At 70.3% G+C, this 47,724-nt stretch carries 44 protein-coding genes and 1 pseudogene; 20 read left to right on the top strand and 25 right to left on the bottom strand.

Features of this window, described 5'->3' with window-relative positions:
- From ABZ027_RS37270 to ABZ027_RS37220, 11 genes are all read left to right on the top strand, one after another.
- Positions 1-249: hypothetical protein (locus ABZ027_RS37270; protein WP_356776405.1), on the top strand; the 249-nt coding region annotated here is incomplete at its 5' end.
- Between the two features lie 63 nt (positions 250-312).
- Positions 313-1,083: a DeoR/GlpR family DNA-binding transcription regulator gene (locus ABZ027_RS37265; RefSeq protein WP_356776403.1), complete on the top strand. Its 771-nt coding sequence runs from the start codon at positions 313-315 to the stop codon at positions 1,081-1,083.
- Positions 1,084-1,161: 78 nt separating this feature from the next.
- Positions 1,162-2,535 carry a sugar ABC transporter substrate-binding protein gene (locus tag ABZ027_RS37260; protein WP_356776401.1) on the top strand — a complete coding sequence of 458 codons (1,374 nt, stop codon included), beginning with the start codon at positions 1,162-1,164 and terminating at the stop codon, positions 2,533-2,535.
- The gene (locus tag ABZ027_RS37255; RefSeq protein ID WP_356776399.1) at positions 2,532-3,470 is read left to right on the top strand and encodes a sugar ABC transporter permease; all 939 of its coding nucleotides are present in this window, start codon (positions 2,532-2,534) and stop codon (positions 3,468-3,470) included. The genes ABZ027_RS37260 and ABZ027_RS37255 overlap by 4 nt, the downstream gene beginning before the upstream one ends.
- Positions 3,467-4,318, top strand: coding sequence for a carbohydrate ABC transporter permease (locus ABZ027_RS37250; protein WP_356776397.1), 852 nt, complete (start codon positions 3,467-3,469; stop codon positions 4,316-4,318). Before ABZ027_RS37255 ends, ABZ027_RS37250 begins: the two co-directional genes overlap by 4 nt.
- On the top strand, positions 4,315-5,304 hold the full coding sequence (locus tag ABZ027_RS37245) for a zinc-dependent alcohol dehydrogenase family protein (RefSeq protein WP_356776394.1): 990 nt from the start codon (positions 4,315-4,317) through the stop codon (positions 5,302-5,304). The genes ABZ027_RS37250 and ABZ027_RS37245 overlap by 4 nt, the downstream gene beginning before the upstream one ends.
- A gap of 185 nt (positions 5,305-5,489) precedes the next feature.
- The gene (locus ABZ027_RS37240) at positions 5,490-6,716 is read left to right on the top strand and encodes a TerD family protein (protein WP_356776392.1); all 1,227 of its coding nucleotides are present in this window, start codon (positions 5,490-5,492) and stop codon (positions 6,714-6,716) included.
- 241 nt (positions 6,717-6,957) lie between these two features.
- Positions 6,958-7,122 (top strand): hypothetical protein, encoded by a 165-nt coding sequence (locus ABZ027_RS37235; protein ID WP_356776390.1) that lies wholly within the window; start codon positions 6,958-6,960, stop codon positions 7,120-7,122.
- Between the two features lie 239 nt (positions 7,123-7,361).
- Entirely contained in the window at positions 7,362-8,654 is a 1,293-nt protein-coding gene (locus ABZ027_RS37230; RefSeq protein WP_356776388.1) for an extracellular solute-binding protein, read from the top strand.
- 1 nt (position 8,655) lies between these two features.
- Positions 8,656-9,678: a sugar ABC transporter permease gene (locus ABZ027_RS37225; RefSeq protein ID WP_356776386.1), complete on the top strand. Its 1,023-nt coding sequence runs from the start codon at positions 8,656-8,658 to the stop codon at positions 9,676-9,678.
- Complete coding sequence (locus tag ABZ027_RS37220) at positions 9,668-10,540, top strand: carbohydrate ABC transporter permease (RefSeq protein ID WP_356776384.1); 873 nt, start codon at positions 9,668-9,670, stop codon at positions 10,538-10,540. Before ABZ027_RS37225 ends, ABZ027_RS37220 begins: the two co-directional genes overlap by 11 nt.
- 126 nt (positions 10,541-10,666) lie before the next feature.
- Here the strand turns inward: ABZ027_RS37220 and ABZ027_RS37215 are convergent, their stop codons facing one another.
- Both ABZ027_RS37215 and ABZ027_RS37210 read right to left on the bottom strand, forming a co-directional pair.
- A complete protein-coding gene (locus tag ABZ027_RS37215) occupies positions 10,667-13,621 on the bottom strand; it encodes a glycoside hydrolase family 2 TIM barrel-domain containing protein (RefSeq protein ID WP_356776382.1) in 2,955 nt (984 codons plus the stop codon).
- Positions 13,622-13,773: 152 nt separating this feature from the next.
- Positions 13,774-14,817: a LacI family DNA-binding transcriptional regulator gene (locus ABZ027_RS37210; RefSeq protein WP_356776380.1), complete on the bottom strand. Its 1,044-nt coding sequence runs from the start codon at positions 14,815-14,817 to the stop codon at positions 13,774-13,776.
- A gap of 318 nt (positions 14,818-15,135) precedes the next feature.
- On the opposite strand from ABZ027_RS37210, the gene ABZ027_RS37205 reads away from it, so the two are divergent.
- On the top strand, positions 15,136-16,746 hold the full coding sequence (locus tag ABZ027_RS37205) for a GxGYxYP domain-containing protein (RefSeq protein ID WP_356776378.1): 1,611 nt from the start codon (positions 15,136-15,138) through the stop codon (positions 16,744-16,746).
- 59 nt (positions 16,747-16,805) lie between these two features.
- Here ABZ027_RS37205 and ABZ027_RS37200 read toward each other — a convergent pair.
- From ABZ027_RS37200 to ABZ027_RS37185, 4 genes and pseudogenes are all read right to left on the bottom strand, one after another.
- Positions 16,806-17,951 (bottom strand): annotated as a pseudogene (locus ABZ027_RS37200) (TROVE domain-containing protein); the annotation flags it as partial.
- Entirely contained in the window at positions 17,873-18,631 is a 759-nt protein-coding gene (locus ABZ027_RS37195; protein WP_356776376.1) for an HNH endonuclease signature motif containing protein, read from the bottom strand. The gene ABZ027_RS37195 and the pseudogene ABZ027_RS37200, both read right to left, overlap by 79 nt.
- A gap of 75 nt (positions 18,632-18,706) precedes the next feature.
- A complete protein-coding gene (locus ABZ027_RS37190) occupies positions 18,707-20,164 on the bottom strand; it encodes an alkaline phosphatase PhoX (RefSeq protein ID WP_356776374.1) in 1,458 nt (485 codons plus the stop codon).
- Between the two features lie 262 nt (positions 20,165-20,426).
- Positions 20,427-21,860 (bottom strand): hypothetical protein, encoded by a 1,434-nt coding sequence (locus tag ABZ027_RS37185; protein ID WP_356776372.1) that lies wholly within the window; start codon positions 21,858-21,860, stop codon positions 20,427-20,429.
- 283 nt (positions 21,861-22,143) lie between these two features.
- On the opposite strand from ABZ027_RS37185, the gene ABZ027_RS37180 reads away from it, so the two are divergent.
- Positions 22,144-23,970: an endonuclease/exonuclease/phosphatase family protein gene (locus ABZ027_RS37180; protein ID WP_356776370.1), complete on the top strand. Its 1,827-nt coding sequence runs from the start codon at positions 22,144-22,146 to the stop codon at positions 23,968-23,970.
- A 55-nt stretch (positions 23,971-24,025) separates the two neighbouring features.
- On the opposite strand, the gene ABZ027_RS37175 is transcribed toward ABZ027_RS37180, so the two are convergent.
- The 5 genes from ABZ027_RS37175 to ABZ027_RS37155 form a co-directional block, all read right to left on the bottom strand.
- Positions 24,026-24,730, bottom strand: coding sequence for an antibiotic biosynthesis monooxygenase (locus ABZ027_RS37175; protein ID WP_356776368.1), 705 nt, complete (start codon positions 24,728-24,730; stop codon positions 24,026-24,028).
- A gap of 160 nt (positions 24,731-24,890) precedes the next feature.
- On the bottom strand, positions 24,891-25,337 hold the full coding sequence (locus tag ABZ027_RS37170; protein ID WP_356776407.1) for a DUF3618 domain-containing protein: 447 nt from the start codon (positions 25,335-25,337) through the stop codon (positions 24,891-24,893).
- Between the two features lie 5 nt (positions 25,338-25,342).
- On the bottom strand, positions 25,343-25,762 hold the full coding sequence (locus ABZ027_RS37165; protein ID WP_356776366.1) for a phage holin family protein: 420 nt from the start codon (positions 25,760-25,762) through the stop codon (positions 25,343-25,345).
- Between the two features lie 75 nt (positions 25,763-25,837).
- The gene (locus ABZ027_RS37160; protein ID WP_356776364.1) at positions 25,838-26,530 is read right to left on the bottom strand and encodes a hypothetical protein; all 693 of its coding nucleotides are present in this window, start codon (positions 26,528-26,530) and stop codon (positions 25,838-25,840) included.
- A complete protein-coding gene (locus ABZ027_RS37155; protein ID WP_356776362.1) occupies positions 26,527-26,655 on the bottom strand; it encodes a hypothetical protein in 129 nt (42 codons plus the stop codon). The genes ABZ027_RS37160 and ABZ027_RS37155 overlap by 4 nt, the downstream gene beginning before the upstream one ends.
- Before the next feature lie 177 nt (positions 26,656-26,832).
- On the opposite strand from ABZ027_RS37155, the gene dapA reads away from it, so the two are divergent.
- A complete protein-coding gene (gene dapA, locus ABZ027_RS37150) occupies positions 26,833-27,723 on the top strand; it encodes a 4-hydroxy-tetrahydrodipicolinate synthase (protein WP_356776361.1) in 891 nt (296 codons plus the stop codon).
- Here dapA and ABZ027_RS37145 read toward each other — a convergent pair whose 3' ends face one another.
- From ABZ027_RS37145 to dapD, 3 genes are all read right to left on the bottom strand, one after another.
- Positions 27,724-28,962 (bottom strand): WD40 repeat domain-containing protein, encoded by a 1,239-nt coding sequence (locus ABZ027_RS37145; protein WP_356776359.1) that lies wholly within the window; start codon positions 28,960-28,962, stop codon positions 27,724-27,726. It abuts the gene before it with no gap.
- Positions 28,959-29,519 carry a SigE family RNA polymerase sigma factor gene (locus ABZ027_RS37140; RefSeq protein WP_356776357.1) on the bottom strand — a complete coding sequence of 187 codons (561 nt, stop codon included), beginning with the start codon at positions 29,517-29,519 and terminating at the stop codon, positions 28,959-28,961. Before ABZ027_RS37140 ends, ABZ027_RS37145 begins: the two co-directional genes overlap by 4 nt.
- A gap of 227 nt (positions 29,520-29,746) precedes the next feature.
- Complete coding sequence (gene dapD, locus ABZ027_RS37135) at positions 29,747-30,736, bottom strand: 2,3,4,5-tetrahydropyridine-2,6-dicarboxylate N-succinyltransferase (protein WP_356776355.1); 990 nt, start codon at positions 30,734-30,736, stop codon at positions 29,747-29,749.
- 384 nt (positions 30,737-31,120) lie between these two features.
- Between dapD and ABZ027_RS37130 the strand changes: the two genes are divergently transcribed.
- Positions 31,121-31,960 (top strand): AbfB domain-containing protein, encoded by an 840-nt coding sequence (locus tag ABZ027_RS37130; RefSeq protein ID WP_356776353.1) that lies wholly within the window; start codon positions 31,121-31,123, stop codon positions 31,958-31,960.
- A gap of 95 nt (positions 31,961-32,055) precedes the next feature.
- Here ABZ027_RS37130 and ABZ027_RS37125 read toward each other — a convergent pair whose 3' ends face one another.
- The 8 genes from ABZ027_RS37125 to ABZ027_RS37090 form a co-directional block, all read right to left on the bottom strand.
- Positions 32,056-32,388 (bottom strand): metal-sulfur cluster assembly factor, encoded by a 333-nt coding sequence (locus ABZ027_RS37125; protein ID WP_030612912.1) that lies wholly within the window; start codon positions 32,386-32,388, stop codon positions 32,056-32,058.
- On the bottom strand, positions 32,385-32,852 hold the full coding sequence (gene sufU, locus ABZ027_RS37120) for a Fe-S cluster assembly sulfur transfer protein SufU (RefSeq protein ID WP_356776351.1): 468 nt from the start codon (positions 32,850-32,852) through the stop codon (positions 32,385-32,387). Before sufU ends, ABZ027_RS37125 begins: the two co-directional genes overlap by 4 nt.
- A 19-nt stretch (positions 32,853-32,871) precedes the next feature.
- On the bottom strand, positions 32,872-34,128 hold the full coding sequence (locus tag ABZ027_RS37115; protein WP_356776349.1) for a cysteine desulfurase: 1,257 nt from the start codon (positions 34,126-34,128) through the stop codon (positions 32,872-32,874).
- Positions 34,125-34,910 carry a Fe-S cluster assembly ATPase SufC gene (gene sufC, locus ABZ027_RS37110; RefSeq protein WP_356776347.1) on the bottom strand — a complete coding sequence of 262 codons (786 nt, stop codon included), beginning with the start codon at positions 34,908-34,910 and terminating at the stop codon, positions 34,125-34,127. The genes ABZ027_RS37115 and sufC overlap by 4 nt, the downstream gene beginning before the upstream one ends.
- A 7-nt stretch (positions 34,911-34,917) precedes the next feature.
- The gene (locus ABZ027_RS37105) at positions 34,918-35,238 is read right to left on the bottom strand and encodes a non-heme iron oxygenase ferredoxin subunit (RefSeq protein ID WP_356776345.1); all 321 of its coding nucleotides are present in this window, start codon (positions 35,236-35,238) and stop codon (positions 34,918-34,920) included.
- Complete coding sequence (gene sufD, locus ABZ027_RS37100; protein WP_356776343.1) at positions 35,238-36,419, bottom strand: Fe-S cluster assembly protein SufD; 1,182 nt, start codon at positions 36,417-36,419, stop codon at positions 35,238-35,240. Before sufD ends, ABZ027_RS37105 begins: the two co-directional genes overlap by 1 nt.
- 61 nt (positions 36,420-36,480) lie before the next feature.
- Positions 36,481-37,902, bottom strand: a complete 1,422-nt coding sequence (gene sufB / locus ABZ027_RS37095; RefSeq protein WP_356776341.1) for a Fe-S cluster assembly protein SufB — start codon at positions 37,900-37,902, stop codon at positions 36,481-36,483.
- The gene (locus tag ABZ027_RS37090) at positions 37,899-38,666 is read right to left on the bottom strand and encodes a metalloregulator ArsR/SmtB family transcription factor (protein ID WP_356776339.1); all 768 of its coding nucleotides are present in this window, start codon (positions 38,664-38,666) and stop codon (positions 37,899-37,901) included. Before ABZ027_RS37090 ends, sufB begins: the two co-directional genes overlap by 4 nt.
- A gap of 161 nt (positions 38,667-38,827) precedes the next feature.
- On the opposite strand from ABZ027_RS37090, the gene ABZ027_RS37085 reads away from it, so the two are divergent.
- The 4 genes from ABZ027_RS37085 to ABZ027_RS37070 all read left to right on the top strand — a co-directional run bounded on the left by ABZ027_RS37085 (position 38,828) and on the right by ABZ027_RS37070 (position 42,536).
- The gene (locus ABZ027_RS37085) at positions 38,828-39,634 is read left to right on the top strand and encodes an AAC(3) family N-acetyltransferase (protein WP_356776337.1); all 807 of its coding nucleotides are present in this window, start codon (positions 38,828-38,830) and stop codon (positions 39,632-39,634) included.
- A gap of 122 nt (positions 39,635-39,756) precedes the next feature.
- Entirely contained in the window at positions 39,757-40,680 is a 924-nt protein-coding gene (locus tag ABZ027_RS37080) for an ABC transporter ATP-binding protein (protein WP_356776335.1), read from the top strand.
- The gene (locus ABZ027_RS37075; protein WP_356776333.1) at positions 40,677-41,471 is read left to right on the top strand and encodes an ABC transporter permease; all 795 of its coding nucleotides are present in this window, start codon (positions 40,677-40,679) and stop codon (positions 41,469-41,471) included. Before ABZ027_RS37080 ends, ABZ027_RS37075 begins: the two co-directional genes overlap by 4 nt.
- A 57-nt stretch (positions 41,472-41,528) precedes the next feature.
- Positions 41,529-42,536, top strand: coding sequence for a COX15/CtaA family protein (locus ABZ027_RS37070; protein ID WP_356776331.1), 1,008 nt, complete (start codon positions 41,529-41,531; stop codon positions 42,534-42,536).
- 24 nt (positions 42,537-42,560) lie between these two features.
- On the opposite strand, the gene ABZ027_RS37065 is transcribed toward ABZ027_RS37070, so the two are convergent.
- The 3 genes from ABZ027_RS37065 to ABZ027_RS37055 form a co-directional block, all read right to left on the bottom strand.
- The gene (locus ABZ027_RS37065) at positions 42,561-43,667 is read right to left on the bottom strand and encodes an amidohydrolase family protein (protein ID WP_356776329.1); all 1,107 of its coding nucleotides are present in this window, start codon (positions 43,665-43,667) and stop codon (positions 42,561-42,563) included.
- Between the two features lie 81 nt (positions 43,668-43,748).
- Positions 43,749-44,105 carry a hypothetical protein gene (locus ABZ027_RS37060; protein ID WP_356776327.1) on the bottom strand — a complete coding sequence of 119 codons (357 nt, stop codon included), beginning with the start codon at positions 44,103-44,105 and terminating at the stop codon, positions 43,749-43,751.
- A 94-nt stretch (positions 44,106-44,199) separates the two neighbouring features.
- Complete coding sequence (locus tag ABZ027_RS37055) at positions 44,200-45,153, bottom strand: heme o synthase (protein WP_356776325.1); 954 nt, start codon at positions 45,151-45,153, stop codon at positions 44,200-44,202.
- A gap of 355 nt (positions 45,154-45,508) precedes the next feature.
- On the opposite strand from ABZ027_RS37055, the gene tkt reads away from it, so the two are divergent.
- Positions 45,509-47,596 carry a transketolase gene (gene tkt, locus ABZ027_RS37050; protein WP_356776323.1) on the top strand — a complete coding sequence of 696 codons (2,088 nt, stop codon included), beginning with the start codon at positions 45,509-45,511 and terminating at the stop codon, positions 47,594-47,596.
- The last annotated feature ends 128 nt before the right edge of the window (positions 47,597-47,724 follow it).

The raw sequence follows: 47,724 nt of genomic DNA, 5'->3' as shown, positions 1-47,724 counted from the left end.
GTGCCCGCCAAGGCACGGGAGAAGCACGCGCAACTCGCTGAGCAGATCGAGGAGCACCGCTTCCGGTACTACGTGAAGGACGCCCGAACGGGCCCGCCCGCCGCCGCATTCGGGCATCCGCGCTGCCCGATCGCGTGCCCGCGGCCCCTGCCGCGCAGGTCCGAGACGGGCACGCCACCCCGTGAACGGGCACACACGGGCAGCATCGAGCCCGCAACAGGCCTGGTCAGTGCCGCGTACCCGCTGTAGAACTTCCCCCATGGGTCCCACCGGGCCCGAACGGGCAGACAGGTACGGAGGCGGGTGACGGCCATGACCACGAGAACGGCGGAAGAACGCCAGCGGGAGATCGTCCGGGTCGCCCGCGCCACCGGTTCGGTCGATGTCACCGCGCTCGCCGACGAGTTGGGCGTGGCCAAGGAGACCGTACGGCGCGATCTGCGCGCCCTGGAGGACCACGGCCTGGTCCGCCGCACCCACGGCGGGGCCTATCCGGTGGAGAGCGCCGGCTTCGAGACCACGCTCGCCTTCCGCGCCACCAGCCATGTCCCCGAGAAGCGCAGGATCGCGGCCGCCGCGGCCGAGCTGCTCCAGGACGCCGAGACGGTCTTCGTCGACGAGGGCTTCACCCCGCAGCTCATCGCCGAGGCACTGCCCAGGGACCGGCCGCTGACCGTGGTCACCGCGTCCCTGCCGGTCGCGGGCGCGCTCGCCGAGACCGAGAACATGTCGGTCCTGCTGCTGGGCGGCCGGGTCCGCTCCGGCACCCTCGCCACGGTCGACCACTGGACGACGAAGATGCTGGCCGGCTTCGTCGTCGACCTCGCCTACATCGGCGCCAACGGCATCTCCCGCGAACACGGACTGACCACGCCCGACCCCGCGGTCAGCGAGGTCAAGACGCAGGCCGTCCGGGCCGCGCGCCGCGCGGTGTTCGCGGGCGTCCACACCAAGTTCGGAGCGGTCAGCTTCTGCCGGTTCGCCGACATCTGCAGCCTGGAGGCGATCGTGACGAGCACCCTCCTGCCCACAGCCGAGGCCCACCGCTACGCACTGCTGGGCCCCCAGGTCATCCGCGTCTGAACAACCGACTCACCAGCCAGATGGGCGCCTCCTCACCCTGTCGCGCCCTTTATCTCCCCATACGTCCAGGAGCGATCCATGCGAACCCAGAGCCGACGACGGCCCCCGCGAGCCACGCTCGCCATGGCCGCCGCAGGGACGCTGCTCGCCCCGCTGCTCTCCGGCTGCTGGGTCGGAGCGGGCGGGTCCGGGTCGGGCGGCGACTCGATCAACGTCCTGATGGTCAACAACCCCCAGATGACCGAACTCCAGAAGCTGACCAAGGCCCACTTCACCAAAGAGACCGGCATCAAGGTCAACTTCACCGTCCTGCCCGAGAACGACGTCCGCGACAAGATCAGCCAGGACTTCGCCAACCAGGCCGGCCAGTACGACGTCGCCACCCTCTCCAACTACGAGATACCGATCTACGCCCGCAACGGCTGGCTGCACGAGATGAACTCCTACGTCGCCAAGGACCCGGCGTACGACGAGAAGGACGTCCTGAAACCGATGCGCCAGTCCCTCACCGGCGACGACGGCAAGCTCTACGGCCAGCCCTTCTACGGCGAGTCGTCCTTCCTGATGTACCGCAAGGACGTGCTGGCGAAGAAGGGTCTGACGATGCCAGCGCACCCGACCTGGACCCAGGTGGCCGACCTGGCCGCGAAGGTCGACGGGGCGGAGCCCGGCATGAAGGGCATCTGCCTGCGCGGCCTGCCGGGCTGGGGCGAGGTCATGGCACCCCTGACCACGGTGGTGAACACCTTCGGCGGCACCTGGTTCGACAAGGGCTGGAAGGCCCGGCTGGACTCCCCCGAGTTCGAGAAGGCGGTGACGTTCTATGTCGACCTGGTCCGTGAGCACGGCGAGTCCGGCGCCGCCCAGTCCGGCTTCGCCGAGTGCCTGAACAACATGACCCAGGGCAAGGTCGCCATGTGGTACGACGCCACCTCCGCGGCCGGATCCCTGGAGGCGGCGAACTCCCCGGTCAAGGACAAGCTGGGCTACGCCCCCGCCCCCGTCGAGCGGACGGAGTCCGCCGGCTGGCTCTACACCTGGGCCTGGGGCATCCAGGACGCCTCCCGCAACCCCGACAAGGCCTGGAAGTTCGTCTCCTGGGCGTCCAGCAAGCAGTACGAGCAACTGGTCGGCGACCAGATCGGCTGGTCCAACGTCCCGGCCGGCAAGCGCGCGTCGACGTACACGAACCCCGCCTACGTCAAGGAGGCCGCCGCCTTCCAGGAGATGACCAAGGAGGCCATCGAGGGCGCCAAGCCGAACGACCCCGGCGTGCAGCCGCGCCCCGCGCCCGGCATCCAGTTCGTCGGCATCCCCGAGTTCACCGATCTCGGCACCAAGGTCTCCCAGGAGATCAGCGCGGCCATCGCCGGACACCAGTCCGTCGCATCGGCCCTGAAGAAGTCCCAGCAGCTCGCCGAGCGGATCTCCGAGGAGTACGAGGGACGATGACCGCGACCGTAACGGCTCCGACAGCCACCACTCCCGTACCCACCGTGCGCCCGCCTTCCGCCCGCCTGCGCGCCTGGGCCACCCGCGCCCCGCTGCTCCCCGCCCTGATCTTCATGATCGCGGTCACCCAGCTCCCGTTCGTGGCCACGCTGGTGATCTCCTTCTTCACTTGGAACGCCCTCTATCCCAAGTCCCGCCACTTCACCGGCCTCGACAACTACCAACAGGTGCTGACCGACGCCGACCTGCGCCAGTCCGTGTGGACGACGGTGCTGCTGACGGTCGCGGTGGTCCTGGCCAGCCTGGTCCTGGGACTGGCCCTGGCGCTGCTGCTCGACCGGAAGTTCCGGGGCCGTGGCGTGGTCCGCACCCTCCTCATCGCCCCCTTCCTGGTGGTCCCGGTGGCGGCGGCCCTGCTCTGGAAGCATGTGCTGTACAACCCTGAATACGGCCTGCTCAATGGGCTGTTGCACTATGTGGGCGGTCCACAACCGGACTGGATATCGGGCACTCCGCTGCTCGCGGTCGAGGCCTCCCTCGTCTGGCAGTGGACCCCGTTCATGATGCTGATCCTGCTGGCCGGCCTGCAGAGCCGCGACCAGCAGCAGATGGAGGCGGCGCGGGTCGACGGCGCGAGCAACTGGCAGATCTTCCGCTATCTGACGCTCCCGCACCTGCGCCGCTACCTCGAACTCGGGGCGCTTTTGGGCTCGATCTACATCGTCCAGAACTTCGACGCGGTCTTCACGATCACGTCCGGCGGCCTGGGCACCGCCAACCTCCCCTACACCGTCTACCAGAGCTTCTACCAGGCCCACGAGAACGGCCTCGCCTCGGCCGCGGGCGTCCTGGTGGTCATCGGCTCGATCATCATCGCGACCTTCGCCCTGCGCGTGGTGTCGTCCCTGTTCCGCGAGGAGGTGGGTCGGGCATGAGCGGCATCGCCGTACGGCCGAACAGTGGCCGTCGTAAGGGAGCGGGCCTCGGCCTGGTGGCCTGGCTGCTGGGGATCGTCTTCTTCCTCCCCATCGCGTGGATGGCCCTGACGTCGTTCCACTCGGAGCAGGACGCGGCGACCAATCCGCCCTCCTTCGGGGCCGCCCTCACCCTGGACGGCTACCGCGAGTTCTTCGGCACGGGCGGCGGCGCGAGCCCCTGGCCCGCGCTGGTCAACTCGACGGTGGCCTCGCTGGCGTCGACGCTGTTCGTCCTCCTGCTGGCCTTCCCGGCGGCGTACGCGCTGTCGATCCGCCCGGTGAAGAAGTGGACGGACGTCCTGTTCTTCTTCCTGTCCACGAAGATGCTCCCGGCCGTGGCGGGACTGCTCCCGATCTACCTGTTCGCCAAGAACACCGGCATGCTCGACAACATCTGGCTGCTGGTCATCCTCTACACCTCGATGAACCTGCCGATCGCGGTGTGGATGATGCAGTCCTTCCTCGCCGAGGTCCCGGTCGCGGTGATCGAGGCGGCGAAGGTGGACGGGGCCCGCCTGCCGACGATCCTGGCCCGCGTGGTGGCCCCCATCGCCCTCCCGGGGATCGCCGCGACCGCGCTCATCTGCTTCATCTTCAGCTGGAACGAACTGCTCTTCGCCCGAGTGCTGACCGGCGTGGTGGCCGAGACGGCCCCCGTCTTCCTGACCGGCTTCATCACCAGCCAGGGCCTGTTCCTGGCGAAGGTGTGCGCCGCGTCGCTCGTGATCTCCCTGCCGGTGCTCGCCGCGGGGTTCGCCGCCCAGGACAAGCTGGTCCAGGGCCTGTCGCTTGGAGCCGTGAAATGAAGGCCGCCGTCATCGAGTCCGTGGGCCGTGCCGTCGTCGCCGAGGTCCCCGATCCGACGCCGGGCCCCCGGGAGGTCGTCGTCGAGGTCGCCGCCTGCGGCCTGTGCGGCACCGACCTGCACATCCTCCAGGGCGAGTTCGCGCCCAAGCTGCCGATCGTGCCCGGGCACGAGTTCGCCGGCGAGGTGGTCGGGGTGGGCACCCAGGTCACCGAGGTCGCGGTCGGCGACCGGGTCGCGGTGGATCCCTCGCTGTACTGCTACGAGTGCCGGTACTGCCGTACCGGGCACAACAACCTCTGCGAACGGTGGGCCGCGATCGGGGTCACCACGGCCGGGGGCGCGGCGCAGTTCGCGGTGGCGCCGGTGGCCAACTGCGTGAAGCTGCCCGAGCACGTGCGCACGCAGGACGCGGCGCTGGTCGAACCGCTCTCCTGTGCCGTGCGCGGCTACGACGTCCTCCAGGCCCGTCTCGGCGCGCACGTCCTGATCTACGGCTCCGGGACGATGGGCCTGATGATGCTGGAACTCGCCAAGCGGACGGGGGCGGCGAGCGTGGACGTGGTGGACATCAACGCCCAGCGCCTGGCCACGGCCCGGCAGCTCGGGGTGTCGTCCTCGGCGACCGGCGCCGACGAACTCGACCGCCCGCAGGGCTGGGACGTCGTGATCGACGCGACCGGCAACGCGGCGGCGATCCAGGACGGCCTGGACCGGGTGGCCAAGGCGGGCACGTTCCTCCAGTTCGGCGTCGCCGACTACGCGACCCGCGTGACGATCGACCCGTACCGCATCTACAACCAGGAGATCACCATCACCGGTTCGATGGCGGTCCTGCACAGCTTCGAGCGGGCGGCGGAGCTGTTCGCGAACGGTGTCCTGGACCCGGAGGTCTTCATCAGCGACCGCATCCCGCTGGACCGCTACCCGGAGGCACTGGAGCAGTTCAAGGCGGGGGTGGGACGGAAGATCGTGGTGGTGCCGTAGGAGACGTTTTCAGCCCGTCCGGCGTTGAGGACGAGGCCGTCAAGGCCGATCCGGGAGCCTGGGGGCGGCAGCCCCCGGGGACGGGAAGGGAAGGGGCGGCGGGGGCGAAAAATCCGGGCCCACCAATCGGCCCACGGTAAGGGAACGGTAAAACGCCTTCGCTCGTTCGACGGGGTATGACAGCTATGACCCCCGGCTCGAACATCCCCCTCTCCGCCGCCCGCGTGACGGTGGACGTCGCCGCCCCGGTGCGGCTCGACGTATCGGGCCTGCTGCTCACCGCCGACGGCAAGGTGCGCTCCGACGACGACTTCATCTTCTACAACCAGCCCACCGGCCCCGGCGTGACCTACCGCTCCGGCGGCGGCACGACCCCGGACGCGATCACCGTCGACACGTCCGCCGTCCCCCCGGGCATCGAGAAGATCGTCGTCACCGCCAGCCCGGACGCGGCCGGCCAGACCTTCCAGGGCATCGAACCGACGGCCACCATCCGCGACGCGGACGGTGGCAGCGTCCTGGCCACGTTCACGCCCCCGCAGCTGGGCACCGAGACGGCCCTGGTGATCGTGGAGGTCTACCGCCGCAACGGCGCCTGGAAGGCCCGCGCGGTCGGCCAGGGATACGCCAACGGCCTCGCGGGCATCGCCACCGACTTCGGCGTCTCCGTGGAGGAGCCCGCCGCCCAGGCCGCCGCCCCCGCCCAGCCGGTGGCTCCTCCTCCGCCGGCCACGCAGCCGGCGGCGCCGTCGGCCCCGCCGGTCGACCCGCGGATCGCCGCGCCCCCGGCCCCCGCCGCACCCCCGGCTCCGCCCGCCCCCGCCCCGGGCGCCGGGAAGATCAACCTCGACAAGGGCCGGGTCAGCCTCCAGAAGAACCAGACCGTCTCCCTGGTCAAGGGCGGACGCCCGCTGCTGTCCCAGGTCAAGATGGGCCTCGGCTGGGAACCGGCGTACCGCGGCAAGGACATCGACCTGGACGCCTCGGTCATCGCGTACGGCCCGCAGCGCAACCACATCGACAGCTGCTACTTCGGCAAACTGTCCATCGTGAACGGCGCGATCAAGCACTCCGGTGACAACCTCACGGGCGAGGGCGGCGGCGACGACGAGGTGATCGTGGTCGACCTCGGCCGGCTCCCGCAGGAGGTCACCGGCCTGGTCTTCACCGTGAACTCCTTCTCCGGCCAGAAGTTCACCGAGGTCGCCAAGGCCTACTGCCGACTCCTGGACGCCGCGACCGGCGAGGAACTCGTCCGTTTCGACCTCACCAACGCCGAAGCGCAGACCGGCGTGATGATGGCGAAGCTGATCCGCCAGTTCTCCGGCGAGTGGGACATGACGGCGATGGGCGACTTCGTGAAGTCCCGCACCGTACGGGGCATGGTGAAGCCGGCGGCGCAGGCCCTCTGAGGGCCCGTACGTCTCTGAGGGCGCCCCTCGAAACACAGCGGGGCGCCACCCACCTGCTGGAACCCGGCTTCGGACCTCCGGTGCCACGCCTCCGGTGCCACGCCTCCGGAGCCACGCCTCCGGAGCCACGCCTCGGCGTGCCTCGCCTCGCCGGTCAGAGGTGAGTCCGTTCCACCGCGCGACGGCGGAACCGACCCCGTGCGGCCCCGGCGCCGCCCACCGCTCCACGTCGGAGGAGCCCGTGGGCCGGGCGCGCCGTGCGGAGGCCGACCGCCCCGCCGACGCCATCCTCGTCGAGCTCGGCGCCCACACCTCCGGCTCGACCGCCGCGCGCGACCGCCGGGCGATCCGTTCAAGGCTGAACGGGAAACGCTTTCGCCTGCGCCTGTCGCCTGCTGCTTTCTGATGGCGATTCGGTTACGTCCTCCTTGTTGACACTCACTTCGCGGCGCGCGCATACTCCTCGGCAACGTTCACGTGAACGTTCACGGTTCGCATGCACGCCAGCACAGCGGGGCCCTGCCGTGGCCCTGCCGACCCCTCCCGTACTCGCCTCCGCAGGGCCCGGCCACGGCCGACCGAACCCCCCGATCGGCACCGCGTGGCCCCCGCGCGCCTGCCCCGGAACAAAGTGAGTGTTCGAACATGGAGCCATCTCTGTCGAGGAGACGTCTTCTCGCAGCTTCGCTGGGCGGCACGGGTGCAGCCCTGCTGGGTCTCACGGGCTGCGGCGCCTCCTCCGGTTCGGTGTCCGCCGGTACCGGCCACCTCAGCGTCTGGTACTGGTCGGGAGCCCTGAGCACCCGGCTGCTGGCCGTCGCCCGCAAGGGGGTGCCCGGCGTCCCCGGCTTGAAGGTGCAGGGCGCCGAGATCGGCGACACCTACGGCAAGCTGCTCACCGGCCTGGCAGCCCGCGCCTACGTCCCGGACATCACTGCCCTCAACTCCGACGTCGCCAGCTTCTTCCCGCACGAGGACCAGTTCCTCGATCTGAGGAGTCTCGGCGCGGACAGCCTCAAGAGTCAGTACCTCGACTGGAAATGGCAGGGCGGCATCGCCCCGTCCGGCCGGATGGTCGCCTTCCCCATCGACTGCGGTCCCTCGGCGCTCTACTACCGCAAGGACATCTTCGACAAGGCCGGACTCCCCTCCGACACCGAGGAACTCGCGCAGGCGGCCTCCAGTTGGGAGGACTACTTCGCGGTCGGCCGCAAACTGAGATCCGCGGTCCCCGGCACCTTCCTCGTCGGCAACATCGCGAGCGTCTTCCGGATGTCCCTGCTGCAGAGCCCGAAGCAGTTCGTGGACCAGGACGACCACTTCATCGGAGACCAGGAGCACGTCAAACGCTGCTGGGACCTGGCGGTGGAGTCGCTGCGGCAGAAGCTCAGCGCCAAGATCAACGACGGGACACCCGACTCCAACGCGGCCTACGCGCAGGGACGTATCGCCTCCGCCTGCAACGCCGTCTGGTGGATGGGCGGGCTCAAACAGACCGCCGCCAAGACATCCGGTAACTGGCGAGTGACCAAGATGCCCGGTGGGGCGGCCAACTACGGCGGCTCCTACCTCGCCATCACCAAGTACTGCCGGGACCCGCAGGGTGCCTTCGCGTTCGTCAAATGGCTGCTGGGACCGGCCAACCAGCTGGCGGCTTACCAGGAGATGGCCCTGTTCCCGACCACGCCAGGCGTCTACGACAAGCCCGCGATGCGGGAGCCCGACAAGTTCTTCGGCGGTCAGCGCCCCATCGACGTCTTCGGACCGGCCGCCCAGCAGGCGCCCGTCGTCTACTTCAGCCCCTACGAGGGCACCGCTTCCACCCCCGTCTACCAGGAGCTGACCAACGTGGAGCTGCTCGGGAAGAACCCCGACAAGGCGTGGCGGGATGCCATGGCCGCCGCGGAGAAGACCCTCTCGCAGAAGGGGGTGAGCTGAGATGGCCGTGGCCGGAGCCACCGGTGCGCCCAGCACCAAGCCGCGGAGCGTGCGGGCGGGCAAGCAGAAAAAGCAGGCCACGGCCGGGCGGATGGGCAGCCCGGTACGGCGCAATCTGCCCGTCTACCTCGCCATCTCGCCGTTCTACGTGCTGTTCGCGGTGTTCGGCGTGTTCCCCGTCGTCTTCTCGCTCTACCTGTCCTTCCAGGACTGGGACGGCATCGGGACCATGCGCTTCGTGGGCTGGCAGCAGTACGACTGGCTGCTGCACGACACCGTCTTCTGGAAGTCCATCCTCAACACCTTCGAGATCTGGTTCCTGTCCACGGTGCCGATGCTGCTTCTGGCCCTGGTCATCGCCTTCCTGCTGAACTCGCAGGTCCGCTACAGCATGGCGTACCGGGTGGCCTACTTCATCCCCAACGTCACCTCGATGGTCGCGATGACCATCGTGTTCGGGTCGGTCTTCGCGCAGGCGGGGCTCGGCAACTCACTGCTGAAGGCCGTCGGCCTCGGCGAGTTCGGCTGGATGACGTCCGCCTGGGGCGTCAAGGTGTCCCTCGCCATCATGATCATATGGCGCTGGACGGGTTACAACGCCCTCATCTTCCTCGCCGGGCTGCAGGCCATTCCCTCCGAGCTGTACGAGGCCGCCCGGGTCGACGGGGCGAGCAGTCTGCAGACCCTCTTCCGGGTCATTCTCCCGCAGTTGCGGCCGGTGGTGCTCTTCACCGTCATCACCTCCAGCATCAACGGGCTGCAGATCTTCACCGAGTCCCAGGTGCTCTTCCAGGCCAGTAACGGCTACTCCACCGGAGGCCCCGGCCAGGAGGGCATGACGATCGTGCTCTACCTGTGGCAGAAGGCCTTCGGCGACCACCAGTTCGGCTACGGCGCGGCCATCGGTTGGGCCCTGTTCGTCATCGTCGCGGTCTTCTCCGCCATCAACTGGCGACTGGTCGCCAGGTTCGGCGAGGACCGCCCGGCCACTTCGAGGCGCTGGAGGATCAACCGTGCACGCTGACACCAGAACGACCGGCAGTACCGGCGTCGCCATCGGCTCCGGCAGCAGGACCAGGAGGCTCCTGGTCCACGCGGTGCTGCTGGCGGGCCTGCTCGTCTCCGTCTTCCCGTTCTACTGGCTGGTCGTGATGGCCTCCCGCACCACCGGGGAGATCTTCCGGTACCCGCCCATCCTCGTCCCCGGCAGCCACCTGCTGGAGAACATGGGAGCGGTGCTGGACCGCGTCGCCTTCTTCAGTTCCCTGGCCAACACCCTCATCGTCGCGGTCGTCGGCACCGCACTGGTGCTGTTCTTCGACTCGCTGGCCGCGTTCGCCTTCGCCAAGTACCAGTTTCCCGGCAAGAGGTTCCTGTTCGTCATCCTGCTCTCCACCTACATGATCCCCGCCCAGCTGTCCTTGGTGCCGCAGTTCGTCACCATGGCGCACCTGGGCTGGGTGGGCTCCCTCACGGCCCTGATCGTCCCGGGGGCGGCCAACGCCTTCGGCATCTTCTGGATGCGGCAGTACGCCGAGAACTCGCTGCCCGACGAACTGCTGGACGCCGGACGGATCGACGGTGCCGGGTTCTTCCGCCTGTACTGGACCATCGCGGTGCCGCTCTTCAGGCCCGCCCTGGCGTTCCTCGGCATCTTCACCTTCATCGGCGCGTGGAACGACTACATCTGGCCCCTCGTCGTGATGATCAACCCGGACCGGCTCACCCTGCAGGTGGCGCTGGCCCAGCTCAACACCGTCTACGGGCCGGACTACGCGGTCGTCATGGCCGGCGCGCTGATGAGCGTGGTGCCGCTGATCATCGTCTTCATCATCGGTGCCCGGCACTTCCTGCGGGACCTGGCCGCCGGAGCCATGAAGATGTGAGCCGGCCCCGGACCCCGCCGTCCGAGCCCCCGTGGGTCACCTGCCCGCGGGGGCTCAGCCGTTGCGACCAGGTGACCGGCGCGTGCCGGGGATTCCCCGGCCGGAAACGGGATCCCCCGAGGCCGCCTACCCGCGCGGGCTCAGCCGCAGCGACCAGGTGACCGGCGCCGCCTCCAGACGGTGGGCGGGCAGCACGCCCGGACCGCACGAAGCGGAGCCCAGTCCGTACTGCGCGACGTCCAGGTTGAGGAAGATCCGGTCGGACGGAGCGAGGTCGCTCGTGTGCCGGGCGGACTCCAGGTCCCCTGTGGTCCAGCGGCGCGCGGTGAGGGAGAAGCGCGGGAGCCCCACCGACTCGATACGCAGGGCGGGGCCGTCAGTGCCGCTCAGCTCCGCCCATCTGACGTCCCCCCGGGCTCCGTTCTCCTGCGGCACCACGTACGGGGTCTGCAGGGCGTCCACCGTCGACGAGAAGCGGCCGACCCGCGCCGCCGACCGGCTGTCCGGGTACGCCTCGCCGGGTCCGAGACCGAACCACCGGACCTGGCCCAGCCGGCCCGGCACCGCCATGCGCACGCCGAGCCGCGGCAGCCCACCGGGCCAGTCGCCCGTCGGCTCGACTCGGACGGTCAGCACCAGACCCGCTCCGTCGGTGGCCCACCGGTACTCGACCGTCATCCCGGACGCCCGGGCCGCGGCCGCCACCCGCGTACGCACCAGCATTCCGTCCGGGCCGTACGCCACCTCGTCGACCCGGTGCTGCAGCCGGTCCAGGCCCGACTGGCGCCACCACCGCACCGCCGAGTCGTCCGCCGGGCCCCACAAGGAGGCCGAGCGGTCGTTGTCGGTCGGTGCCCTCCACAGGTCCAGCACCGGGCCGTCGACGTCCGTCGTCCCCAGGCGCACCAGGCGCCCGGTGCGTCCGTCGAACTCGCCGGGACCGAGCGCCAGACGGCCGTCGGGACGTTGCCTCGAAGCAGCGGCGGGCCGCGGCCCGGTGCCGCGCCGTGACGGCGGTTCCGCCTGGGCCGGAGGCGGCGTCAGGGGCAGCTGGGTCCAGGCGACCTCATGGCCTGCCGGAGCCCAGGGCCGGTCCTCGGCCAGCACGGCACTGATCGTGATCCAGCCCTCGCCGTCCGTCGGCGGAAGGACCGGCAACTCGATGTCGGCGGACTCGCCCGCCGCGACAGGGGGCACCTGGAGGGGTTTGGTGAGCACCGGCAGGCCGTCCGAGGAGAGCGCCAGCTCGAAGCGGAGGTGGGACAGGTCGCTGAAGTCGTACCGGTTGGTGATCCGTATCCAACGGCCGGGCCCGTCCGCGCGGTGCTCGGCGGCGCCGATGGCAACCGGCTCCACGGTCTTCTTCAGTTCCGCGAGCCCGGGCGACGGCGTGCGGTCGGGGAAGAGCAGACCGTCGATGACGAACGTGCCGTCGTGGTACGGCTCGCCGAAGTCGCCGCCGTACGCGAAGAACTCGCGCCCGCCCGGGGTCCGTTGCCGCAGCCCGTGGTCGATCCACTCCCACACGAAACCGCCCTGCAGCCGGGGATGGCGCTCGAAGAGCCGCTGGTACTCGGCCAGTCCGCCAGGACCGTTGCCCATCGCGTGGGCGTACTCGCACAGGATGAACGGCAGCGAACGCCGCCTGGCATCCGCCTCGGGATCGTCCAGCGGGGGCTCGGCGCGCCTGCCGATCGCCTCCACCTCGTCGTGCGGCAGGTACATCCGGCTGTACACGTCACTGTGCCGGCACTCGTGATCGCCCTCGTCGTGCAGGAGCCGCCCCGGATCACGTTCGCGCACCCACGCCGCCATCGCGTCCAGGTTGCGTCCACTGCCGGACTCGTTGCCCAGCGACCACATCACGACGGACGGGTGGTTCTTGTCGCGCTCCACGGTGCGGCGCATCCGGTCCAGGCACGCTTCGGCCCATTCCGGGGCGTCGGCGGGGTTGCCGCGCCAGTCCGCCGCGGAGAAACCATGGGTCTCCAGGTCGCACTCCACCACCACCCACAGCCCCAGCTCGTCACAGAGGTCCAGGAACCGCGGGTGGGGCGGGTAGTGGCTGGTGCGGACGGCGTTGATGTTGTGCCGCTTCATCAGCAGCACGTCGTCGCGGTCCACCTCGGCCGGCAGTGCGCGTCCGTGGTCCGGGTGATGCTCGTGCCGGTTCACGCCACGCAGCAGCAGCGGGCGCCCGTTGACCCGGAGCTGTCCGTCCTCGACGGCGACGGTACGGAAGCCGACGCGCAAGGTCACCCGCTCGGTACCGGTGGCCAGCACCCCCTCGTAGAGCCGGGGTGTCTCGGCCGTCCACGGCGCCACACCCTCCACCACGGTGGTGTGCCCGGCGGGCAGGTCGTCGATGCCCAGCTCCGGGACGCTGAGCCGGGCCTCGGCCCCGTCGCGGGTCACGGCGTCCACGCGGAGCGTTCCGCGGCCCGTCGAGGTGTCGTAGCCGGCGTGCACGAAGACGTCCTCGACGCCGCCCGGCGGGCGTCGGATCAGCGTCACCTCGCGGAAGATTCCCGGCAGCCACCACATGTCCTGGTCCTCCAGGTAACTGCCGGAGGACCACTGGTGCACCCGTACCGCGAGGACGTTCCGTCCGGCTCGCAGATGCGGTCCGGCCGCGAACTCGACCGGCAGGCGGCTGCCACGGGTGACGCCCAGTTCCCGCCCGTTCAGCCAGACCCGGGCGCAGGAGTCCACCCCCTCGAACCGCAGCACCGCCGGCTCCTCGGTCCACGACTCGTCCAGTTCGAAGACGAGCCGGTGGTCGCCGGTGGGGTTCTCGTCGGGCACCCGTGGCGGATCGAGCGGGAACGGGTAGCCGATGTTCGTGTAGACGGGCGAGCCGTGCCCGTGCAGCGGCCAGTGGGAGGGCACCGGCAGCCTGCCCCACGAGCTGTCGTCGAAGTCGTTGGCCCAGAACCCGTCGGGGGCCAGGTCCGCGGCGGGGGCGAGATGGAAACGCCACATGCCGCCGAGGCCGACGGTGGCCGCGTCGGTCCTGAGGGCGGCCCGCGCCGGCCTCGCTCCGTATCCGGGTGACGTGGCTTCGTAGTACGGCTGCGACATGCACGATTCCTGGTGTCGAGGGGTTCGTGAACGTTCACGTGAACGATAACGAAAAATCGTGCCGCGTACCCGACCTGGTGTCAACAGGGCAGACGGCAGGGATGCAGCCTGATGCCGGCCTCAGGCCGGCCGACCGGCGACCGGGCCGGAGGTCACGCGGAGGCCCGCAGGACGAGCTCGGGCCGCACCCGGGCATCGCCCTCCACCGGAGGCTTCTCGCCTCCGTTCAGCTGGGCCGCCACCTGTTCGACCGCCAACCGTCCCAGTTCTCGCTTGTCGATGCTCAAGGTGGTCAGGGGCGGTTCCACCAACTCCCCCAGCGAGAGCCCGTCGAAGCCCAGAACGGCGACGTCCTCCGGTACCCGCAGTCCCCGGCGACGCGCGGTGCGGATGGCGCCGACCGCGATCAGGTCGTTGAAGCCGACCACGGCCGTCACATCCGGATGCGCGTCCAGCAGCGCGTCCATCCCCCGCTCACCGGCCGACACCCGGTGCCGGTCGCAGGAGACGACCCAGTCGGCCCCCACCGGCAGGTCGTGCAGCCTCGCCTGCGCCAGGAACTGCTCCCGGCGGGCGCTGGGCCGGTCGTCCGACGCCCCGTCGAGCATGCCGATGCGACGGTGACCGGCGCCCGTCAGATGTGCGAACGCCTGCTGCATGCCCGACGCCGCGTCGATGCTCACCGACCCGAAGCGCGTCTGGTCCGCGCCGCGCTCCAGGAGCACCAGCGGCATCCCCGGTGCGTGCCGGGCCAGCATGTCGTCGGGGCCCGCGCAGTGGCCGATGATCGCGTCGGCCTGCCGGGCGAGCACGTCGAGCGCCTCCCGCTCCTTACCCTCGTCGTTGCGCGAGTCGCACACGATCACGTGCCAGCCGCGCTCCTCGGCCACCTCCAGCACCGCGACAGCGACCTCGGCGAAGTACGGGTTGCTCAGGTCCGAGATGATCAAGCCGAGGGTGACCGAGTCCTGCCTCCGCATCCCCTGGGCGAACCGGCTCGGCCGGTACCCCAGGGTGCGGGTCGCCTGCAGCACCCGCTCCTTCGTCGCGGGATCGATCTCGCCCTTGTCGTTGATCGCACGGGAAACGGTCTGCCGGGACACCCCGGCCAGCTTCGCCACGTCGTCGATCGTCGTCCGGCGCCTGGCGGCCCGGGGGGAACCGAGCTTCGGCCGCTCGTCGTGCTTGCCCGGCACTGCGCAATACCCGCCCTCTGTATGGGTCCTGTGGTGAGGAACCTTAACCGGGCCGCCTCCCGCCGTGCCGTTGGTTTTCGGCCGGTCCGGGATGTTGACAACGCCCCGCGGTCATCGCAGCATACTGCCGTTCGCCCATTCCGTGAACGTTCACGTGAGCGTTATCGGACCTCCGGCGGCAGACCGCTGCCGCAGCAGACCACCTCTCCGCCTGGCGCATGAACGGGACCCCGGCTCCCACCGCACGCTCAGGCACTCCCGCCGGGCCACTTCCCGGTACGGCAGCCGGGCCTCCTGAGAAGAAAACGGTGCGTACCTGTGATCAGTAGGAGAACCTTCGGCCTGACCGCGCTGGCCGCCGCCACCCCGTTGGCCGTCCCAGGGACCGCGACTGCCGCGACTGCCGCGGCGTCGGCTGCGGGGGGCACCACCGACGTGAGCACGGTGAGCGCCGATCGCGGCATCGCCCTGCCCAAGGGCATGGCGTTGCGCAGCCTCGACGTCATCCCGTCCGGCAACCTGACCAGCGACGCGGACCGGGTGCTGGTGGCCGCGCTCCAGGGCCTGGTCGCCAAGGCCTCGTCGGAGCACATCTTCATCGACGAGGGCGGGCCGGGGGCTATCTGGAAGGACTTCCTGCACACCACGTACGGCGTGCTGCTCGACGACAGCCGCCCCACCTGGCCCGCCCTGCTGAAGCACTTCCGGCAGCACCTCGCGGGGTACGTCCTCTACGACATGGCCGGCAATCCGCCGTCCGTCAACGTCGCCTCGTCACTGAGCGGCCCCCTGAGGGCCCTCCCCGTCGACGTCTCCCAGGAGGCCCAGGTCCGGGCCCTGGGCCTGGGGCGCCAGATCCTCGACGTCACCGGCCGGACGGAGAAATGGGCCTACGCCAGATACGGTCGGCTGTTCTCGCGGACGACCGCCGCGGAGCTGAACCCGTCGGTCCTGTACCACCAGCGCGACTACATCGCCATGACGGACGCGTTCACGTTCTACGACGGCGTGACCGACTGGCGTGCGCAGGTCCTGGGCGGTCTGAAGCCCGGGGCGGACCTGATGGGATACGGCAACAACGAGTACGACATGGTCGCGCAGGCCTCCCAACTCGGCGTCACATCCATCCCGTCGGACCTGGCACCCAACCTCTCGGCCCTGAGCGCCGTCCACGGCACCGAGGGACTCACCCAGAAGCCCGAGGCCGCCCCCGAGACCCGGAACAAGCACTACGTGTCGTTCGTCATCAGCGACGGCGACAACGTCGCCTGGAACCTGTGGGGACTCCAGCAGTACTTCAGCAACCCCGACCGCGGTCGCTTCGACATCGGCTACGGCATCAGCCCGTCCCTGGTCGATCTGGCTCCGGCGGCGATGCGCTGGTACTACGAGAACGCCTCGCGGGGCGCGGCGAACGACAGCTTCATCGCGGGGCCGAGCGGCTCCGGATACGTCTTCCCGGCCAAGATGCCGCCCGCGGACCTCGATCTCTTCACCGACCGGCTGAACGCGTACATGGCCGCCGGAGACCTGCGGATCTCCGAGATCCTCGACGACCAGGACAGCTTCGACCGCACCGACGTGTGGTCGTCCTACCTCCGGCAGCCGAACATCGACGCCCTGTTCTTCTTCGGGTACGGCGACACCGACCGGATCAGCGGCCGGATCAACTGGGTGGACGGCAAACCCGTGATCGCCCAGCGGGACGTGCTGTGGGCCGGTCTCACCGAGGAACCGGACCTGATCCGGAACATCAACTCCAGGCCTGCCGCACCGACCAGCGCCGACGGCTACACGCTCGTCCTGGTGCACTGCTGGACCAAGAGCCTGTCCGACATCAGGACAGTGGTGGACGGGCTCGGCCCCGACGTCGAGGTGGTGACGCCCAAGGCGTTCACCGAACTCATCGTCCGCAACGGCGCCCGCTGACGAGGGATCGGCGCGGTGGGCCCGCACCCCCGTAGAAGTGCGGGCCCCGATCGGGCCGCTCAGGCTGCCCAGGGCCAGTGGGCGTCCTGCGCCGCTTCGAGCAGCGGAACCATCCGGAAGGCCGCGTCCGAGAGCCCGCCGAAGGTGTGCCTGTTCCCCTTCCCCGAGGGGCCGTGGCCGGCCCGGTATCCGGCGAGGTTCCAGGTGTAGACCGGCACGTTCGCCGGGACCTGCTCGGTCGGGTCGCCGTAGTGGCTGAAGCTGTACTGCTCGTCGGTGACGATCAGCACCCGGTCGTGCTTCTTGTAGTGGCGGCGCACCGCCTCGGTGGTGTCGGTGCCGCCCAGGTCGCCGAAACGACCGAGGATCTTCAGCACGGACTCGCCCCGGCGGAACTTGATCTTGTTGCTGCCGGTACCGAACTCGACGAGGTCCGCGTCCGCCGCCCGCAGCGCGAGCGCCGTGCCGAAGATCGCCGCCGCGTCGGCACGGTTGAGCTCCGAGCGGTCGGACAGCCGCGCCCACATCGAGCCCGACCGGTCGACCAGCACCAGCGTGCGGCCGGGCAGTGCGGGCACGTTGGCCAGCGAGTGGCCGAGCGCCTGCTCCAGCGGGTACGACCAGCGCAGCGACGGCGCGTGCTGGTACGCGGCGAGGTACCGGAAGGGGAACTGCCCCGAGCGCGCGACCTGGGCCGGGTCGCTGATCTTCGCCGCTACCCGGGCCGCGACCTCGTCCGAGACTCCGGCCTGGTCGAAGTTGCGCAGGTTACGGACGAGCGCCATGGCACCCATGGACGGGATCACGGCCTCCCAGGCCGCCTTGTCCATCGGGCCCTGGAGCCACCCGGCCAGCGCCTCCCAGGTCATTCCCGCCGCCGCGAGCCGCTCCGCACCGCCCGCCGCCGTGACCACCGCGCGCCGTTCCTCGACCCGCAGCGCCATCAGCTCGCGGTGCGCGGTCAGGACCCGGTTCGAGGCGGGCGGTACAGCGGTGTCCGGGTTGTGCCGGCGGTCGAGGGCGTACTGGAACAGCTCGCCCTGCCACGGCTTGTCCGGGTCCGGGGCCGCGTGCACCAGGTTGAGGATGTCGCCGAAGCGGTAACCCTTGGAGGCGGTGTCGTACTTCAGCAGCGACGTGCCGTGGTAGATGCGGCGTACGGCGATCCCGCGCTTGACGGGCTTGGGGACGCTGCGGCCGTACGTCCCCCGAGCCAAACCTCCTGGTACCGACGGCTCTGTTTCTGGCGCACCGGCTGCACGCGGGGGTTATTCAGGTGTTGGTAATTGGGCGTCAACGCATGGCAGTTGGGGCACAGCAGACGGAGGTCTTCTGGACGGTTTTTCGTACGGTCGCCGTCAATGTGGTCGACGTGCAGAGGAACCCGGCCGGAGACAGGATTGACTTCGGCCCAGCCACATTTCTCACAGCGTTGCCCCCTGAGCAGGACAAGTCCTTGGCGCACCCTCCAGTCAGGGCTGCCGTTCTCCCTCGTACCACTGATCTCGCCTGCCTGCCATGCTGCGAGCCATCGCGCGAACGTGCCCGTGCGCTCGTAGCGGTCCTCGTTGAAGCACTCCCACGAGCAGTACGGCTGCCCAACGCAGCGGGGGCGCCGCTCCGTCGTTCCGCAACGGAGGCACGGCGTGGGCTCCCCACGACGCGCCTCCGCCTCCTGACGCCGGGTCACGTTGGCGCAGGCCCGGCCACAGTGGATCGCGCCGCGGGTCCGGATGGGCTTGCCGCACTGCGGGCACGGCGACTTGGGCTTCCGATGTGACTCAGCACGCTGTCGCGCCGTCCCCTGAAGGCTGCAACGGTTACTGCAATAGCGCCTGCGAGCTTCCTTCACCGGAGTGCCGCACTGTTCGCATAATTTGGACATGCCGGAACGGTATGTCCAGCGTCGTCAACCGTCCGCCCAATGGAACAGCCCCACCCGTACGAGTGGCCCTGCGTTCTAATGCCGCTGTCGCTTCCAGGGCCCCGTGATCGCCAGCATGATGCCCGGCGTCTGGATGTTGGCGTACAGCGTCCGGCCGTCGGGTGAGAAGGTGACGCCCGTGAACTCGCTGTATTCCGGCTCCTCTTCGGTGCCGATGTTGAGTTCGTTGCGGGCGATGGGATAGGTGCGGCCGCTGTCGGTGGCGCCGAACAGGTGCTGGACGCCCTCGCCGTCCTCGGCGATGACGAGGCCGCCGTAGGGGGAGACGGTGATGTTGTCGGGGCCGTCGAAGGCGCCGTCCTTGGACGGGTCGGGGTTGACGCCGAGCAGGACCTTCAGGGTGAGGGTGCGGCGCTTGGGGTCGTAGAACCAGACCTGGCCGTCGTGCTGGACGGGGCTCTCCTCGCGGGCGTAGGAGGAGACGATGTAGGCGCCGCCGTCGCCCCACCACATGCCCTCGAGCTTGCGGGCGCGGGTGACCTGGCCGTCGGTGAACTGCTTGCGGACGGGCACCGTCTTGGCGTCGCGGTCGGGGACGTCGACCCAGTCGACGCCGTAGACCGTGCCGATCTTGACGGCGCGGGAGAGGTCGTCGACGAACTTGCCGCCTGCGTCGAAGCACTTGAAGGCCTGCAGGACGCCGGCGTCGGCGGCGAGGGTGCGCAGCTTGCCGCGGCCGTGCCGGAATCCGGCGGGCGGGGTCCAGCGGAAGAGCAGGCCGTTGGGGCCGGAGGCGTCCTCGGTGAGGTAGGCGTGGCCGCGCTTGGGGTCGATGACGGCCGCCTCGTGGGCGTACCGGCCGAACGCCTTGACGGGCTTGGGGTCGCGGTTGGCGCGGCGGTCGGCGGGGTCGACCTCGAAGATGTAGCCGTGGTCCTTGGTCATGCCGTTCTGGCCGGCCTTGTCCTCGGTCTCCTCGCCGGTGAGCCAGGTGCCCCAAGGGGTGGTGCCGCCCGCGCAGTTGGTGGAGGTGCCGGCGATGCCGACCCACTCGGCGACGCGTCCGTCGGGGCGGACCTCGACGACGGTGCAGCCGCCGGACGCGGCGGGGTCGTAGACCAGGCCCTCGGTGAGCGGCACCGGGTGGGGCCAGTTGGCGCGCGGGCCCTTGAGCTCGTGGTTGTTGACGAGGAGGGTGGTGCCGCGCGGGCCGTCGAAGGTGGCCGTGCCGTCGTGGTTGGAGGGGGTGAACTCGCCCGACTCCAGCTTGGTCCTGCCGCTGTAGGTGATGACGCGGTACGTGAACCCGGCGGGCAGCGCGAGCAGGCCCTTGGGGTCGGGGAGCAGCGGTCCGTAGCCGACCCCGTGGTGTGCGGCAGCCGATTCCGCTTCGGCGCTCTCGGTCTCCGGGGAGGTCTCGGTGGACGCGAGGGCGCCCGGTGCGGTGGCGAGGGCGCCTACGGTGCCGGCCAGCGCGACACCGGCACCGGTGACGGCGGAGTTTCTGGCGAAGTCCCTGCGGGTGAGCGACATGGTGTCTCCTGTGACGGTGGGCGGGCCGTGGAGGGTGGCGGACCTCGGTCCGCGCCACCGTCCCGCCCGTGCCTGAACGGCGGTTGAACACCGGGCGACGTCATGGGACCCGCTTCCATGAATCCGTATGCCTTGCCCCAGCGGAACGAAAAGGGCAGCCCACCGAGGCTTCAAGCCCGGCCCGGAGCGGGAAACCGCCTGGTGCACGTCCTGATCCGGACCGGGCGGCCGCCCCGCCCCTGCCGTCCCTCGGCCCGTCCCCTCAACCGCCTTGCTGTGACCGTGCCTTGAACGCCGCCTTGCGGGCTTCCTTCGCGATTCGTTTGTCCGGGTGCAGTCGCCCCATGGCTTCCAGGACGTCCGCCGCGGCCGGGTGGTCGACCCGCCAGGCCGCCGTGAAGAAGCCGCTGTGCTGTTGGGCCAGGCCTTCCACGAGTTCGCGCAGTTCGTCGGAGTTGCCCTCGGCCGCCAGTTGCGCGGCGACCGTGTCGACGGTGAGCCAGAAGACCAGGTCCTCGGAGGGCGCGGGCACGTCGGGGGCGCCGCGTTCGGTGAGCCAGACCCGGGCCAGGCCGCCCAGTTCGGGGTCGTCGAGCACCTCCCGCAGGGCCGGTTCGGCCTCGTTGCCCACCAGGGACAGCGCCTGCTGGCAGCGCAGTCGGCGCAGTGGCGCACCGGCGTCCAGGCCCCGCGCCGCGGCCAGCAGTTCCCGTGCCGCGGCGAGGGAGTCACGGCGGGCCAGCCACCGCTCGGTCTCGGCGTGGGCCGCGGCCGGCGGGAAGGTCGCCGTGCCGTCGAGCAGTGCGTCCGCTCCCTTGTCCGCGAGGTCGCCGACCGCGGGGGCCTGGAACCCGGCCTCCTGGAGCCGGACCCGCAGCCCGTACCGGCCGAGCGGGGTCAGCCGAACCATGCCGTAGCGGGAGACGTCGGTGTCGTCGACGGCTGTGGGCTCCTCCCCGGTGTCCGCCATCAGCGTCTCGTCGACCGGCTGGTACTCGACCAGACCGACCGGCTCCAGCAGCCGGAACTGGTCGTCCAGCCGCATCATCGCGTCGGACACCTGCTCCAGCACGTCGTTGGTGGGCTCCCCCATGTCGCTGGGCACGATCATCGAGGCGGCCAGCGCGGGCAGCGGGACGGGGCTCTCGCCCGGTCCGTCCTCGGTGACGGTGAGCAGATAGAGGTTCCCGAGCACGCCGTCCAGGAACTCCGACTCGGCCTCCGGGTCCCAGGCCAGGGAGGAGAGATCGACCTCGCCGATGTCGCCTTCCGGGTCCACCGCGTCGACCAGGTCGTCCAGGTCCGGCACGCTCGCGTCGGCGAGCACCGTCTCCAACGCGCCCAGCCACACCGCGAGCACGTCGTGCGGGGAGCCCCCGGTCAGCAGCGTCAGGTCCTCGCCGGCCGTGACGGTGCCCGCCTCCTCGTCGACGACCTCGACCAGTCCGGTGTCGACGGCGATCCGCCAGGCCTCGCTCGCGTACGCCGCCGCGTCGTCGCCGGTCAGCCCGAGGAGCTGGGCCGCCGCCGGCAGCTGTTCGTCTACGAGTCCGCCCCCGGCGTCGACACGGGTGTCCGGGCCGGCCCAGCGGGCGAGGCGCGCGGCGCGGGACAGCAGTGGCGTGGACAGCGCGTCCCGCGCCAGCTCCGCTTCGGGGTGAAGCCGCACCGGCGGCAGGGGGGAGCTGTCTGACATCGGTTGGTTCTCCTAGGGACGCGTACCACCACTCAGCCGCTCAGCCTAGACGGATATCCACCCATGCCGCCCGGTTCATCTGCCGGTCGGCCGGAGTACATGGCCGGATCCTTGACAACTGGCCGGAGCACACAGGAGATTGACGCGCGTAGAAATCAGCTGGACATGACATGTGCCCACTGCGTTTTCTACGCGCGTCGCCACCGCCCCACAGGTCGCGGCTCCCGTCGTTCCACGCACCACCCTCGTCCCGGCGCCCAGGTACGTCCCCGGAGGGATCCCGTTGCCGCACCCGTCTTCCGCGCGTCTCGCCGCGCTCACCGTCGCCGCCGTCTGCTCGGCGGCGTCCACCGTCGTGCTCACCTCACCCGCGCACGCGGACTCCGTGCGCATCCATGACATCCAGGGCACCACCCGGATATCGCCGTACGCCGGACAGCAGGTCACCGACGTGGCCGGAATCGTCACCGGGGTGCGGACGTACGGCTCGTCCAGAGGCTTCTGGATCCAGGATCCGAACCCGGACGCCAACCCGGCCACCAGTGAGGGCGTCTTCGTCTTCACCGGTTCCGTACCGAAGGTCGCGGTCGGCGACGCGGTCACCGTCCTGGGCACGGTCTCGGAGTACGTCCCGGGCGGCACCGCCACCGGCAACCAGACGCTGACCGAGATCACCAAGCCGACGGTCACGGTCGTCTCCAGCGGCAACGCGGTCCCCGCCGCCGCCGTCATCACCGCGAGGTCCGTGCCGAGCACGTACACGCCGACCGGTGACACGGCCGCGAGCGGCTCGGTCAACGGTCTGCCCCTGCGGCCGTCGCGGTACGCCCTCGACTACTACGAGTCCCTGGAGGGCATGAACGTCCAGGTCGCCGACGCCCGCGTGGTCGGCGCCACCGACCCGTACACCGAGCTGTGGGTCACGGTGAAGCCGCGCGAGAACAGCGACCGCCGGGGCGGCACGGTCTACGGCTCCTACGACTCCCAGAACACCGGCCGGCTGCAGATCCAGTCGCTGGGCGCGACGGCCGACTTCCCGGTCGCGAACGTCGGTGACACGCTCACCGGCGCCACCGCGGGCCCGCTGGACTACAACCAGTTCGGCGGATACACCCTGGTCGCGGGCAAGCTCGGCACCCTCAGGAGCGCCGGGCTGCAGCGCGAGACCACCGAGCGGCAGAAGAAGGGCGAGCTGGCGGTCGCGACGTACAACGTCGAGAACCTCGACCCGGGCGACGCCACCTTCGAGGAGCACGCCGCGGCGATCGTGCACAACCTCCAGGCACCCGACATCGTGTCCCTGGAGGAGATCCAGGACGACAACGGCGCGACGAACGACGGCACGGTCACCGCCGGCCGGACGGTCACGAAGCTGATCGACGCGATCGTCGCGGCGGGCGGCCCACGGTACGACTGGCGCTCCATCGATCCGGCGAACAACGCGGACGGCGGCGAGCCGGGCGGCAACATCCGCCAGGTGTTCCTGTTCAACCCGCAGCGGGTGTCGTTCACGGACCGTGCGGGCGGCGACGCGACGACCGCCGTCGGTGTCACCAAGGAGCACGGCAAGGCGGCGCTGACCCTCTCCCCCGGTCGGATCGACCCGACGGACGCCGCCTGGGCCAACAGCCGCAAGCCGCTGGCGGGCGAGTTCGTCTTCCGTGGCCGGACGGTCTTCGTGATCGCCAACCACTTCAATTCCAAGGGCGGCGACCAGGGCCTGACCTCGCAGTACCAGCCCCCGGCGCGCAGCTCGGAGACACAGCGCCACCAGCAGGCGACCCTGGTGAACGGGTTCGTCAAGGACATCCTGGCCACGCAGAAGAACGCGGACGTCGTCGCCCTCGGCGACATCAACGACTTCGAGTTCTCCGGCACCGCGAGGATCCTGGAGGACGGCGGAGCGCTGTGGTCGGCGGTCAAGTCGCTGCCGAGGAGCGAGCGCTACTCGTACGTCTACCAGGGCAACACCCAGGTCCTCGACCAGATCCTGGTCAGCCCGTCGATCCGGCGTGACTGCGACTTCGAGTACGACAGCGTGCATGTCAACTCGGAGTTCAACGACCAGATCAGCGACCACGACCCGCAGGTGCTGCGCTTCAAGCCGTGACACCCCGGCTCGGGGCCGGCTGGACACTCCGTCCAGTCGGCCCTCCCCGCCGCCGTCAGTCCGGGACGAGGCCGAGGGCGTGGTCGTACCGGCTGACCGTGCTGCTCTGCAGCCCCGGCCAGGCCTGCACGCGCTGCCACTGTGCGCTGGGCGAGCCGACCCCGTCGCCGGGTGCGGCGAGCGCGTCGATGTGGGCCTGGGCGGTCTCCCACTCGGCGTAGTTCAGGACCCTGGTGCCGTCGGTGCTGACGTGGAAGTGGGCGGAGATGCCGCCCGGATGCGGGTTCGGCTCACTCTCCAGCGCCTCCAGGACGGCGTCGACCCAGGCTCGCTGCCGATCGGGATCGGGGCCCTCGAACTCGACGTCGACGATCACGACGCAGCCCGGCACCAGGGCCGGGCGGTCCTCCCGGGCGGTGCTGCGGTAATGCCGGTACCGGTCGAGCCGCACTCGCTCGATCCCCGGCACGACGGTGTCGATCTCGTCGACCCGCTCCTGCCGGTGCGTCTTCACGAAGGCCTCGTAGTCCTGCTCGCTCCGCCACTGCGAGTGGTGCAGCAGGGTGGTCCCGTCGTGCCCGGTGTAAAGGTGGTAGCCGAGCAGACCGGGGGTGGGCCAAGGCCGTCGGGTCCAGGTGTGCGCGATGGCGTCGACCGTCTGCCGCTGGCGCTCGGGTGTGCCGACCTGCCAGGTGCTGAAGAAGGGGGCGCCGACGTGGGGGTGCGTGAGGTCGGGATGGGTGTCGGTACGGCGGGTCATGGTGGGCTCCGTCGAAGGGTGGGATCGGTACGGGGTGCGCGCACCGACCACTCTTCAACCTCGACCAAGATTCAGGTCAAGTGACGGACTCGGGGGCTGACGCCGGACGCAGGCGCCGCTGTGGCCATCGGGGCGACAGCGGCGCCTCGCCACGTCGCGCTCACCGTCCGTGACGGCGCCGCCGCAACACCCCGACCGCGACGACCGCGCCCGCTCCCACCGCCACCCCGGCGACCAGCACCGGACGGGGATGGCGGCGGCCCGTCTGGACCGCGTTGCGGACCGGGACGGGAAGGTTGTGTTCCACGGTGTGGGCCCGGTGCTGGAGGCCGTGCTCCACGGCGTGGGCCTTCTCCTGGACCGTGTGACCGGTCTGCGCCGCCGTGCTGCGCAGCTGGACCGTCATCGCGCCGGCCTTGTCACGCAGGTCGGCGGCCCTGGCCCGGGCACGGCCCTTGACGTCGGCCTTTCCGGCCAACTCCTCGACGGTGTCACCGAGTTCACCGCGAGTCCGCTCGATCTCCCGGCGCAGTTCGTCGGGCCCCTTGGCACCGCCCTGCCGCGGCGCCTCGTCACCCGAGCCGTGATCGTTCGCCGGCTTGTCCATGTCCGTCATCGGTGCGCCCTTTCCCTGATCTCCTCGACGTCGGCCTTCACGCTGCCGAGGGCCCGCTCGGGCGTGGGCGGCGTGGCGCGGCGCAGCTGTGCGCGGCCGGTCGCCGCGAGTACCGCCGCGAGGGCGAACAGCACGCCCGTCACGATCAGTGCCGCGGCCCACACGGGCAGCACCAGCGAGAGCGCGGCGGCGCCCGTGCCGGCGAGGGCGAGAAAGCCGGCGTAGCCGACGGCGCCCGCGGCGCCGATCAGCCCGCCGCCTCGTCCCGCGCGACGGCCCTTCTCGGCCAGTTCGACCTTGGCGAGTGCCACTTCCTGTCGTACGAGCCGGGAGAGCTGTTCGGTGGCCTGTCCGACGAGCTCGCCCACCGAGTGGTGTTCGTCGTGTGCTGGCCTGGGGGTCATGGTCCCGGTCACGGTTCCGCCTCCTCTCGGTCTGGGAACTCCCGGGTACCCCTGCCCGTCCCCGCTTACCCCTGCGCCGCTCCCCCGCTACCGCTGCGGACCGGCGCCGGAGCCCTGCTCGCCCAGTCGGGCCAGCTGCGCCTGGAACCAGTCCAGTCGCGCCTGCAACAGGGCCGCCTCGGCGGTGAGTTCCGGCACCCCCAGCCCCTCGGCCACGCCGAGGTCGGCGGTCCGCAGGAGGGTGCCGGTGCCGGCCACCACGCGCAGGCCGTCTCCGGCCAGCCGGGCGAAGGCGGCGAGCGAGAGAGACGTACGGCCGCGCAGGCAGCCCGCACAGGCGGGGGCGAGCGCCAGCCGGCCCGGGCGGCCCCAGCCGGCGTCGGCCAGGGCGGAGGCAGCCGTGCCGCAGGCGCAGGGGCCGACGGTCGCCGTACGGACGCGCTGCCGGGCGTAGCGGAAGCCGCGTTCGAAGCGGAGGTAGCGGCCGAGCACGGACACCTCCAGCAGCACGGCCGTGCGGTGCTCGGCGGTGCACAGCAGCGCCTCGGCCGCCGTGCGGTCGTGCACGCAGTGGAAGCCGCAGTCGCACCGGCGGTGCGGTACCCGGTGCCGCAGGCCGTAGACGCAGGACGCGTCGGCCACGACCCCGTAGGGCAGCGCGCCACCGAGCGACACCCCGGTGAACCCGGCCCGGACGCCGTCGTGGGACAGCACCGGGTGGGCGATCTTGTATCCGGTCGGCGGCTCCGTCGGGCGTTCCTCGGGGAGCCGCAGCCTCATCGGGCGGCCGGAGCCTCTTCGGGTTCCTTCAGGTCCGTGATCTCCTCGGGGAGTTCGACCTCCTCCTCCTGGACCTGCGGCCGTTCTTCCGCGACTCCGCTGGCGAGTGCCTTGCCGAGCTTCATGACGCCTCCCATACACAGGGGCCTATGACCGTACTGGCCATGGTGACCCATGTGGGGCGGACTTGCACATAGGGCCTGCGCGGCGCGGGCCGCCGGGCAGGCCTGTCAGTATCACTTACACATACCTCGTAGAAAAATTAAGTAGAGCTTCACTGTCGATGGGGCGAGACTACCCCCATGACCACCTCCCGGCCTTTCGGCCGCACCCTCTGCGCCATGATCACCCCTTTCACCGAGGCCGGCGCGCTCGATCTCGACGGCGCGCGGCGGCTCGCCGACCGGCTGGTGGCGGACGGCTGCGACGGGCTGGTGCTGTCCGGCACCACGGGCGAGTCGCCGACCACCACGGACACGGAGAAGGCCGCCCTGATCACGGCCGTACGTGAGGCCGTCGGCGGCCGGGCCTCGATCGTGGCGGGTGTGGGCACGTTCGACACCCGGCACACGATCGAACTGGCCCTGGCGGCCGAGAAGGCGGGCGCCGACGGCCTGTTGGTCGTCGCCCCCTACTACAGCAAGCCCCCGCAGGACGCCGTCGAGGCCCACTTCCGGGAGGTCGCCGACGCCTGTGGCCTGCCGCTGGCGCTCTACGACGTCCCCGGCCGCACCGGCACCCGCATCGAGCCGGACACCCTGCTCCGCCTGGCCGCACACCCCCGGATCGTGGCGGTCAAGGACTGCTCCCACGACTTCCTGGCCGCCCAAAAGGTCATCTCCCGCACCGACTTGGCGTACTACGCGGGCTGCGACGAGCACAACCTCGCCCTGTACGCGGTGGGCGGCGCCGGTTACATCAGCACCGTCGCGAACGTCGTACCGGCTCACCTGCGAGCGGTCCTGGACGCGTTCGAGGCGGGCGACACCCCCGTGTCCGCCCGCCTCCAGCAACGCGCCACGCCGCTCATCGAACTGATGATGGCGGCGGGCCTGCCCGGTGCCGTCACCGCCAAGGCGCTCCTGCGCGAGCTCGGCCTGCCGACGGGCCCCGTCCGCGCGCCGCTGCGGCCCGCCGGCCGCGAGGCGGTCGACGGGCTGCTGGCGGCGTACGAGTCGCTCACCGCCGGCTGATCAGCGGCGGGCGAAGACGGGCTCCCACTCCTGGCGGTCGGTGCTGTCGCTCGGCTCGCGGACCCCGCTCAGCGGTACGACCTTGTCGCTGCCGATGGTGACCAGGACCAGCTGGGCGCGGTAGGCCTCCTCCAGGCTCGTCACGCGCTCCCAGCCGATGAGCCGCTTGTCGTCGACCCAGGCGAGCAGCTGGCCGCCGCGCACCGTGGTGATCTCCTTGTCCGTCAGGGGATCACGGATCGAGGAGTACGACTTGCCGGGGGATCCGGGGACCTCCTTCTCCAGGCCGAGGGCGGCGAGCCTGCCGTTCGGGGACAGCCGCGCGCCGACGTCCGACCGCAGGTGGCGTTCGTTGGCGGGCGCGGGGGCCTTGGCGCCCTTGAGGTCGTAGAACTGCTGCATGCCGTCCCGGCCGCCGATGATCTGCGAGTACACCCGGTCGCCTGCCCGGCTGAAGGAGAAGTCCTTGCGGCCGATGATGTCGCGATCGCGGGCGACCGGGACCCAGGGGCCGCTCTGTCCGGAGGTCACGTCGAGGATGTGGAAACCGGACCGGATCGCGTCGCGGTACACCGACTCCAACGGCCCTGATTCCTTGCCGTCCACGGTCGACTTCACCTTCTCGCGCCCATCGGGGTTCCGGTCGTAGGTCGTCGCGACGAGCCTGCTGCCGTCGGAGGAGAACGCGAGCCCGCCGACGCCGTGCTCGACCTGGATCCACCGCTCGACCTTGCCCGTCGCGAGGTCGAGCAGGCCGATCCGGTCGGCGGGCAGGTTCTTCTCCAGCACGGCGGCGGTCCGCAGGCCCGGGGCGACGGCGACGAAGGACCACCGGGGATCCTTCTCGTACGTCCCGGTCTTCGGGTCGAGCAGCCAGTAGGTGCGCACGGCGGTGCCCTTGTCGGCGGACGTGTAGTGGATCTTCTCCGTGTAGTACGCGGCCATGACCGCCTCTCCGGCCCCGATCAGGTCGCGCGGCGGCGACTGGTCCGGGTGGGCGTTGACGCCGCCCTGCTGGATGATTCCGGCGGGGTGCACGTCGTCCTTGCCGGAGTCCAGCAGCGGTACGCCCACGGCGACGGCGACCACGGCGGCGGTGGCCGTCGCCACGGCCACGAAGCCGCGGGTGCGCCGGCGCCGGCGGACCGCCAGCACCCGGTCGGCGAACCCGGTCCGCGCCGGAGCCTGTTCTGCGGCCTGCTCGCGCAGGGCATCGCGCACGAGTTCCTCGACGTTCATGGACGCACCTCCACGGGCGAGAAGTCACGGGACGGCGGCCGGCCGGCGGCCGGCGGACCCAGGGCGGCCAGTTCGGGCGCGAGCGTGCGCAGCCGGGCCAGGGAGCGGTGGGTGGTGGACCGGACGGTGCCGACCGAGCAGCCCAGCAGCCGCGCCACCTCGGCCTCGGGCAGGTCCTCGAAGTAGCGCAGCACCAGCACGGTCCGCTGCCGTGCGGTGAGCCGGGACAGCGCGTCGCGCATCACGACGCGCAGGTCGGCCGCCGCCGCCGCGTCCACGGTGCCCGCGCCCGCCTCGGGAGGCTGGGCGACGGTGACCTCCCGCCCGCGCCACTTCAGCCGCCAGCGGCTGACCTGCTGGCGGTAGAGGATCCGTCGTACGTAGGCCTCGGGCTCATCGATCCGCTGCCACTTGCCGGCCGCCTTGGCCAGCGCGCTCTGCAGCAGATCCTCTCCGGCGTGCCGGTCTCCCCCGCACAGCAGCACCGCCGTCTTCAGCAGCGCCGACGACCTGTTGTCCACGAACTCCCGGAAACTCTCCAGCTGCGCGGCATCCATCGTCACCTTCTCTTCCCCCGGCGGCCCCTGTGTCCCGCCCCTGTGCCCCTTGTGACGCGCCCGGTGCCCCGCCGCTATGCCACCCCGGCGGAGAATTCTCGGAACTCCGGCACGAGAAGGGCCGGGACCCGTACCGCTGGTGCGTGCGGTACGGGCCCCGGCCTCATCGACGGCCGGCCGCGATCAGCTCCGGGGAGGACCCGTCACCGATCTGCGGCACGTCTGCGTCAGTTGTGGCTGTGCAGGATGTCGTTCAGGCCGCCCCAGACCGCGTTGTTCGGGCGGCCCTCGACCGTGCCGGTGACCGAGTTGCGGCGGAACAGGATGTTGGAGGCGCCGGACAGCTCACGGGCCTTGACGATCTGCCCGTCGGGCATGGTCACCCGCGTCCCGGCGGTGACGTACAGCCCGGCCTCGACGACACACTCGTCACCGAGCGCGATGCCCACGCCCGCCTCCGCGCCGATCAGGCAGCGCTCGCCGATGGTGATCCGGACGTTGCCGCCGCCGGACAGCGTGCCCATGGTGGAGGCGCCACCGCCGATGTCGGACCCGTCGCCGACCACGACGCCCGCGGAGATGCGTCCCTCGACCATCGACGTGCCGAGGGTGCCCGCGTTGAAGTTGACGAAGCCCTCGTGCATCACGGTGGTGCCCTCGGCGAGGTGCGCGCCGAGCCGCACGCGGTCCGCGTCGGCGATCCGGACGCCCTTGGGGGCGACGTAGTCCGTCATCCGCGGGAACTTGTCGACGGACGTCACCTGGAGGTGCAGTCCCTCGGCGCGGGCGTTCAGCCGCGCCTTCTCGACGTCGTCGACGGCGACCGGGCCGAGCGAGGTCCAGGCGACGTTGGCGAGGAAGCCGAAGATGCCGTCCAGGCTCTGCCCGTGCGGCTGGACCAGCCGGTGCGAGAGGAGGTGAAGCCGCAGGTAGACGTCGTGGGCGTCGATCGGCTTGGCGTCCAGGGAGGAGATGACCGTGCGGACCGCGACCACCTCGACGTGCCGACGGGCATCCGGTCCGACCGCCTTGGCGGCGCCCTCACCGAGCAGCTCGACGGCCCGCTCGACGGACAGCCGCTCCGTGCCGGACGGACCGGCGTCGGCGGTGAGCTCCGGCGCGGGGAACCAGGTGTCGAGAACGGTGCCGTCGGCGGCGACGGTGGCAAGCCCGGCGGCAACGGCGCCGGTGGTACGAGGAGCAGTCGTGTCGGTCATGAGGGCAACCTAACCGGCGGGAGCCCGCCGAGGCCAACCAGCGAACGGTACGTCTCAGGGGCCGGGCGGTCGGCCCGGGAGGGGGCATCTGGCGACCACCGGGACGCGGCGAGCGTGTCCGGAAGTGGTACGTGGTGCCCCGCCCAAGCAACAGATATCCCATGTGTACGGGCGTACACATCGACGGGAGGACGGGCGGATCGAGGTGTGCCTGCTTGTCCAAGTGATCGCCGATTTCCGGTAATTGGACCTGGACACGATGTGGAAACGGCTCGCTTCGAACCCCTGCCGTGGAGTCACCTGCTCCACTACTGTTTCACCGTTCACTTACTTCCCCATTACGTGCCGCAGTCGTCGCCTCGGGCGACGCTGGAGGAACCTCGCATGCCACAAAGCAAGTCCCGGCCCCCGTCGAACTCCCCCTGGGAGAACGGCTGGGTTCCGGACACCTCCCGGGTACCGGGAACACGTCGGCTGTGGCTGGCCGGCGCGCTGGCCATAGCAACCGTCGTCACCTGCGTGACGGCGGTCGCCCTGACGGACCAGCGCACCGAAGCCAAGTCGCCCGTCAAGGACGCAAGACCGGCTGCGGATACGAGCGGCCCGGGCCTGATCTCCTACGCCAGCAACTCCCCCAGCAGCGCGGCGGCACCGTCCGCGCCCTCGGGCAGGAAGAGCGGCTCACCCTCCGCCCGGCCCAGCGCCACGACCTCCCCGAAGCCGCGGGGTTCGGCCTCCTCCCCACCGGCCCACCGGCCCAAGGCCCCCGCTTCGCACCCCACGTCGTCCGCCCCCAAGCCGTCGACCACCTGGCGTTCGGTCCGCTCGGTCAACTACCCGGACCGCTACTGGCACGTCAAGGGCAGTTACGTCGGACTCGACCAGGTGACCTACTCCTCGGCCCGCCGGGACGCCACCTTCGAACTGGTCAAGGGCCTCGCCGACGCCTCCTGTTACTCCTTCGCCACCCCCGGCGGCTCCTACCTGCGCCACCGCGAGTTCGTCCTGCGCGCGGAACACAACGACGGTTCCGGACTCTTCAAGCAGGACGCCACGTTCTGCCCGCGCACCTCCGCGGTGTCCGGCGCGGTCATGCTGGAGTCGGTGAACTACCCCGGCCGTTTCCTGCGCCACAGGAACTTCAGCGTGCGTCTGGATCCGTACCAGTACGACAGCGGGTACCGGTCGGACTCGGCGTTCCGCCTGGTGGACGGGCTGGCCTGAACCCCGGCACAGCAGTGGAGGGGCTGAGCCCCGGCACACCAGTGGCCCCCGGCACGTCAAATGCCGGGGGCCACCGCATGTCCGTACGGACGGGCTCAGACGTTGAACCCGAGCGCCCGAAGCTGCTCCCGCCCATCGTCCGTGATCTTGTCCGGACCCCACGGCGGCATCCACACCCAGTTGATGCGGAGCTCGTTGACGAGGCCGTCCGTGGCGGACTTGGCCTGGTCCTCGATGACGTCCGTCAGCGGACAGGCCGCCGAGGTCAGGGTCATGTCGATGGTCGCGATGTTCGCGTCGTCGATGTGAATGCCGTAGATCAGGCCGAGGTTGACGACGTCGATGCCCAGCTCGGGGTCGACGACGTCGTACAGGGCCTCTCGGACCTCTTCCTCCGAGGCCGGCTTCATCTCGATGGTCTCGCTCATGCGGTCTTCCTTTCGGCGTCGGCCTCGCCCAGGGCCTGGGCCGTCGCGTCCTTCCAGGCCATCCAGCTCAGCAGCGCGCACTTCACCCGGGCGGGGTACTTCGAGACCCCGGCGAACGCGACCGCGTCCTCCAGGACCTCCTCCATCGCGTCGTCCGGTTCGATGCGGCCCTTGGACTGCATCAGCTCCAGGAAGGTCTCCTGGATCTTCTGCGCCTCGGTGAGCTGCTTGCCGACGAGCAGGTCGTTCAGCACGGAGGCCGAGGCCTGGCTGATCGAGCAGCCCTGACCCTCGTAGGAGACGTCACTGATCGTCGTGCCGTCGTACTTCACGCGCAGGGTGATCTCGTCGCCGCACGTCGGGTTGACGTGGTGCACCTCGGCGTCGCCGTCCCGGAGACCACGCCCGTGCGGGTGCTTGTAGTGGTCCAGGATGACTTCCTGGTACATCGAATCCAGCTTCATGCGATCGCTCGCCAGCCCCTCAGCCGAAGAAGTTCCGTACGTGCTCCAGCCCGTCGACCAGAGCATCGATCTCGGTCGGAGTGGAGTACAGATAGAACGACGCTCGCGTGGTCGCAGGAATTCCGTACCGCAGGCAGACCGGGCGTGCGCAGTGGTGACCCACGCGTACCGCGATGCCCTGCTCGTCGAGGACCTGGCCCACGTCGTGCGGGTGGATGTCGCCGAGCGTGAAGGAGATCGCCGCTCCCCGGTCCTCGGCCGTCGTCGGGCCGATGATCCTGAGGCCCGGGACCTCGCCGAGCTTCTTCACCGCGTACTCGGTGAGCGCGTGCTCGTGGGCGAGGACCTTGTCCATGCCGATCGCGGACAGGTAGTCGATGGCCGCGCCCAGACCGACCGCCTGCGCGATCGGCGGGGTGCCCGCCTCGAACTTGTGCGGCGCGGGAGCGTACGTCGACGAGTGCATCGACACCGTCTCGATCATCTCGCCGCCGCCGAGGAACGGAGGCAGGTCCTCGAGGAGTTCCTGGCGGCCCCAGAGGACGCCGATGCCGGTCGGGCCGCACATCTTGTGGCCGGTGAAGGCCACGAAGTCGGCCTGCAGGGCCTGCACGTCCATCGGCATGTGCGGCGCGGCCTGCGAGGCGTCGATGCAGACCAGCGCGCCGACTTCCTGGGCGCGGCGCACTATCGCCTCGACCGGGTTGACCGTCCCCAGGATGTTGGAGACCAGCACGAAGGAGACGATCTTCGTCTTCTCGGTGATGATCTCCTCGATGTTGGAGAGGTCGAGGCGGCCGTCGTCGCTCAGACCGAACCACTTCAGCTTCGCACCGGTGCGCTGCGCCAGCAGCTGCCACGGCACGATGTTGGAGTGGTGCTCCATCTCCGTGATGACGATCTCGGTCTCGGAGTCCACGCGGTAGGGCTCGTCGGCCCAGCCCAGCATGTTCGCCACGAGGTTGAGCGACTCGGAGGCGTTCTTGGTGAAGATCACCTCGTCGCGGCTCGGCGCGTTGATGAACTCGGCGACCTTGTCACGCGCGCCCTCGTACAGCGCCGTGGCCTCCTCGGCGAGCACATGCACACCGCGGTGGACGTTGGCGTTGTAGCGCTCGTAGTACTCGTTCAGGGCGTCGAGTACCTGGCGCGGCTTCTGCGAGGTGGCCGCGTTGTCCAGGTACACGAGCTTCTGACCGTCGTGGACCTGACGGTCCAGGATGGGGAAGTCCTTGCGGATCGCCTCTGTGTCGAGGAGGCCCGGCAGCAGTGTCACTCGGATGCGCCACCCTTCGAGTCGGCTCGGTCGAGCTTCGCGTAGGCCTCGTAGCCCTCGTTCTCCAGCTTGTCGGCGAGCTCGGCGCCGCCGGACTCGACGATCCGACCGCCGGAGAAGACGTGCACGTGGTCGGGCTTGATGTAGCGCAGGATGCGCGTGTAGTGCGTGATCAGCAGGGTGCCGACCTCGCCGGTCTCGCGGACGCGGTTGACGCCCTCGGAGACGACCCGCAGCGCGTCGACGTCCAGGCCGGAGTCGGTCTCGTCGAGGATCGCGACCTTCGGCTTGAGGAGCTCCAACTGAAGGATCTCGTGGCGCTTCTTCTCACCGCCGGAGAAGCCCTCGTTCACGTTGCGCTCGGCGAAGGCCGGGTCCATGTTGAGGCGCTCCATGGCCTCCTTGACCTCCTTCACCCAGGTACGCAGCTTGGGGGCCTCGCCGCGGACCGCGGTGGCGGAGGTGCGCAGGAAGTTGGAGACGGAGACGCCGGGGACCTCGACCGGGTACTGCATCGCCAGGAACAGGCCCGCGCGGGCCCGCTCGTCGACGGACATCTCCAGGACGTCCTCGCCGTCGAGCAGCACGGTGCCGCCGGTGATCGTGTACTTCGGGTGCCCCGCGAGCGAGTAGGCGAGCGTCGACTTGCCGGAGCCGTTGGGGCCCATGATGGCGTGCGTCTCGCCCTGCTTCACGGTGAGGTCGACACCCTTGAGGATTTCCTTCGTGCCGTTCTCGACCTCGACGGTGACGTGCAGGTCTCGGATTTCAAGCGTTGCCATGGGTGCCTCAGGACTCCTGGGTGAGGGAGACGAGCACGTCGTCCCCTTCGATCTTTACGGGGTATACGGGGACGGGGCGCGTCGCGGGCAGGCCGGACGGTTTGCCGGTGCGGAGGTCGAAGCTGGAGCCGTGCAGCCAGCACTCGATCTGACAGTCCTCCACCTCGCCCTCGGAGAGCGAGACGTTCGCGTGGGAGCAGATGTCGTTGATCGCGAACACCTCTCCCTCGGTACGGACGACGGACAGCGGCGTACCGTCGAGTTCCACCCGTTTGGGGGTGTCATCCTCCAGTTCGCCCAGCCCACACACGCGCACGAAAGCTGCCATCAGACCGCCGCCTCCAGCTCCTCGTCGATCTTCACGAGGAGGCGCTCTTCGATGTCGTCGACACCGATCTGCTGGACGAGTTCGGCGAAGAACCCGCGGACCACCAGGCGTCGGGCCTCTTCGGCCGGGATGCCTCGGGCCATCAGGTAGAAGAGCTGCTCGTCGTCGAAGCGGCCGGTCGCCGAGGCGTGTCCGGCGCCGACGATCTCGCCGGTCTCGATCTCCAGGTTCGGCACCGAGTCGACCCGGGCGCCGTCCGTGAGAACCAGGTTGCGGTTCATCTCGTACGTGTCGGTGCCCTCGGCCTTGGCCTCGATGAGGACGTCGCCGATCCACACGGCGTGCGCGCCCTCGCCCTGGAGCGCGCCCTTGTAGGCGACGTTCGACTTGCAGTGCGGGGTGTTGTGGTCGACCAGGAGGCGGTGCTCCTGGTGCTGGCCGGCGTCCGTGAAGTACAGGCCGAACAGCTCGGCCTCGCCGCCGGTGCCGGCGTAGGCGACGCGCGGGTGCAGGCGTACCAGGTCGCCGCCGAAGGTGACCACGAACGACTTGAAGGTGGCGTCCCGGCCGATCAGCGCGTTGTGCTGGCCCACGTGCACGGCCTTGTCGTCCCAGTCCTGGACGGAGACGACGGTCAGCTTGGCGCCGTCACCGAGGACGTAGTCGACGTTGGCGGCGAGCACGGCGTCACCGGTGTGGTCGATGACGACGACGGCCTCGGCGAAGGCTTCGAGCTCGACGACCTGGTGGGCGTAGGCGGTCCCGCCCTCGCCGTGCACGGCGATACGGATCGGCTCGGTGAGGACCGTCTCCTTGGGGACGGTGATCACGCCGGCCTTCTCGAACGCCGAGTAGGCCTGGGCGGCGATGCGGTCCGCCGGGGTGCCGGCCCGGCCGAGGCGGGCGTCGTCACGGCCGACGGTCTCGATCCTGACGCCCTCGGGCGCCACGACCTCGACCTTCATGCCGTCGCCGGTGGCGACCGCGGTGCCGTCGTGCAGCCCGCGCAGCCGCTCCAGCGGGGTGAACCGCCACTCCTCCTCACGGCCGTGCGGGACCGGGAAGTCCCGCACGTCGAAGGAGGGTGGCGCGCTCATGCGCGTGGCGACGGTGGACTCTGCGGCCACCGCGATCTGGCCCGCGGTGGTGGATCCCACCGGGATGTTCGTAGCCTCAGCCATGGCTGTCGGTCTGCTCTCTTCCTACGTCAGATTTCGCTAGCTGGTCCTGGAGGGCGGGGCGTCAGCCGACCGCGCCTTCCATCTGCAGCTCGATCAGCCGGTTGAGCTCGAGGGCGTACTCCATGGGCAGCTCCTTCGCGATGGGCTCGACGAAGCCGCGCACGATCATGGCCATCGCCTCGAACTCGGTCAGACCACGGCTCATCAGGTAGAAGAGCTGGTCCTCGGAGACCTTGGAGACGGTCGCCTCGTGGCCCATGGACACGTCGTCCTCACGGACGTCCACGTAGGGGTACGTGTCGGAGCGGGAGATGGTGTCGACGAGCAGCGCGTCGCACAGCACGTTGGACTTCGAGCCGTGGGCGCCCTCGCCGATCTCGACGAGACCGCGGTAGGAGGTACGGCCGCCACCCCGCGCCACGGACTTCGACACGATGTTGGAGGAGGTGTTCGGCGCCATGTGGACCATCTTGGAGCCGGCGTCCTGGTGCTGGCCCTCGCCCGCGAAGGCGATGGAGAGGGTCTCGCCCTTGGCGTGCTCGCCCATCAGGTAGACGGCCGGGTACTTCATCGTCACCTTGGAGCCGATGTTGCCGTCGATCCACTCCATGGTCGCGCCCTCGTACGCCACGGCGCGCTTGGTGACCAGGTTGTAGACGTTGTTCGACCAGTTCTGGATGGTCGTGTAACGGCAGCGGGCGTTCTTCTTGACGATGATCTCGACGACCGCGCTGTGCAGGGAGTCGCTCTTGTAGATCGGGGCGGTACAGCCCTCGACGTAGTGCACGTAGGCACCCTCGTCGACGATGATCAGGGTCCGCTCGAACTGGCCCATGTTCTCCGTGTTGATGCGGAAGTAGGCCTGGAGCGGGATCTCCACGTGCACGCCCTTCGGCACGTAGATGAAGGAGCCGCCGGACCACACGGCCGTGTTCAGCGACGCGAACTTGTTGTCACCGACCGGGATGACGGTCCCGAAGTACTCCTTGAAGAGCTCCGGGTGCTCCTTGAGGGCCGTGTCGGTGTCGAGGAAGATGACGCCCTGCTCCTCCAGGTCCTCGCGGATCTGGTGGTAGACGACCTCGGACTCGTACTGGGCCGCGACACCGGCGACGAGGCGCTGCTTCTCCGCCTCCGGGATGCCGAGCTTGTCGTACGTGTTCTTGATGTCCTCGGGCAGGTCCTCCCAGGACTCCGCCTGCCGCTCCGTGGAACGCACGAAGTACTTGATGTTGTCGAAGTCGATGCCGGACAGGTCCGAGCCCCAGTTCGGCATGGGCTTCTTGTCGAACAGGCGCAGACCCTTGAGGCGGAGCTTGGTCATCCACTCCGGCTCGTTCTTCTTCGCGGAGATGTCGCGGACGACGTCCTCGTTGATGCCGCGCTTGGCAGAGGCGCCGGCCGTGTCGGAGTCGGCCCAGCCGTATTCGTACTTGCCCAGGCCCTCGAGCTCGGGGTGGGCAGTCTCCGTGGGGAGAGTCATGCGGGGTTCCTCCCGGCCGTGCTTGCAGATGCGTTGTCAGCAGATGCGTGGTCAGTGGTGTGGGAAATCTTGGGGATGAACGTCGTGCAGACGCCGTCGCCGTGCGCGATGGTCGCCAGTCGCTGGACGTGGGTGCCGAGCAGCTGGGAGAAGATCTCGGTCTCCGCCTCGCAGAGCTGCGGGAACTTTTCCGCGACGTGGGCCACCGGGCAGTGGTGCTGGCAGAGCTGCTCGCCGACCGGTGCGCTTCGCGCCGTAGCAGCGTACCCGTCCGCGCTCAGGGCCTTGGCCAGCGCTTCGGTCCGCTGGTGGGGGTCGGCGGCCTCGACGGCCCGGCGGTAGGCGGTGGCCTGCTCGGCGATCCTGGCGCGGGCGAAGGCGACGACCGCCTCGTCCCCGCCGAACCGCTCCTGGATAAAGCGCAGGGCGTCCGCGGCGAGCTTGTCGTAGGACTGGTCGAAGGCGTCGCGACCGCAGTCCGTGAGGGCGAACACCTTCGCGGGGCGGCCACGCGTACGCGCTCCGTAGACCCGCTGCTCGCGCGCCTCCACGACGTCGTCGGCGGCCAGTGCGTCCAGATGCCGGCGTACGGCCGCCGGGGTGAGCCCCAGGCGTCCGGCCAGCTGGGTCACGGTCGACGGCCCGTGGTCCAGGATGGATCGCGCGACCCGGTTGCGCGTCGAACGGTCCGACCGCATCCCAGCCGCGAGCTCCTCCTGAGGGGCCCCCGTGGGGATCTCCCGAGCCTCGCCGACGTTTTTCACAACGTCATTGTTGCGTAATTCCTCGGAGGCAGGCAAGCCACGTCCGGCCGAGCGGGCGGTGCCCTGCGTCACTTAGGTTCACCTAATCTGACCTGCGGGAACAATCGTCGGCCGATCAAACAGCTGGCGCGGCCACGTCAGGTCGGGGACACTCCCGGACCATGCCCTTACCCCTTCCGACCGGCTCTCTTGTCACCCGGGGCACCCTCGCCGCCCAGCTCGCCGAGGCCGGCGTCCGCCCCGGCGAGACCCTCCTGGTCCACTCCTCGCTCAGCTCCCTGGGCTGGGTGTGCGGCGGCTCCGTGGCAGTCGTCCAGGGAATGCTCGACGCACTCGGTCCGCACGGCACGCTCGTGGTCCCCACCCAGTCCGGCGACCTCTCCGACCCGGCCGAGTGGGGCAACCCGCCGGTGCCTCAGGAGTGGTGGGAGACCATCCGGGCGACGATGCCCGGGTACGACCCCCTGCTCACGCCCAGCCGCGGGGTGGGCGTGATCCCCGAGACCGTGCGGATCTGGCCGGGCGCCCTGCGCAGCGCTCATCCGCAGACCTCCTTCGCCGCCGTCGGTGCGCGCGCGGCGGAGGTCGTCGAGGGGCACGCGCTCGACTGCCGACTGGGCGAGCGGAGTCCGCTGGCCCAGCTGGAGGAGCTCGGCGCCCGGGTGCTGCTGCTCGGCGCCGGCTACGCCACCTGCACCTGCTTCCACCTCGCCGAGTACCGCGTGCCGTCGCCGCTGGTGAAGGTGGGCCGACCGGGCCGCTCGGGCTGGGAGGAGGTGACCGAGGTGTCGATCAGCTCGGACCGGTTCGACGAGCTGGGCCACGACTTCGAGCGGGACGAGGGTCCGCGGTGCGTCGTACGGGGCCGGGTGGGCGCGGCCGACGTACGGCTGTTCCCGGTGGCGGACGCGGTGGCGTACGCGCGGCGGTGGCTGCCGCTGCACCGGTCCCGGGAGGAGGAGATCTGAGGCCGGGTCCAGGTCGGTACGGTTGCCGGGGAGCGCCTGCCGGGGGCGGGCCGGGGTGGCCCGGGTGGAGATTCCGTACCCGCCGGTCTGGACCGTCGCCCGCGTACCTAGACTCTGGACCCATGCGAAGTGAGCCCGTGGTCCAGGTCCACGCCTTGGTCAAGCGGTACGGCACGAAGACCGCGGTGGACGGCCTCGACCTGGTGGCCCGGGCGGGTGTGACCGCCGTCCTCGGCCCCAACGGGGCCGGCAAGACGACCACCGTCGAGACCTGCGAGGGGTACCGCAGGCCCGACTCGGGCACGGTGCGTGTCCTCGGCCTCGACCCGCTGCGACAGGCCCGCGAGCTGCACCCCAGGATCGGGGTGATGCTGCAGTCCGGGGGCGTGTACTCGGGCGCCCGGGCGGACGAGATGCTTCGCCATGTGGCCAAGCTGCACGCCCACCCGCTGGACGTGGACGCGCTCATCGAGCGGCTGGGTCTCGGCAGTTGCGGCCGGACGACGTACCGGCGGCTGTCGGGCGGCCAGCAGCAGCGCCTCGCGCTCGCCATGGCGGTCGTCGGCCGCCCCGAGCTGGTGTTCCTGGACGAGCCGACCGCCGGCCTCGACCCGCAGGCCCGCCACGCCACCTGGGACCTGATCCGCGACCTGCGCGCCGACGGCGTCTCCGTGATCCTCACCACCCACTACATGGACGAGGCCGAGCAGCTCGCCGACGACGTCGCGATCATCGACGCGGGCCGGGTCATCGCCCACGGCTCCCCCGAGGAGCTGTGCCGCGGCGGCGCGGAGAACACCCTGCGCTTCAGCGGCCGCCCCGGGCTCGACGTCGGCTCCCTCCTCAAGGCACTCCCGGCGGACTGCACGGCGGCCGAGCTGACGCCGGGTTCGTACCGCGTCGGCGGCAAGATCGACCCGCAACTGCTCGCCACGGTCACCTCGTGGTGCGCGCAGCACGGGGTGATGCCGGAGAAGATCTCCGTCGAACGCCACACCCTCGAAGACGTCTTTTTGGAGCTCACGGGCAAGGAGCTGCGGTCATGACCAGCGCTACCACCAGCGCCGACAGCGCCACCGGCGCCTACGCGCCGAAGCCGGGGGCCGCGCCGCTCCCCCGCATGATCGTCGCCCAGGCCGCCCTGGAGACGAAGATGCTGCTGCGCAACGGCGAACAGTTGCTGCTGACGGTCGTGATTCCCGCCCTGCTGCTGCTCCTTTTCAGCTCGGTGGACATCGTCGACACGGGTGCCGGCGAGGCCGTCGACTTCCTCGCGCCGGGTGTCCTGGCACTGGCCGTGATGTCCACGGCCTTCACGGGCCAGGCCATCGCGACGGGCTTCGAGCGCCGGTACGGCGTCCTGAAGCGCCTCGCCTCCTCCCCGCTGCCCCGCTGGGGCCTGATGACCGCGAAGACGCTCTCCGTCCTGGTCACCGAGATTCTCCAGGTGATCCTCCTCACGGCGATCGCCCTCGCTCTGGGCTGGTCCCCGCACGGCAACCCGGTCGCCGTCCTGCTCCTGCTGGTCCTCGGCACGGCCGCCTTCTCCGGCCTCGGCCTGCTGATGGCGGGCACGCTCAAGGCGGAGGCGACCCTGGCCGCCGCCAACCTGGTCTTCCTGCTGCTCCTGGTGGGCGGCGGCGTGATCGTCCCGCTGGAGAAGTTCCCGTCCGCCGCCCAGGACGTCCTCGCCCTGCTGCCGATCTCGGCCCTGTCGGACGGCCTGCGGGACGTGCTCCAGCACGGCGCCGGCGTCCCCTGGGGCGACCTGGGGATCCTCGCCGGATGGGCGGTCGTCGCACTGGCCGCCGCGGGCCGGTTCTTCCGGTGGGAGTAGCCGTCCGCCGGGATCCGCCGGGACCCTAGTGAAAGCGTGCACAAGCGGCCCCCTACGATGGAACGCGTGCCGAACCTGACCCGTGCCGACGCCGTAGCGGCCGTCCGCAACCCGCTCGCCTTCATCGCCGAACGCTGGACTCCGACCCCTCGGACGGTCCGGCGGGCGGCACTCGCCGCGCTCGTGATGTCGGTGGTCATCGTGGTCACCGGTGGCGCGGTGCGGCTCACCGGCTCGGGGCTCGGCTGCCCGACCTGGCCCAAGTGCACCGACAACTCGCTGACCGCCACCAGCGAGATGGGCTTCCACGGCGCCATCGAGTTCGGCAACCGCATGCTGACGTACGTGCTGTGCGCCGCGGTGGGCTGGGCGATCATCGCCGCGCGGTCCCAGAAGCCCTACCGGCGGGGTCTGACCCGGCTGGGCTGGGCGCAGTTCTGGGTCGTGATGAGCAACGCCGTCCTCGGCGGCATCGTGGTCCTGGTCGGCCTCAACCCGTACACGGTCGCGGCGCACTTCGTGGCCACGTCGGCCCTGATCGCGATCGGCACCGTGATGTGGCAGCGCACCCGCGAGGGTGACGCGCCGCCCCGTCCGCTGGTCGGTGGGGCGGTGCGGCAGCTGGTGTGGTTCCTCATCGCGGCGGCCGTCCTGTTGATCCTGGTCGGCACGGTGGTGACCGGCGCGGGCCCGCACGCGGGCGACTCCAGCGAGGTCGACCGGATGCCGATCAACTGGGAGACCGTGAGCAAGGTGCACGCGGTGCTGGCCTGGATCGTGGTGTCGCTGACGTTCGCCCTGTGGTTCGTCCTCAAGGCCGTCGACTCCCCCAAGGCCCCCCTGAACCGCACCCGCGACCTGTTCCTGATCCTGCTCGCCCAAGGCGTCATCGGTTACGTCCAGTACTTCACGGACCTCCCCGAGCTCCTGGTCGGCCTGCACATGCTCGGCTCGGCGCTGGTGTGGATCGCGGTCCTGCGGGTCCTGCTGGCGCTGCGGGAACGTACCCAGGCGGAGGCCGACCTGCCGGGCCCCGCGACCGAGGCGGCCCTGACCCGGGCGTGAGCCCCCGGCCGCGGGCCACCGCGGTCACTCCAGCCCGTACACCCGCCCGGCGTTGCCCGCCGCGATCATCCCCGCCACCCGCTGGGCGTCCGCCTGCGACCACGCGCCCTCGCTGACCCAGGTGCCCAGCACCCGTCCCAGGGCCTCACGGAACAGGCGGGCGCCGACCACGTGCAACTCGGGCAGGCCCTGCGCGCCGCTGGAGAAGAGGATCTTGCCGAACGGGGCGAGTTCCAGGATCTCCGCGAGGACGGTCGCGGCCCGGGCGCCGGTGCGCACCAGGGCGGCGCCCGAGTCGGCGTACACATGCGGGAAGACACCGGCGAGGTGGGCGGCGTGCCGGTGGTACGGGTAGCTGTGCAGCAGCACCAGGTCCGTGCGCAGCCCGGCCGTGGCCCGTACGAAGTCCGTCAGCAGCACCGGATCGGTGCGGTCGATGCGCAGGCCTCCTTCGCCGAGGCCGGCGTGGAGCTGGAGGGGCCGGCCGGAGGCGACGGCGATCCACAGCAGGTGCCGCAGCAGCACCGGATCGCGCAGTTCCCCGCCCACCCGGCGCCCGGCGAGCCAGCGGCCGGCCGCGCCCCGCACCTCCCCCGGCCCCGGTGGCTCGGGCGCGAGCGCGAGTCCGTGCCGTACGCCCGCCACCGAGGTGAAGGCCACGGCGTTCACGGCGGCCCCGTGCACCGACTCGGCTAGGTTGGCGAGGAAGGACTCGACGGTGCCGGAGGTGTCGGCGACCTGTTCGGCGAGCGGTTCGAGCCGCACGATCTCGCGAGCGTCGGCGGCCGCCGTGCCGGCCAGTTCCTCGGGTCCGGTGAGGTCGCCGGGCAGACCGGTGTCGACCAGGTACGTCGTGATGCCGCTGCCGCGCAGCAGGCGCCGGGCCGACTCCACTACGCCGAGTTCACGACGTCGGGCGAGATACCGGGCGGGCGGACAGTGCGTCTCCAGGCCGAGGAGCGGGGGGCACCAGCGGCGTACCGCGAAACCGGTCTGGGTGTCGAAGAGCGTCGTGCCCGGCGCGGGCGGGCCCCCGGAGCGGGCCAGCTGGGCCTCGAAGGTGCCGAGACCCAGCTCCGTCCTCAGTACGCCGTGGCAGTACTGGTCCACCAGGGACGGCGTTTCGATCATCCGGACTCCCCGCGAGCGGACCACGTCCGAGGACCGTGTCCTCCTACGGCCCTCCACGGGTCCTAACGGGTGAACCGGGTGTCAGGTGTTGCTCGGTCCGCCCACCTGGATTCCAGCCATGCGGCTCCACTCGTACGGGCCGGTGCGCACCTTGGCCGCGAACTCGCCGTCGAAGTCTTCGTGGACCGTGATCCCGGACTTCTCCACGGCCTTCTCGGCGATGTCGTACGACGGGGCCACCAGGTCGCCCCAGCCGCCGTCCTCGCCGACGAGCACGATGCGGGCGCCGCGCTGCCCGAGGTGGGCCACCTGGCCCTCGGCCCCGCCGTGCGCCTTGGCGAAGGCGCCGATCTGCTTGGCGAGGCGGGCCGCCCTGCGCTCGGCACGTGCGGCCTGCTTGGCGTCGGTGCCCTCGTCAACCTGCTGCGTGTCTGCCATGGCCAGGATGCTACCGACGGGTAGATCGAACGGCGACGGGCGGGGTAGGTGGCCTTGACCACGTACCCCGCCCGTCACGGGAAGTCCGGGGAGGTCAGCGCAGGAAGGGGTCCACCGCGACGGCCACGAACAGGATCGACACATAGGTGATCGACCAGTGGAACAGTCGCATCTCCTTGAGCTTGGCGCCGGTGACCTCGGCCCTGGCCCGGTTCTGCAGCCCGTGCGCCTCCCACAGCCAGAAACCGCCCGCGAGCAGCGCGACCGCCGTGTAGAACCAGCCCGTGTAGCCGAGCGGCGTCAGCAGCAGCGACACCCCGACCATCAGCCAGCTGTAGAGCACGATCTGCTTGGCGACCACCTTGTTGGAGGCGACGACCGGCAGCATCGGGACGCCCACCCGGGCGTAGTCCTCCCGCACCTTCATGGACAGCGGCCAGTAGTGCGGCGGGGTCCAGAAGAACATCACCAGGAAGAGGATGACCGGCGCCCACGACAGGGAGTTGGTGACCGACGACCAGCCGATGAGGACGGGCAGGCACCCGGCGATCCCGCCCCACACGATGTTCTGCGAGGTACGGCGCTTGAGGATCATCGTGTAGACGACGACGTAGAAGAGGAGCGCTCCGAGGGACAGCCAGGCCGACAGCCAGTTGACCGCGAGGCCGAACAGCAGGGTGGAGACGACGGCCAGGGTGATGCCGAAGGCGAGGCACTCGCGCGGGCTGACCATCCCGGTGACCAGCGGACGCTGCGAGGTGCGGTCCATCAGCGCGTCGATGTCGCGGTCGATGTACATGTTGAGCGCGTTCGCGCCACCCGCGGAGAGGTACCCGCCGAGGCAGGTGAGCAGCACCAGCCCGAGGTCGGGAACACCTTGCTGCGCCAGGAACATCACCGGAACCGTGGTGATGAGCAGCAGCTCGATGATCCGAGGCTTGGTCAGAGCTACGAACGCCTTGACACGGGCCCCGAACGGCCGGTGGCTCGGGCTCTGGCTCGCACCGAGTACCCCCGCTGGACGGGATTCGACGGCCGTCACGCACACCCCTACAGAGACATCCCAGCAAGCCTCAGCCGTGTGAAGTCCCGGTAAAGGCTCGCGCGTACCACGCCACTGTAGACGTTGCCCATACCCCGATTTTCGCGGGGGTCGGATCGTGTGGCGCGGCCCGCTGGGAAGAGCCGTGGGGCACTCGATTGAGCACTCGTACGAGCGGCTCCGTATTCACCTGCCGAACACGGAACGACCCAGTGAACAGGCGCATGCCGAAGACTCCCGATCGTCTGGAACGACTCGAAAAAGCGCACGTACTCGCAGGGGTAGGCTCGACAGCGGCCGGGGCGTTCAGTGCACCGGCGATTCGACATGCGTGACATGTGGAGAGGAGCCCTGACCCAGGGTGAGCACCAAGCCGACCACCACAGACCTCGAGTGGACCGAGTTGGATCAGCGGGCCGTCGACACCGCCCGCGTCCTGGCCGCCGACGCCGTACAGAAGGTCGGCAACGGCCATCCCGGTACGGCGATGAGCCTGGCGCCCGCCGCGTACACCCTCTTCCAGAAGGTGATGCGGCACGACCCGGCGGACGCCGACTGGGTGGGCCGGGACCGTTTCGTACTGTCCGCCGGCCACTCGTCCCTGACCCTCTACACCCAGCTGTACCTGGCCGGTTTCGGCCTGGAGCTGGACGACCTGAAGTCGTTCCGGACGTGGGGCTCCAAGACCCCGGGTCACCCGGAGTACGGCCACACCACCGGCGTGGAGACGACGACCGGCCCGCTGGGGCAGGGTGTCGCCAACGCGGTGGGCATGGCGATGGCGGCCCGCTACGAGCGCGGCCTGTTCGACCCGGAGGCCGCTGAGGGCACCTCCCCCTTCGACCACTTCGTCTTCGCGATCGCCGGTGACGGCTGCCTCCAGGAGGGCATCTCCGCCGAGGCGTCCTCGCTGGCCGGTCACCAGAAGCTCGGCAACCTCATCCTCCTGTGGGACGACAACCACATCTCCATCGAGGGCGACACCGAGACGGCCGTCTCCGAGGACACCGTCAAGCGGTACGAGGCGTACGGCTGGCACGTGCAGCGGGTGGCCGCCAAGCCGGACGGCGACCTCGACCCGCACGCCCTCTACGACGCGATCGAGGCCGCCAAGCGGGTCACCGACCGGCCGTCGTTCATCGCGATGCGCTCGATCATCGCCTGGCCCGCCCCGAACGCCCAGAACACCGAGGCCGCGCACGGCTCGGCGCTCGGCGACGACGAGGTCGCGGCCACCAAGCGGGTGCTGGGCTTCGACCCGGAGCAGACCTTCGAGGTCGCCGGCGAGGTCCTGGACCACACCCGGGCGCTGGGCGAGCGGAGCCGTCAGGCGAAGGCCGAGTGGGAGAAGTCCTTCCAGGAGTGGCGGAGCAACAACCCGGAGCGCGCCGCCGAGTTCGACCGGATCGCGGCGGGTGAACTGCCCAAGGGCTGGGAGGAGAAGCTCCCGGTCTTCGAGGTCGGCAAGGGTGTCGCGACCCGTGCCGCGTCCGGCAAGGTCCTGCAGGCGCTCGGCGCGGTCGTTCCGGAGCTGTGGGGCGGCTCCGCCGACCTGGCGGGCTCGAACAACACGACGATCGACAAGACCTCGTCGTTCCTGCCGGCGGACAACCCGCTGCCGGAGGCGAACCCCTACGGTCGCACGATCCACTTCGGTATCCGCGAGCACTCCATGGCCGCGGAGATGAACGGCATCGCGCTGCACGGCAACACCCGTATCTACGGCGGCACGTTCCTCGTGTTCTCCGACTACATGCGCAACGCCGTCCGGCTGTCCGCGCTGATGCACCTGCCGGTCACCTACGTGTGGACGCACGACTCCATCGGTCTGGGCGAGGACGGTCCCACCCACCAGCCCGTCGAGCACCTGGCCTCGCTGCGCGCCATCCCGGGCCTGAACGTGGTCCGTCCGGCCGACGCCAACGAGACCGCGATCGCCTGGCGCGAGATCCTGCGCCGCTACACCAAGGTCTTCGGCAAGGGCGCCCCGCACGGCCTGGCGCTGACCCGGCAGGGTGTGCCGACGTACCAGCACAACGAGGACACGGCCAAGGGGGGTTACGTCCTGTTCGAGGCCTCCACCGGGACGCCCGAGGTGATCCTCGTCGCGACCGGTTCCGAGGTGCACGTCGCCGTCGAGGCGCGGGAGCAGCTCGAAGCCGACGGTGTGCCGACCCGGGTCGTGTCCATGCCGTGTGTGGAGTGGTTCGAGGAGCAGGACCAGGGGTACCGGGACAGCGTCCTGCCGCCTGCGGTGAAGGCGCGGGTCGCGGTCGAGGCCGGGATCGGTCTCACCTGGCACAAGTACGTGGGAGACGCCGGACGCATCGTTTCCCTGGAGCACTTCGGTGCTTCGGCCGACGGCAAGGTGCTCTTCCAGGAGTTCGGCTTCACTGCCGAGAACGTGGCGGCCCAGGCCCGGGAATCGATCGCCGCAGCCCAGCGCTGACGCTCATATACGACACGTAGGAGATGCAATTTCCATGACAGACGCACTCAAGCGCCTCTCCGAGGAAGGCGTGGCGATCTGGCTGGACGACCTGTCGCGCAAGCGGATCACGTCCGGCAACCTCGCCG

Source organism: Streptomyces sp. NPDC006332, from assembly GCF_040612855.1.
GTDB lineage: Bacteria > Actinomycetota > Actinomycetes > Streptomycetales > Streptomycetaceae > Streptomyces.
This window is presented reverse-complemented; position numbering and strand designations above follow the sequence as displayed.

Coding starts and splice junctions, on each gene's coding strand:
- ABZ027_RS37140 (WP_356776357.1), bottom strand. CDS start 29,519: ATGGATGCCGCGCAGCTGGAGAGTTTCCGGGAGTTCGTGGACAACAGG.
- dapA (WP_356776361.1), top strand. CDS start 26,833: ATGACCACCTCCCGGCCTTTCGGCCGCACCCTCTGCGCCATGATCACC.
- sufD (WP_356776343.1), bottom strand. CDS start 36,419: ATGGCTGAGGCTACGAACATCCCGGTGGGATCCACCACCGCGGGCCAG.
- ABZ027_RS37240 (WP_356776392.1), top strand. CDS start 5,490: ATGACCCCCGGCTCGAACATCCCCCTCTCCGCCGCCCGCGTGACGGTG.
- ABZ027_RS37155 (WP_356776362.1), bottom strand. CDS start 26,655: ATGAAGCTCGGCAAGGCACTCGCCAGCGGAGTCGCGGAAGAACGGCCG.
- ABZ027_RS37065 (WP_356776329.1), bottom strand. CDS start 43,667: ATGATCGAAACGCCGTCCCTGGTGGACCAGTACTGCCACGGCGTACTG.
- ABZ027_RS37195 (WP_356776376.1), bottom strand. CDS start 18,631: ATGTCCAAATTATGCGAACAGTGCGGCACTCCGGTGAAGGAAGCTCGC.
- ABZ027_RS37265 (WP_356776403.1), top strand. CDS start 313: ATGACCACGAGAACGGCGGAAGAACGCCAGCGGGAGATCGTCCGGGTC.
- sufU (WP_356776351.1), bottom strand. CDS start 32,852: ATGAAGCTGGATTCGATGTACCAGGAAGTCATCCTGGACCACTACAAG.
- ABZ027_RS37060 (WP_356776327.1), bottom strand. CDS start 44,105: ATGGCAGACACGCAGCAGGTTGACGAGGGCACCGACGCCAAGCAGGCC.
- sufC (WP_356776347.1), bottom strand. CDS start 34,910: ATGGCAACGCTTGAAATCCGAGACCTGCACGTCACCGTCGAGGTCGAG.
- ABZ027_RS37245 (WP_356776394.1), top strand. CDS start 4,315: ATGAAGGCCGCCGTCATCGAGTCCGTGGGCCGTGCCGTCGTCGCCGAG.
- ABZ027_RS37160 (WP_356776364.1), bottom strand. CDS start 26,530: ATGAGGCTGCGGCTCCCCGAGGAACGCCCGACGGAGCCGCCGACCGGA.
- ABZ027_RS37175 (WP_356776368.1), bottom strand. CDS start 24,730: ATGACCCGCCGTACCGACACCCATCCCGACCTCACGCACCCCCACGTC.
- ABZ027_RS37085 (WP_356776337.1), top strand. CDS start 38,828: ATGCCCTTACCCCTTCCGACCGGCTCTCTTGTCACCCGGGGCACCCTC.
- ABZ027_RS37105 (WP_356776345.1), bottom strand. CDS start 35,238: ATGGCAGCTTTCGTGCGCGTGTGTGGGCTGGGCGAACTGGAGGATGAC.
- ABZ027_RS37145 (WP_356776359.1), bottom strand. CDS start 28,962: ATGAACGTCGAGGAACTCGTGCGCGATGCCCTGCGCGAGCAGGCCGCA.
- ABZ027_RS37125 (WP_030612912.1), bottom strand. CDS start 32,388: ATGAGCGAGACCATCGAGATGAAGCCGGCCTCGGAGGAAGAGGTCCGA.
- ABZ027_RS37130 (WP_356776353.1), top strand. CDS start 31,121: ATGCCACAAAGCAAGTCCCGGCCCCCGTCGAACTCCCCCTGGGAGAAC.
- ABZ027_RS37215 (WP_356776382.1), bottom strand. CDS start 13,621: ATGTCGCAGCCGTACTACGAAGCCACGTCACCCGGATACGGAGCGAGG.
- sufB (WP_356776341.1), bottom strand. CDS start 37,902: ATGACTCTCCCCACGGAGACTGCCCACCCCGAGCTCGAGGGCCTGGGC.
- ABZ027_RS37230 (WP_356776388.1), top strand. CDS start 7,362: ATGGAGCCATCTCTGTCGAGGAGACGTCTTCTCGCAGCTTCGCTGGGC.
- dapD (WP_356776355.1), bottom strand. CDS start 30,736: ATGACCGACACGACTGCTCCTCGTACCACCGGCGCCGTTGCCGCCGGG.
- ABZ027_RS37080 (WP_356776335.1), top strand. CDS start 39,757: ATGCGAAGTGAGCCCGTGGTCCAGGTCCACGCCTTGGTCAAGCGGTAC.
- ABZ027_RS37185 (WP_356776372.1), bottom strand. CDS start 21,860: ATGTCAGACAGCTCCCCCCTGCCGCCGGTGCGGCTTCACCCCGAAGCG.
- ABZ027_RS37225 (WP_356776386.1), top strand. CDS start 8,656: ATGGCCGTGGCCGGAGCCACCGGTGCGCCCAGCACCAAGCCGCGGAGC.
- ABZ027_RS37255 (WP_356776399.1), top strand. CDS start 2,532: ATGACCGCGACCGTAACGGCTCCGACAGCCACCACTCCCGTACCCACC.
- ABZ027_RS37070 (WP_356776331.1), top strand. CDS start 41,529: ATGGAACGCGTGCCGAACCTGACCCGTGCCGACGCCGTAGCGGCCGTC.
- ABZ027_RS37075 (WP_356776333.1), top strand. CDS start 40,677: ATGACCAGCGCTACCACCAGCGCCGACAGCGCCACCGGCGCCTACGCG.
- ABZ027_RS37250 (WP_356776397.1), top strand. CDS start 3,467: ATGAGCGGCATCGCCGTACGGCCGAACAGTGGCCGTCGTAAGGGAGCG.
- ABZ027_RS37260 (WP_356776401.1), top strand. CDS start 1,162: ATGCGAACCCAGAGCCGACGACGGCCCCCGCGAGCCACGCTCGCCATG.
- ABZ027_RS37190 (WP_356776374.1), bottom strand. CDS start 20,164: ATGTCGCTCACCCGCAGGGACTTCGCCAGAAACTCCGCCGTCACCGGT.
- ABZ027_RS37170 (WP_356776407.1), bottom strand. CDS start 25,337: ATGGACAAGCCGGCGAACGATCACGGCTCGGGTGACGAGGCGCCGCGG.